Source organism: Streptomyces sp. NPDC126503 (assembly GCF_040302405.1).
Classification (GTDB): Bacteria; Actinomycetota; Actinomycetes; order Streptomycetales; family Streptomycetaceae; genus Streptomyces; species Streptomyces gulbargensis.
The window spans coordinates 1-41,668 of record NZ_JBEORS010000035.1 but is presented as its reverse complement, the minus strand read 5'-3'; the positions used below and the strand labels follow the sequence as shown (position 1 = coordinate 41,668).

Annotated in this window: 40 protein-coding genes; 12 read left to right on the top strand and 28 right to left on the bottom strand. The window is 71.8% G+C overall.

What is annotated here, in order from left to right:
• Window positions 1-148, top strand: a 148-nt coding sequence (locus ABTY40_RS29150) for a proprotein convertase P-domain-containing protein (RefSeq protein WP_352062253.1), incomplete at its 5' end; no start/stop codon positions are given.
• A gap of 107 nt (window positions 149-255) precedes the next feature.
• Here ABTY40_RS29150 and ABTY40_RS29145 read toward each other — a convergent pair.
• Window positions 256-1,428, bottom strand: coding sequence for a LolA family protein (locus ABTY40_RS29145; protein WP_352062252.1), 1,173 nt, complete (start codon window positions 1,426-1,428; stop codon window positions 256-258).
• A 288-nt stretch (window positions 1,429-1,716) separates the two neighbouring features.
• Window positions 1,717-2,727 carry a polyprenyl synthetase family protein gene (locus ABTY40_RS29140; protein WP_345278614.1) on the bottom strand — a complete coding sequence of 337 codons (1,011 nt, stop codon included), beginning with the start codon at window positions 2,725-2,727 and terminating at the stop codon, window positions 1,717-1,719.
• Between the two features lie 246 nt (window positions 2,728-2,973).
• Here ABTY40_RS29140 and ABTY40_RS29135 point away from each other — a divergent pair, with 246 nt between their 5' ends.
• A complete protein-coding gene (locus tag ABTY40_RS29135; RefSeq protein WP_352062251.1) occupies window positions 2,974-4,971 on the top strand; it encodes a CocE/NonD family hydrolase in 1,998 nt (665 codons plus the stop codon).
• Window positions 4,972-5,000: 29 nt separating this feature from the next.
• Here the strand turns inward: ABTY40_RS29135 and ABTY40_RS29130 are convergent, their stop codons facing one another.
• Window positions 5,001-6,356: a COG1361 family protein gene (locus ABTY40_RS29130; protein WP_352062250.1), complete on the bottom strand. Its 1,356-nt coding sequence runs from the start codon at window positions 6,354-6,356 to the stop codon at window positions 5,001-5,003.
• Between the two features lie 291 nt (window positions 6,357-6,647).
• On the opposite strand from ABTY40_RS29130, the gene fahA reads away from it, so the two are divergent.
• Complete coding sequence (gene fahA, locus ABTY40_RS29125; protein WP_352062249.1) at window positions 6,648-7,874, top strand: fumarylacetoacetase; 1,227 nt, start codon at window positions 6,648-6,650, stop codon at window positions 7,872-7,874.
• A gap of 66 nt (window positions 7,875-7,940) precedes the next feature.
• On the opposite strand, the gene ABTY40_RS29120 is transcribed toward fahA, so the two are convergent.
• Window positions 7,941-8,777 (bottom strand): dioxygenase family protein, encoded by an 837-nt coding sequence (locus ABTY40_RS29120; RefSeq protein WP_352062248.1) that lies wholly within the window; start codon window positions 8,775-8,777, stop codon window positions 7,941-7,943.
• 47 nt (window positions 8,778-8,824) lie between these two features.
• A complete protein-coding gene (locus ABTY40_RS29115) occupies window positions 8,825-9,745 on the bottom strand; it encodes a helix-turn-helix domain-containing protein (RefSeq protein WP_502990700.1) in 921 nt (306 codons plus the stop codon).
• Between the two features lie 215 nt (window positions 9,746-9,960).
• On the opposite strand from ABTY40_RS29115, the gene ABTY40_RS29110 reads away from it, so the two are divergent.
• Window positions 9,961-10,554, top strand: coding sequence for a hypothetical protein (locus ABTY40_RS29110; RefSeq protein ID WP_352062246.1), 594 nt, complete (start codon window positions 9,961-9,963; stop codon window positions 10,552-10,554).
• A gap of 63 nt (window positions 10,555-10,617) precedes the next feature.
• Here the strand turns inward: ABTY40_RS29110 and nuoN are convergent, their stop codons facing one another.
• From nuoN to ABTY40_RS29040, 14 genes are read right to left on the bottom strand one after another with little or no spacing between them, the layout of a single operon-like run.
• Window positions 10,618-12,267 carry an NADH-quinone oxidoreductase subunit NuoN gene (gene nuoN, locus ABTY40_RS29105; RefSeq protein WP_352062245.1) on the bottom strand — a complete coding sequence of 550 codons (1,650 nt, stop codon included), beginning with the start codon at window positions 12,265-12,267 and terminating at the stop codon, window positions 10,618-10,620.
• Window positions 12,264-13,850 carry an NADH-quinone oxidoreductase subunit M gene (locus tag ABTY40_RS29100; RefSeq protein WP_352062244.1) on the bottom strand — a complete coding sequence of 529 codons (1,587 nt, stop codon included), beginning with the start codon at window positions 13,848-13,850 and terminating at the stop codon, window positions 12,264-12,266. Before ABTY40_RS29100 ends, nuoN begins: the two co-directional genes overlap by 4 nt.
• Window positions 13,851-13,854: 4 nt before the next feature.
• A complete protein-coding gene (gene nuoL / locus ABTY40_RS29095) occupies window positions 13,855-15,795 on the bottom strand; it encodes an NADH-quinone oxidoreductase subunit L (RefSeq protein ID WP_352062243.1) in 1,941 nt (646 codons plus the stop codon).
• 10 nt (window positions 15,796-15,805) lie between these two features.
• Window positions 15,806-16,105 carry an NADH-quinone oxidoreductase subunit NuoK gene (gene nuoK / locus ABTY40_RS29090; protein WP_030214504.1) on the bottom strand — a complete coding sequence of 100 codons (300 nt, stop codon included), beginning with the start codon at window positions 16,103-16,105 and terminating at the stop codon, window positions 15,806-15,808.
• Entirely contained in the window at window positions 16,102-16,929 is an 828-nt protein-coding gene (locus tag ABTY40_RS29085) for an NADH-quinone oxidoreductase subunit J (protein ID WP_352062242.1), read from the bottom strand. Before ABTY40_RS29085 ends, nuoK begins: the two co-directional genes overlap by 4 nt.
• On the bottom strand, window positions 16,926-17,453 hold the full coding sequence (nuoI, locus tag ABTY40_RS29080) for an NADH-quinone oxidoreductase subunit NuoI (RefSeq protein ID WP_502990702.1): 528 nt from the start codon (window positions 17,451-17,453) through the stop codon (window positions 16,926-16,928). The genes ABTY40_RS29085 and nuoI overlap by 4 nt, the downstream gene beginning before the upstream one ends.
• A gap of 43 nt (window positions 17,454-17,496) precedes the next feature.
• Window positions 17,497-18,858, bottom strand: coding sequence for an NADH-quinone oxidoreductase subunit NuoH (nuoH, locus tag ABTY40_RS29075; protein WP_352062240.1), 1,362 nt, complete (start codon window positions 18,856-18,858; stop codon window positions 17,497-17,499).
• Window positions 18,855-21,338, bottom strand: coding sequence for an NADH-quinone oxidoreductase subunit G (locus tag ABTY40_RS29070; RefSeq protein WP_352062239.1), 2,484 nt, complete (start codon window positions 21,336-21,338; stop codon window positions 18,855-18,857). Before ABTY40_RS29070 ends, nuoH begins: the two co-directional genes overlap by 4 nt.
• Window positions 21,335-22,684, bottom strand: a complete 1,350-nt coding sequence (gene nuoF / locus ABTY40_RS29065; protein ID WP_352062238.1) for an NADH-quinone oxidoreductase subunit NuoF — start codon at window positions 22,682-22,684, stop codon at window positions 21,335-21,337. Before nuoF ends, ABTY40_RS29070 begins: the two co-directional genes overlap by 4 nt.
• On the bottom strand, window positions 22,684-23,424 hold the full coding sequence (gene nuoE, locus ABTY40_RS29060; protein ID WP_352062237.1) for an NADH-quinone oxidoreductase subunit NuoE: 741 nt from the start codon (window positions 23,422-23,424) through the stop codon (window positions 22,684-22,686). The genes nuoF and nuoE overlap by 1 nt, the downstream gene beginning before the upstream one ends.
• Window positions 23,421-24,743, bottom strand: coding sequence for an NADH-quinone oxidoreductase subunit D (locus ABTY40_RS29055; RefSeq protein ID WP_352062236.1), 1,323 nt, complete (start codon window positions 24,741-24,743; stop codon window positions 23,421-23,423). Before ABTY40_RS29055 ends, nuoE begins: the two co-directional genes overlap by 4 nt.
• Window positions 24,740-25,471: an NADH-quinone oxidoreductase subunit C gene (locus tag ABTY40_RS29050; RefSeq protein WP_352062235.1), complete on the bottom strand. Its 732-nt coding sequence runs from the start codon at window positions 25,469-25,471 to the stop codon at window positions 24,740-24,742. The genes ABTY40_RS29055 and ABTY40_RS29050 overlap by 4 nt, the downstream gene beginning before the upstream one ends.
• Window positions 25,468-26,022, bottom strand: a complete 555-nt coding sequence (locus tag ABTY40_RS29045) for a NuoB/complex I 20 kDa subunit family protein (protein ID WP_309051207.1) — start codon at window positions 26,020-26,022, stop codon at window positions 25,468-25,470. The genes ABTY40_RS29050 and ABTY40_RS29045 overlap by 4 nt, the downstream gene beginning before the upstream one ends.
• A 19-nt stretch (window positions 26,023-26,041) precedes the next feature.
• Window positions 26,042-26,401, bottom strand: coding sequence for an NADH-quinone oxidoreductase subunit A (locus tag ABTY40_RS29040; protein WP_345278632.1), 360 nt, complete (start codon window positions 26,399-26,401; stop codon window positions 26,042-26,044).
• A 659-nt stretch (window positions 26,402-27,060) separates the two neighbouring features.
• On the opposite strand from ABTY40_RS29040, the gene ABTY40_RS29035 reads away from it, so the two are divergent.
• Complete coding sequence (locus ABTY40_RS29035) at window positions 27,061-27,984, top strand: C40 family peptidase (protein WP_352062234.1); 924 nt, start codon at window positions 27,061-27,063, stop codon at window positions 27,982-27,984.
• Between the two features lie 70 nt (window positions 27,985-28,054).
• Here the strand turns inward: ABTY40_RS29035 and ABTY40_RS29030 are convergent, their stop codons facing one another.
• Window positions 28,055-28,207, bottom strand: a complete 153-nt coding sequence (locus tag ABTY40_RS29030) for a hypothetical protein (protein WP_352062233.1) — start codon at window positions 28,205-28,207, stop codon at window positions 28,055-28,057.
• Window positions 28,208-28,299: 92 nt separating this feature from the next.
• Here ABTY40_RS29030 and ABTY40_RS29025 point away from each other — a divergent pair, with 92 nt between their 5' ends.
• Window positions 28,300-28,671: a helix-turn-helix domain-containing protein gene (locus ABTY40_RS29025; protein ID WP_352062232.1), complete on the top strand. Its 372-nt coding sequence runs from the start codon at window positions 28,300-28,302 to the stop codon at window positions 28,669-28,671.
• Here ABTY40_RS29025 and ABTY40_RS29020 read toward each other — a convergent pair.
• From ABTY40_RS29020 to ABTY40_RS28995, 6 genes are all read right to left on the bottom strand, one after another.
• A complete protein-coding gene (locus tag ABTY40_RS29020; RefSeq protein ID WP_352062231.1) occupies window positions 28,637-29,923 on the bottom strand; it encodes a geranylgeranyl reductase family protein in 1,287 nt (428 codons plus the stop codon). The two genes, ABTY40_RS29025 and ABTY40_RS29020, sit on opposite strands and share 35 nt — an antisense overlap.
• A gap of 80 nt (window positions 29,924-30,003) precedes the next feature.
• Complete coding sequence (locus ABTY40_RS29015; protein WP_352062230.1) at window positions 30,004-30,627, bottom strand: hypothetical protein; 624 nt, start codon at window positions 30,625-30,627, stop codon at window positions 30,004-30,006.
• 94 nt (window positions 30,628-30,721) lie between these two features.
• Window positions 30,722-31,423 (bottom strand): demethylmenaquinone methyltransferase, encoded by a 702-nt coding sequence (locus ABTY40_RS29010; RefSeq protein WP_352062229.1) that lies wholly within the window; start codon window positions 31,421-31,423, stop codon window positions 30,722-30,724.
• A gap of 56 nt (window positions 31,424-31,479) precedes the next feature.
• Entirely contained in the window at window positions 31,480-32,079 is a 600-nt protein-coding gene (locus tag ABTY40_RS29005) for an imidazolonepropionase-like domain-containing protein (RefSeq protein WP_352062228.1), read from the bottom strand.
• 6 nt (window positions 32,080-32,085) lie between these two features.
• Window positions 32,086-33,285 (bottom strand): cyclic dehypoxanthinyl futalosine synthase, encoded by a 1,200-nt coding sequence (mqnC, locus tag ABTY40_RS29000; protein ID WP_352062227.1) that lies wholly within the window; start codon window positions 33,283-33,285, stop codon window positions 32,086-32,088.
• Window positions 33,286-33,721: 436 nt separating this feature from the next.
• Complete coding sequence (locus ABTY40_RS28995) at window positions 33,722-34,603, bottom strand: menaquinone biosynthetic enzyme MqnA/MqnD family protein (RefSeq protein ID WP_345278641.1); 882 nt, start codon at window positions 34,601-34,603, stop codon at window positions 33,722-33,724.
• A 283-nt stretch (window positions 34,604-34,886) separates the two neighbouring features.
• On the opposite strand from ABTY40_RS28995, the gene ABTY40_RS28990 reads away from it, so the two are divergent.
• A complete protein-coding gene (locus ABTY40_RS28990) occupies window positions 34,887-35,090 on the top strand; it encodes a cold-shock protein (RefSeq protein WP_030208785.1) in 204 nt (67 codons plus the stop codon).
• Between the two features lie 129 nt (window positions 35,091-35,219).
• On the opposite strand, the gene ABTY40_RS28985 is transcribed toward ABTY40_RS28990, so the two are convergent.
• Entirely contained in the window at window positions 35,220-36,065 is an 846-nt protein-coding gene (locus tag ABTY40_RS28985; RefSeq protein WP_352062226.1) for a M23 family metallopeptidase, read from the bottom strand.
• Between the two features lie 255 nt (window positions 36,066-36,320).
• Between ABTY40_RS28985 and ABTY40_RS28980 the strand changes: the two genes are divergently transcribed.
• Complete coding sequence (locus tag ABTY40_RS28980; RefSeq protein WP_352062225.1) at window positions 36,321-36,836, top strand: mycothiol transferase; 516 nt, start codon at window positions 36,321-36,323, stop codon at window positions 36,834-36,836.
• A 146-nt stretch (window positions 36,837-36,982) separates the two neighbouring features.
• Window positions 36,983-39,205, top strand: coding sequence for an FG-GAP repeat domain-containing protein (locus ABTY40_RS28975; protein WP_352062224.1), 2,223 nt, complete (start codon window positions 36,983-36,985; stop codon window positions 39,203-39,205).
• A 17-nt stretch (window positions 39,206-39,222) separates the two neighbouring features.
• Here ABTY40_RS28975 and ABTY40_RS28970 read toward each other — a convergent pair whose 3' ends face one another.
• Entirely contained in the window at window positions 39,223-39,681 is a 459-nt protein-coding gene (locus tag ABTY40_RS28970; protein WP_352062223.1) for an ATP-binding protein, read from the bottom strand.
• 91 nt (window positions 39,682-39,772) lie between these two features.
• Between ABTY40_RS28970 and ABTY40_RS28965 the strand changes: the two genes are divergently transcribed.
• The 3 genes from ABTY40_RS28965 to ABTY40_RS28955 are packed head-to-tail and all read left to right on the top strand — an operon-like array spanning window position 39,773 to window position 41,504.
• Window positions 39,773-40,636 (top strand): helix-turn-helix domain-containing protein, encoded by an 864-nt coding sequence (locus tag ABTY40_RS28965; protein ID WP_352062222.1) that lies wholly within the window; start codon window positions 39,773-39,775, stop codon window positions 40,634-40,636.
• Window positions 40,633-40,878 (top strand): DUF397 domain-containing protein, encoded by a 246-nt coding sequence (locus tag ABTY40_RS28960; RefSeq protein ID WP_352062221.1) that lies wholly within the window; start codon window positions 40,633-40,635, stop codon window positions 40,876-40,878. The genes ABTY40_RS28965 and ABTY40_RS28960 overlap by 4 nt, the downstream gene beginning before the upstream one ends.
• Window positions 40,879-40,919: 41 nt before the next feature.
• Window positions 40,920-41,504, top strand: a complete 585-nt coding sequence (locus tag ABTY40_RS28955) for an HAD family hydrolase (RefSeq protein ID WP_502990701.1) — start codon at window positions 40,920-40,922, stop codon at window positions 41,502-41,504.
• The last annotated feature ends 164 nt before the right edge of the window (window positions 41,505-41,668 follow it).

Genomic DNA, 41,668 nt, shown 5'->3' with positions numbered 1-41,668 from the left:
CACCGGCGGCAGCGCCGACAACATCGTCCAGACCTACACCGTGAACGCCTCCTCCGAGGTCGCCAACGGCGCCTGGAAGCTCCGCGCCCAGGACAGGGCCTCCGCCGACACCGGCTACATCAGCGGCGTCAAGCTGACCTTCCCGTAGGGGGACGGCCGGGAAGCCTCCCCGGAGGCTTCCCGCACACGCTCCCGGGCGGGCCGGTGACCATCGCCCCCGCCCCGCCCGGGTCCCCAACGGAACGCCGACAGCCGCTACTTGTCGGCGTTCGCCGCATTCACCAGCGCGTCCTTCGTCACCGCGCCGACGTACACCGTGCCGTCGTCCGTCATCAGCGCGTTCACCAGCTTCGTGGAGAAGACGGTGCCCGAGCCGAAGGAGCCGGTGACCTTCTCGCCGAAGGAGTCCAGGAAGCCCTGGACCTCCTTCGGCGCCTCGCCCTTCCCGGGCGCCGCAGCGCCGGTGCCGAGCTTGGCGATGGTCGTCCAGCCCTCCCCGATCACGTTCGGTCCGCCGTCGGGACCGCCGAACCCGGGGCCGCCGAGGCCCGGGGCACCGAGGGCGGGGCCGAAGCCCTTCTCCAGTTCCTTCTCCGCGTCCTTGCCCGCGGCCTGGGCGCCACCCTCCGTCACCTTGGCGCCCTTGGGCACCTGGAAGGTGAACTCCGAGGCGGCCGGCCGGCCGAAGTCGACCTTGGTGAAGCCCGCGTCGAGGACCGGCTTGCCGCCCTGGACCGAGGCCAGGGTGAACTTGAGCGGGGTGCCCGTCGCCGCGTCCACCGCGATCTTCACGGACTCCACGGTCGAACCGCTCTGCTTCGGCGCGATCACCAGCTGGTACGCGTCCCGGCCGGCCACCTTCGCCGTGCCGCCGACGGTGATCGAGGTCGTGTCACCGGCCGCCTTCAGGACCTCGTCGGCCAGCTGCTTCGGCGTGCCCGGCAGTTCCTCGCCGCGCTGCTCCCCGGCCTCCGCCGGCGTCTTCTCGTGGAAGACCTCGTTGCTCGCGCTGTCGTACGCCCACACGTCGGTGCCGTTGTGGACGAGGCTGTACTCGTTCTTGCCGTCGAGCAGGGTGAGCCTCTGGCGCTCGGGTCCGTCGGCCGCCACCCGCAGGGTGTGGGTGCCGGAGACGAGCCGGGTGAGCTGTTCCGAGGGGTCCGCCGAGCCGGAGCCGCCGCCTCCGGCGACGCCGGAGAGGAGGCCGTCGAGGGCGGGCAGGCCCAGGTCGGTGGAGATCTTGAACGTGCCGGACAGGGTCTGGGTGTCCGAGGCGGCGATCTTCTCGATGAGCTGCTGCGCGGTGATCTCCGGCAGGTCCGGGTCCCCGGACGCCGCCAGGGCCGGTACGAGGCCGATGGTGGCGGCGGCCGCTCCGGCCACCGCCACCGGAACGATGTAACGGCTCGCCTTACGGGTCTGTGCCATGGTCTGCGCTACCTCCGTGCCCTCCGTGGTCGATGTCTCCATCCCACCAGGGAAAGGGCCCCGGGGCGTCAGCCCCGGGGAGCAACCCGGCGTACTGCTCCGGTATGACGCGACCCCGAGAAGCGTCTGGGGTCTTTCTTTCGGATCAGGCCGGATCAGGGAGCGGCGTCTGGTGCGTGCGATCGCAAGGCGGAGGAGGGAGTCCATGCGGAGCATCGGCGACCGACGACAACGCGGCGAGCGTGCGTGCCAGACGCCGCGAGCCCGGCAAGATCCGAAAGAAAGACCCTAGCCCGCGCGGTGGACGACCGCGTCGCAGAGCTCCGCGAGCGCGGCCTTCGCGTAGCCGTCGGGGAGCGGCGCCAGCATGGCCCTGGCCTCCTCCGCGTACCGCACGGTGTCCCGGCGGGCCTGCTCCAGGGCGGGGTGGACGCGGAGCCGGCGCAGGACCTCGGCGTGGCGCTCGTCGTCGGTGAGGTCGCCGTCGATGAGGGCGACCAGTTCCAGGTCCTCGGGGCGGCCGTGAGCCGCCGCGGCGGCGCGGAGCCGGAGGACGGGGAGGGTCGGGACGCCTTCGCGGAGGTCGGTGCCCGGGGTCTTGCCGGACTCGTGGGAGTCGGAGGCGATGTCGAGGACGTCGTCGGCGAGCTGGAAGGCGACGCCGAGCCGCTCACCGTACTGGGTGAGGGTGTCGACGACGGACCGGTCGGCGCCGGCCATCATGGCGCCGAAGCGGCAGGAGACGGCGACGAGCGAACCGGTCTTGCCGCCGAGGACGTCGAGGTAGTGGTCGACGGGGTCGCGGCCGTCGGTGGGGCCGGCGGTCTCCAGGATCTGGCCGGTGACGAGCCGCTCGAACGCCTCGGACTGGATGCGGACGGCCTCGGGTCCGAGATCCGCGAGCGTGTGCGACGCACGGGCGAAGAGGAAGTCACCCGTGAGGACGGCGATGGAGTTGCCCCAGCGGGCGTTGGCGCTGGGCACCCCGCGCCGCACGTCGGCCTCGTCCATGACGTCGTCGTGGTACAGCGTGGCGAGATGGGTCAGCTCGACGACCACGGCGGAGGGGACGACACCCGGGGCGTGCGGGTCGCCGAACTGGGCGGCGAGCATCACGAGCAGGGGGCGGAACCGCTTGCCCCCGGCCAGGACGAGATGCTGGGCGGCCTCCGTGATGAACGGGACATCGCTCTTGGTGGCGTCCAGGAGGCCCGCCTCCACGGCCGCCAACCCGCTCTGGACATCGGCCTCAAGAGCCTGGTCCCGCACGCTAAGACCGAACGGCCCGACGACGGTCACGAGGGGGTCTCCTGTCTGCTGACGCCTGCTGACGATCACACGGGTTGCTCACGATCACACGGATTGTCGATGTGTCGCTGGATTCGCTCAAGCCAGCGTATCCGGTCACGTTTCGATCACCGTGGGCGCCTTCCCGTCACCCCCGGTATGTTCGTGATCAGCTCATACGACCAGGAGTAGGCGTTTTGTCACGAACGGGGAGCGGCATGAAATCGAACCGCGTACGGCGGCCGTGGAGGTGACCCGATGACCAGGATCCGTACCGATTTCCCGTACGCGACCCGGCACGAGGACCTCCGCGTCGCGATGCCCGACGGCACCCCGCTGTACGCGCGCGTGTGGCGCCCGGTCACCGACCGGCCCGTCCCGGCCCTCCTGGAGTACGACCCGTGCCGGCTGACCGACGGGACGGTGGCCCGCGACGCGCAGCGCCACCCCTGGTACGCGGGCCACGGCTACGCCTCCGTCCGCGTCGACGCGCGCGGCCACGGCAACAGCGGGGGCCTGCCCGGTGACGTGCACGGCGCCACCGGGACGGACGACGGGGTCGCGCTCGTGCACTGGCTGGCCGAACAGCCCTGGTGCTCCGGCGAGGTCGGTGTCTTCGGCGTCTCCTGGGGCGGCACCGCCGCGCTGCGGATCGCCGCCCGCGCCCCCGGCCCGCTCAAGGCCGTCGTCGCCGTGAGCGCCACCGACGACCCCTACGGGACCGGCGCCCACCACCTGGGCGGCGCCGTCCTCGCCGGAGGGCTGCCCTGGGCCGCCGCCCTGCTCTCCTCGGCCTGCCGGCCGCCCGACCCCCGGTACGCGGGCGAGGAGTGGCGCGAGCGCTGGCTGGAACGGCTGGAGGCCGTGGAGCCGCTCCTCCCCCGGTGGCTCGCCCACCCGACCCGCGACGACCACTGGCGGTCCGGCGCCGTCCGTGAGGAGTACGGCGCGATCCGGGCCGCCGTCCTCGCCGTCGGCGGGCTCCACGACCCGTACCGCGACACCGTCCTGCGCCTCGCCGAACACCTCCCCCCGGACCGGGTGCGGGCCGTCCTCGGCCCCTGGTCCGTCCACTACCCCGACCGGGCGCTGCCGCCGGGCTCCGCCGTCGGCTTCCTCCAGGAGACCCTGCGCTGGTGGGACCACCACCTCAAGGGCGCCGGCAACGGCGTGCCGGACGATCCGCCGCTGCGCGCCTGGATCGGCGGCTCCCATCCCCCGGCCCCGGTGTACCGGGAGCTGCCGGGCCGCTGGGTCACCGAGCCCTCCTGGCCGTCCCCGCACGTCACGCCCGTCACGTACGGCTTCGGAGGCGGGCCGGTGGCCGTCGCCTCGCCCCCGTGGACCGGTGTGGACGCGGGCCGTCTCCTGCCGTCGGGGAACGACGGCGACCTGCCGCCGGACCAGCGCGGCGAGGACGCGCTCTCGGCCTGCTTCGACTTCACCGTCCCCGAGGACGGGGAACCGGTCGAGATCCTGGGCCGCCCGTCGGTGAGCCTCGCCCTGCGCGCGGACGCCCCCACCGGCCAGGCCGTCGCCCGGCTCTGCGACGTCGCCCCGGACGGCTCCTCCACCCTCGTGACCCGGGGCGCCCTGAACCTCGCCGCCCGCCTCGGCACGGACCGGGCGGTGCCGGCACGCACCGGCGCGTGGGAGAGCGTCCGCTTCGAGCTGGGCACCGCCGGGCACGCCTTCGCGCCCGGCCACCGGGTGCGGCTCGCGGTCTCCTCCGCGTACTGGCCGTGGCTCTGGCCGCAGCCGGACGGGGCGGGCTTCGCGCTGGACCCGGCGGGCTCCTCGCTCACGCTGCCGGTCCGGGCCCCGACCCGGGACACCGTCGTCTGGGAGGAGCCGGAGCAGGCCGGGCCGACGGGGGTCACCGTCCCGGGCACCCTGGAGGAGCCGCGGCCGGAGCGGACGGTGGTGCGGGACGTGGTGAAGGGCGAGTGGCGCCTGGAGGACGACCCCCGGGACGGCGGGACGCGGGTCCACCCGGACGGCCTGGAGGTCACGGAGGACGCCCTGGACACGTACACGATCGAGGAGAGCGGCCCGTTGTCGGCCCGGGCCCGCTCCGACCGGTCGGTCCGGCTGCACCGGCCCGACCTCGGCTGGGACGTCACGGTGGAGCTGCGCGCCGAGACCACCTGCGACGCGGACGCCTTCCACACCTCGCACGAGGTGGTGTGCGCGGAGGGCGGCGAGATCGTCTTCCACCGCACCTGGGAACGGCGGATCCCCCGTACGGCGGGCTGAGCCGCGGCCGTACGGGGGACCGGAAGGGGTTACGCGCGGGCGCCGGCCTTGCGGCGGCGGCGGGCGACGACCAGCGCTCCGGCGCCGAGGACGACGGCGGCACCGGCGGCCAGGCCGAGCTGCGGCAGGTGGTCACCGGAGCCGGTGGCGGCGAGGGTGCCGCGGTTCACCGGAGTGGTGGACGAGCCGCCGTACGGCGTGGTGTTCGCGTTGCCGGTGGTGACGGTGGGCACCGGGGTCGGGGTGGCGGTGGTGGTCGACGGGGACGGCGTCGGGGTCGGCGTCGGCGTCGGCTTGTCGTCCTTGCCGGCGGGAACGATGTCGAAGAAGGCCTCGGAGTTGTCGCCGTAGCCGCAGGACCCGTCCTCGTTCTCGTACGCGCCGGCGGCGAAGGCCACGCCCTGGGCGGTGGGCGCCTTCGCGTCGACGGTCAGGCGCAGCTTCACGTCGGCCTGGCCGCCCTTGGCGAGCGCGCCGAGCGCGATGCCGTCGAACTCCTCGGAGACCGGGGTCCACGCCGGGTTCTTGGCGGAGGACCACGCGACGGTGATGAACTTGTTCCAGCCGCTCGGCGGCTCCTCGCTCTCGTCGATCTCCTCCCAGTCGGTGGGGAGGGTCGCGGCGAAGGCGTAGGCCTCGACGGCGTCGAGGGTGCGCTCGGAGGTGTTGCGGACCTTCAGCGAGAACACCGCGCTGGTGCCGGCGGTCACGGTGGTGGGGCCGGTCACCTGGACGGCGAGGGCATCGCCCTCCTCGCACTCCTCGGGCAGCTCCTCGAAGCCTTCGAGGGCGTCCCGGGCGTCGGCGAGTTCCTGCTTGGCCAGCTTCAGCCTCTCGCCGAGGATGTGCGCCTTCTTCGCCAGGGCGACGACGGCGTCGTCGTACGCGGTGTCGGCCTTGTCGTGGCGGAGCTTGGCGGCGGCCAGGGCGGCGGTGGCGTCCTCGACGCCCTTCTTCGCGTCGGCGACGGCCTTCTCGGCGTCCGCCTTCTCCTGCTCGGTGGCCGTCCCGGGCAGCTTCTTCAGGGCCTCCTCGGCCGCGACGAGCACCGTGTCGGCGGCGGTCTTGGCGTCCTTGGCGGCCTTGAGGGCCTCCGTGGCGGCGGCGAGCTCGGTCTTGAGGTCCTCTTCGACGTTGTTGTCGTCGAGGTCCTTCAGGGCCGCCTTGTACGTCACCTCGAGCTCGGCGACCTTGGCCCGCGCCTTGTCGAGGGCCTCCTCCAGCTCCTCCAGGGACGGCTTCTCGTCGTCCTCGTGGGTCGCGGGGGCCTGGGTCTGCGCGGGCGTCGGGGTGGGCGTGGCGAAGGCGGGGCCGGCCGAGAGGAACACGACCGGCGTGGTGACGGCGGCGGCGACGGCGGTCGCCAGGATGCGGCGGATCTTCACAGGTGTGGGCCTTTTCCTGGTCAGAGGAACTGCGAGAAGAGTGTGGTGGGGCGCGCCTGCGGCTGCCTCACGCGGGCGCGGCGCCACGCTGATCGTAGGCGGCGGCACCGCCGCGCGGGGGCCGCTTTCCCGCAGCTCGGGCGGGGGTTCGGCGCCGGTCCGACCACAAAGCACCCGAAGCGGGACAGTTGCCCATGGAGGCCCCGGTTTCTCTGTGATCCATGTCATCAGCGCCCGGCGGCCCGCCCCGTAACGTGTCCCCCACACACGTGGAAAGCGAGGCACGCAGCCATGTCCGAGCACAGCCCGCTCGACCTGGCCGAGGGCGACCCCTTCGGCCCGCACAACCTCCCGTACGGCGTCTTCTCGACCGCCGACGAGCCCGGCCGGCGCAGGCTCGGCGTCCGCATCGGCGGGTACGTGCTGGACGCGGGGGCCGCGGCGCACGCGCTCGGCTCCCCGTACGCCGCGCTGCTCGCGCAGCCGAGCCTGAACCCGCTGCTCGCCGCCGGCCGGACGGCCTGGCGCGATGTGCGGCGGGCGCTGACGGCCTGGGTGACGGTGCCCGCGCACCGCCCCGACATCGAGCCGCTGCTGCACCCGCTGGACGCGGTGACGCTGCACCTGCCGTACGAGGTCGCGGACTACGTGGACTTCTACGCGAGCGAGCACCACGCGACGAACGTGGGCCGGATCTTCCGCCCGGACGGCGAGCCGCTCACCCCCAACTGGAAGCACCTGCCGATCGGTTACCACGGCCGGGCCGGCACGGTGGTGGTCTCCGGGACCGATGTCGTACGGCCGTCCGGGCAGCGCAAGGCGCCGTCCGACGCGGCCCCCGTCTTCGGCCCGTCGGTGAAGCTGGACATCGAGGCGGAGGTCGGCTTCCTCGTCGGCACCCCGTCGGAGCTGGGCCGGCCGGTCGCGCTGAGCGACTTCCGGGAGCACGTCTTCGGTCTGACGCTGCTGAACGACTGGTCGGCGCGGGACGTGCAGGCCTGGGAGTACGTGCCGCTGGGCCCGTTCCTCGGCAAGTCCTTCCAGACGTCGGTGTCGGCGTGGGTGACGCCTCTGGAGGCGCTGGACGCGGCCCGGACCGCCCCGCCCGCGCGGGACGTCCCGCCGCTGCCGTACCTGGACGACTCGGGCGAGGACGAGCCGGGCGGCTTCGATCTGCGGATCACGGTGGAGATCAACGGCGAGGTGGTCGCCGAGCCGCCGTTCTCCACCATGTACTGGACGGCGGCCCAGCAGCTCGCCCACATGACGGTGAACGGCGCCTCGCTGCGCACGGGTGACCTGTACGGCTCGGGGACGGTGTCCGGGCCCGAGGTGAACCAGCGCGGTTCGCTCCTGGAGCTGACGTGGAACGGTCGGGACGCGCTCGACCTGGCCGGTGGCAAGCGGACGTTCCTGGAGGACGGCGACGAGGTCGTGCTCACCGCGTGGGCGCCGGGCCCGGACGGCACGCGCGTGGCGCTGGGCGAGGTCCGGGGCCGGATCGTTCCTTCCGCCTGACCTGGGGCCGCCCGGCGGTCGTACCGCACCCCCGCGGGGGCCGGACGACCGCCGTGCGGCCGTCCGTCAGAGGAGCCGCCAGAGGGCGGGCGCGTTCGGCGGCTCCCAGCCGGCCTGGGCGGTGTGCGCCTGGAGGCAGGCGTAGCCCCGGCCGCCGTACGTCACGGAGTCGCCGGGCCGGTACGTGGTCCCGGCGGCCCAGGTGCCGCCGGGGGTCCCGGTGGGGGTCGGGGTGGGGCTCGGGCCCGGGTCCTGCGGCACGTTCAGGACGAAGTCGAAGGCGGCCTCCTTGGCACCGCCCGCGTCCCGCACGGTCATGAGCAGGCGCGGGTCGAAGAGCGAGTCGGTGTTGTTGCGGGGTTCACCCGGGAAGTACAGCTGCGTGGTGAGCACCGGGCGGCCGGGGGCCTGGACCTTGACGTGGATGTGGCGGGTGCGGCCCGGGTAGAGGCCGGGGACGATCGTGCTGAGCCGGAAGGCGCCGCTCGCGTCGGTGAACTGGTGGCCCCGGAAGCGGAACCCGGTGTTGTCGTAGGCGCCGTTGACGTCGGCCTGCCAGAAGTCGAGCAGGGCGCCCGCGACCGGCCGGCAGGCGAGGCCGAAGACGTAGCCGCTGACGGTGAGCCGGGTGCCGGGCGTGCTCGCGTCCACCAGGCTGGTGCGGCGGGGGGAGTTGGGCTTGAAGTAGGGGCCTTCCATCTGCGGGGGCGTGGGGTCGTCGCCGTCGTCGCAGGTGGGGGTGAGGGCGGGCGGCACCTCGCTCCCGGTGAGGGTGCGGGCGAGGGCGGGGACGCCCATGAGCACGGCGGGCGCGGTGAGTCCTGCGGCGAGCGCGGCGCGCAGAACGGCCTTGCGGGTGACGTGTCCGGCGCCGCCGGTCTCGCTCTCGATGTTCCTGTCCATACCGGTGCCTGCTCCTCTGGTGGGGGGCTGCGGGATCGGCATCGAACCTAGGCGCGGGGGTCGGCGGGGACGAGGGACGGAGTGCGGTGGTCGTGGTGTTTTCGGAAGTCACCGGGGCTGAGGCCGGTCTCGCGCCGGAAGAAGCGGCAGAAGTAGGCGGGATCGGCGAACCCGACCCGGGCCGCCACCTGGCGTACCGTCAGTTCCGTTGCGGTGAGGAGTCGTTGCGCCTCGCGCGTCCTGGCTTCGCGGAGCAGCGCGGCGGGGGTACGTCCGGTGGCGGCGCGTACGGTCTCCGCGAGGTAGCCGGGGGTCACCCCGAGCCGCTCGGCGCACTCCCGCACCGACAGCCCCTCCGTCGCCGCCCGCCCGGCGAGCCGTACGAACTCCTCCGCGAGCCCCCGCGCGGGGGCGGGCCCGGTGCTGCCGCCCGGCAGCCGCGCGGCCCGGACCAGCAGCACGTGCAGCAGCGACCGCAGCACCCCGGCGAACCCGTCGTCGCCGTGCCGGTACTCCTCGGCCAGCTCCTCCATGAGAAACGCCGTGCGCCGGTGCGTCGCCTCGTCCAGGTCCACCCAGGGCCGCTCCCCCAGCCTTCGCAGCAGCGCCTCGTCCCGGCCCCCGCCGCCCAGGAACTCGGGGGTGAACAGCACGAGCGACCCCTCAAGGCCGCGCACGCCCTCCCAGTGGTGCACCTGTCCGGGCAGGATCACGCCCAACTGCGGTGGCCGTACCGCGTACCGTTCCACGTCGAGCACGTGCACCCCGCTCCCGGCGACGACGTGCACGATCTCGTAGAACGTGTGCCGATGGGGGAACGCGGCCCGCGACATGGGCCCCATGGCGTCGAACCCCCCGGCGGCGAACGGCACTTGTCCCGGAAGGCGCACCTCGAGGCGGTGCAACGGCGGCTCCCCGCTCCGGGGTGCGACACAGGGGCTGCCGGGTAACGCGGTGGTACCGCGCATGGTGCGGTTCTCCTCTCCTCGGCTGGTACAGACCAATGGGCGCCTTCCACGATGGCACGCCCGTGCCCGCAGGTCACCCCCCTCCAATGGGCCACCCGGCATGCGGCGGCCCCGGTGCGCGGCCGATGCTGCTGGGGTGGCGGGAGCGGGGGAGAGCCCGCCCGTGCCGGGCGCCGCCGCTGGGGCCGCGCCCCCTCCCCGAGGAGCAGACCCACATGTCCGCACGACCCCGGCCTCTTCTGGCCGTACTCGCCCTGGCCGCCGCCGGTTCGCTGGCCCTGGGGGCCGCGCCGGCCGTCGCGGCCGCGCCCGCCGCCCTCCCCGCCGCGACGCCGGCCACGGAGCTCCCGCACCCGGACCTGGCGGAGACGTACGAGGCCACGAAGAAGTACAGGTCCGAGCAGAAGGCCATCGCCGACGGTTTCCTCCGCACCGACATGTGCGTGGAGGACGAGAGCCCGCAGCGGCTCGGCGGGATGGGCTACCACTACGTGAAACCGGCGAACGTCGGCTCGACCGACCCGGCGCGGCCCGCTGCCGTGCTGTACGAGGACAACCACGAGACCGGGAAGCGGGAACTGGTCGCGGTCGAGTGGGTCGTCCCCAACAAGGGCCAGCCGACGCCCCGGATCTTCGACCGTCCGATGGACGGGCCGGCCGTGATCCCCGGCGTCGGTGACGTGTTCACGCTGCACGCGTGGATCTACAAGAAGAACCCGCGGGGCGTCTTCGCCCCGTACAACCCGCGCGTGCGCTGCGACTGCCCCGAGGGTGTCTCCCCTGCCCCCGGGGGCGCGCCGCAGCGGTAGGCACGCGGGAGGGGCCCGGCTCGCGGTGAGCCGGGCCCCTCTCGTACGGGCGCGTGCGCCCCGTCACCGCACGAAGACGCTCGCCTGGTTCGCGAGGTCGAGGAAGTACTGCGGCGCGAGGCCCAGCACCAGGGTGACGGCCACACCGGCGGTGATGGTGGCCGTGGTGAGCGCCGAGGGCACGGCGACGGTGGGACCGTCGGCCTTGGGCTCGCTGAAGAACATCAGCACGATCACCCGGATGTAGAAGAACGCGGCGATCGCCGAGGAGATCACACCGACCACGACGAGCGCCCCGGCGCCGCCCTCCGCCGCCGCCTTGAAGACCGCGAACTTTCCGGAGAAGCCGGAGGTGAGCGGAATGCCGGCGAAAGCGAGCAGGAACACCGCGAAGACCGCGGCGACGAGCGGCGAACGGCGGCCGAGTCCGGCCCACTTGGAGAGGTGGGTGGCCTCACCGCCCGCGTCCCGCACGAGCGTGACGACGGCGAAGGCGCCGATCGTCACGAAGGAGTACGCGCCGAGGTAGAACAGCACGGACGAGACGCCGCTCGGGGTGGCCGCGATGACACCGGCGAGCAGGAACCCGGCGTGCGCGATCGACGAGTAGGCGAGGAGCCGCTTGATGTCGGTCTGGGTGATGGCGATGATCGCGCCGCCCAGCATGGTGACGATGGCGACGCCCCACATGACCGGCCGCCAGTCCCAGGTGAGCCCCGGGAGCACCACGTACAGCAGGCGGAGCAGCGCGCCGAAGGCGGCGACCTTGGTGGCGGCGGCCATGAAGCCGGTGACCGGGGTCGGGGCGCCCTGGTAGACGTCGGGGGTCCACATGTGGAACGGCACCGCGCCGACCTTGAACAGGAGCCCCATGAGCACCATGGCGAAGCCGATGAGCAGCAGCACGTCGTTGCCCATGGTGGCGGCGAGCGCCGGGTCGACGGAGGCCAGGCGGCCGTCGACGACATCGGCGATGGCGGCGTACGAGACGGAGCCCGCGTAGCCGTAGAGCAGGGCGATCCCGAAGAGGAGGAACGCGGAGGAGAAGGCGCCGAGCAGGAAGTACTTGACGGCGGCCTCCTGCGACATCAGCCGCTTGCGGCGGGCGACGGCGCAGAGCAGGTACAGCGGGAGGGAGAAGACCTCCAGGGCGACGAACAGCGTCAGGAGGTCGTTGGCCGCCGGGAAGACGAGCATGCCGGCGACGGCGAACAGGGCGAGCGGGAACACCTCGGTGGTGGTGAAGCCGGCCCTGACCGCCGCCTTCTCCTGGTCGCTGCCGGGGACGGCGGCGGCTTCGGCGGCGAAGGAGTCGACCTTGTGGCCGTGATCGGCCGGGTCGAGCCGCCGCTCGGCGAAGGTGAGGACGGCGACGATCGAGGCGAGCAGGATCGTGCCCTGGAGGAAGAGGGCGGGACCGTCGACGGCGATCGCGCCCATGGCCGCGATGCCGGCCTTCGTGGTGGCGTGCCCGCCGGCCGCGAGGGCGACGACGGCGGCGAAGGCCCCCGCGAGGGCGAGGACGCTCAGGACGACCTGGCTGTGGTAGCGGCCCCGGCGGGGCACGAAGGCCTCGGCCAGGACGCTGAGGATCGCGGCACCGACGACGATGAGGACGGGCGCGAGCTGCGCGTACTCGATGTGCGGCGCCGGGATCTTGCCGATCGGCTCGGCGGCCGTCGTCCACAGGTCGTGGACAGCCGTTGTACTCACTTGGCCGCCTCCGCGTTCTGGATGGGCACAGCGGGCTGGGGGTCCTTCTGCTGCACGTCGGACATGGTGTGCCGGACCGCCGGGTTGACGACGTCCGTCAGGGGCTTGGGGAAGACGCCGAGGAAGATCAGGACGGCGATCAGCGGGACGGCCACCGCCAGCTCCCGCGCCCGCAGGTCGGGCAGGGTCTTCACCTCTTCCCTCACCGGCCCGGTCATCGTCCGCTGGTAGAGGACGAGGGTGTAGAGCGCGGCGAGGACGATGCCGGTGGTGGCGATGACACCGGCCACCGGGTAGCGGGCGTAGGTGCCCACGAGGACCAGGAACTCGCTGACGAAGGGGGCGAGTCCGGGCAGGGACAGCGTCGCGAGGCCGCCGATGAGGAAGGTGCCGGCGAGGACCGGGGCGACCTTCTGCACGCCGCCGTAGTCGGCGATGAGCCGGGAGCCGCGCCGGGAGATGAGGAAGCCGGCGACCAGCATGAGGGCGGCGGTGGAGATGCCGTGGTTGACCATGTAGAGCGTGGCGCCGGACTGGCCCTGGCTCGTCATCGCGAAGATGCCGAGGACGATGAAGCCGAAGTGGGAGATCGACGCGTAGGCGATCAGCCGCTTGATGTCCCGCTGGCCGACTGCGAGCAGCGCGCCGTACACGATGCTGATCAGGGCGAGGACGACGATCGCGGGGGTGGCCCACGTCGAGGCCTCGGGGAAGAGGCCGAGGCAGAAGCGGAGCATCGCGAAGGTGCCCACCTTGTCGACCACGGCGGTGATGAGGACGGCCACCGGGGCGGTCGCCTCCCCCATCGCGTTGGGCAGCCAGGTGTGCAGCGGCCACAGCGGCGCCTTCACGGCGAAGGCGAAGAAGAAGCCGAGGAACAGCCACCGCTCGGTGCTGGTGGCCATCTCCAGCGAGCCGTTGGCCCGGGCCTCGGCGATCTCGGTGAGGGAGAAGTTCCCCGCGACCACGTAGAGCCCGATGACGGCGGCCAGCATGATCAGGCCGCCGACCAGGTTGTAGAGCAGGAACTTGACGGCCGCGTACGAGCGCTGGGCCGCCGCGTTCTCGTCGGAGCCCGCGTGGGCCCGGTCGCCGAAGCCGCCGATGAGGAAGTACATCGGGATCAGCATGGCTTCGAACAGGATGTAGAAGAGGAAGACGTCGGTGGCCTCGAAGGAGAGGATCACCATCGCCTCGACCATGAGGATGAGGGCGAAGAAGCCCTGCGTCGGACGCCAGCGCTTCGAGGACGTCTCCGCGGGGTCGGCGTCGTGCCAGCCGGCCAGCACGATGAAGGGGATCAGCAGGGCGGTGAGGCCGATGAGCGCGACCCCGATGCCGTCGACGCCCAGTTCGTAACGGACCCCGAAGTCCTTGATCCAGGCGTGCGATTCGGTCAGCTGGTACCGCTCGCCGCCGGGCTCGAACCGTACGAAGATCACGGCGGCGAGCGCGAGCGTGGCGAGCGAGACGAGCAGCGCCAGCCATTTGGCGGCGGTACGGCGGGCGGCGGGCACGGCGGCGGTGAGGATCGCACCGACCGCCGGTACCGCTGCCGTGACCGTCAGGAGCGGGAAGGACATGGGATTACACCGCCCTCATCAGCAGGGTCGCGGCGATCAGCACCGCCGTACCTCCGAACATGGAGACCGCGTACGAGCGGGCGTAGCCGTTCTGGAGCTTGCGCAGCCGGCCGGAGAGTCCGCCGACGGAGGCCGCGGTGCCGTTGACCACGCCGTCGACCAGGGTGTGGTCGAGGTAGACCAGCGAGCGGGTGAGGTGCTCGCCGCCCCGGACCAGGACGACGTGGTTGAAGTCGTCCTGGAGGAGGTCGCGGCGGGCGGCCCGGGTGAGCAGCGAGCCGCGCGGGGCGACCACCGGGACGGGCCGGCGGCCGTACTGGAGGTAGGCGATCGTGACGCCGACGACCATCACGGCGACGGTGGCGGCGGTGATGACTCCGGCGCTGACCGGCGGGTGTCCGTGCTCGAACCGGGTCACGGGGGCGAGCCAGTTCACGAACCGGTCGCCGATGCCGAAGAAGGCGCCCGCGCCGACCGAGCCGACGGCCAGGAGGATCATGGGGACGGTCATGGACTTCGGCGACTCGTGCGGGTGCGGCATCCGTCCCGCCGCGTGCTCGGCGGCCGGTTCGGCGCCGGGCACGGTGTCGGCGTCGGGCGCCGGCTGCCAGCGCTTCTCCCCGAAGAAGGTCATGATCATCACGCGGGTCATGTAGTACGCGGTGATGGCCGCGCCCAGCAGGGCGACGGAGCCGAGGATCCAGCCCTCGGTGCCGCCCTTGGCGAAGGCCGCCTCGATGATCTTGTCCTTGGAGAAGAAGCCGGACAGGCCGGGGAAGCCGATGATGGCGAGGTAGCCGAGGCCGAAGGTGACGAAGGTGACCGGCATGTACCTGCGCAGACCGCCGTACTTCCGCATGTCGACCTCGTCGTTCATGCCGTGCATGACGGAACCGGCGCCGAGGAAGAGGCCCGCCTTGAAGAAGCCGTGCGTCACCAGGTGCATGATCGCGAAGGCGTAGCCGATGGGCCCGAGGCCGGCCGCGAGGACCATGTAGCCGATCTGCGACATCGTCGAGCCGGCCAGCGCCTTCTTGATGTCGTCCTTGGCGCAACCGACGATCGCACCGAAGAGGAGCGTGACGGCGCCGACGATGGTGACGACGAGCTGCGCGTCGGGGGCGGCGTTGAAGATGTCGGCGGAGCGGACGATCAGGTAGACGCCGGCGGTGACCATGGTCGCGGCGTGGATGAGGGCCGAGACCGGGGTCGGGCCCTCCATCGCGTCCCCGAGCCAGGACTGCAGCGGCACCTGGGCCGACTTGCCGCAGGCCGCCAGGAGCAGCATCAGACCGATCGCGGTCAGCGTGCCCTGCGACGCCTGGCCCGTCGCCTCCAGGACCGGCCCGAAGGCGAAGGTTCCGAAGGTGGTGAACATGATCATGATGGCGATGGAGAGGCCGATGTCACCGACCCGGTTGACCAGGAAGGCCTTCTTCGCCGCGGTGGCCGCGCTGGGCTTGTGCTGCCAGAAGCCGATCAGGAGGTACGAGGCGAGGCCGACGCCCTCCCAGCCGAAGTACAGCAGCAGGTAGTTGTCGGCGAGGACGAGCAGCAGCATCGCCGCGACGAACAGGTTCAGATAGCCGAAGAACCGGCGGCGCCGCTCGTCGTGCGCCATGTACCCGATCGAGTACACGTGGATGAGCGTGCCCACCCCGGTGATCAGCAGCACGAACGTCATCGACAGCTGGTCGAGCTGGAAGGCGATGTCCGCCTGGAAGCCCTCGACGGGGACCCAGCTGAACAGCCGCTGGTGCAGCGCCCGGTCCTCGGCCCCCTTGCCGAGCATGTCGGCGAAGAGGACCAGGCCGAGCGCGAAGGAGGCCGCCGCGAACAGCGTGCCGAGCCAGTGCCCGGCCTTGTCGAGCCGCCGTCCGCCGCACAGCAGGACGGCCGCGCCGAGCAGGGGTGCCCCGACGAGCGGAGCGATGAGATTTTCCACGGTCAGCCCCTCACAGCTTCATCAGGCTGGCGTCGTCGACCGAGGCCGAGTGGCGGGCACGGAAGACGGACACGATGATCGCGAGCCCGACGACGACCTCCGCGGCGGCCACGACCATCGTGAAGAAGGCGATGATCTGGCCGTCGAGGTTGCCGTGCATACGGGAGAAGGCGACGAACGCGAGGTTGCAGGCGTTGAGCATCAGCTCGACGCACATGAAGACCACGATCGCGTTCCGCCGGATCAGCACCCCGGCCGCGCCGATGGTGAACAGCAGGGCGGCGAGGTACAGGTAGTTGACGGGATTCACCGGGTGGCCTCCTCTTCGTCCCGGTCACGGCCCAGGCGCTCCGCCGCGCGCTGCTCCAGGGCCTTGAGGTCGGCCAGCGCCTCCTTCGACACGTCCCGGACCTGGCCCCGCTTGCGCAGGGTCGAGATGACGGTGAGCTCGGACGGGGTGCCGTCGGGCAGCAGGCCCGGGATGTCCACGGCGTTGTGCCGGGCGTAGACGCCGGGCGCCGGGAGCGGCGGCAGGTGCTTGCCTTCCCGTACGCGCTGCTCGGCCAGCTCGCGCTGGGTGCGGGCCCGTTCGGTGCGCTCGCGGTGGGTGAGCACCATCGCGCCGACGGCGGCGGTGATGAGGAGCGCGCCGGTGATCTCGAAGGCGAAGACGTACTTGGTGAAGATGAGGGCGGCGAGGCCCTCCACGTTCCCGCCGTGGGCCGTGTTGGCCGCGCCCAGACCGTTGAACTCGGTCAGGGCGGCCTGGCCGATGCCGGCGACGAGCAGCACGCCGAAGCCGAGGCCGCAGGCCGCGGCCCACCAGCGCTGCCCCTTGAGGGTCTCCTTCAGCGAGTCGGCGGCGGTGACGCCGACCAGCATGACGACGAAGAGGAACAGCATCATGATCGCGCCGGTGTAGACGACGATCTGGACGACACCGAGGAAGTACGCCCCGTTGGCCAGGTAGAAGACCGCGAGGACGATCATCGTGCCGGCGAGGCAGAGGGCCGAGTGCACGGCCTTCCGCATGAGGATGGTGCACAGGGCGCCGACGACGGCGACGGTGCCGAGGATCCAGAACTGGACGGCCTCGCCCGTGGACGTCGTGTACGCCGCGAGGGTCGCGCTCATGCCTCCGCCCCCTCCTGCTCGCCCTTCTCGCCCTTGGAGACGGCGACCTGGCGGACCGTGCCGGGGGCCGCCTCGGTGACGAGGCCCCGGTAGTAGTCCTGCTCGGTCATGCCGGGGAAGATCGCGTGCGGGGTGTCGACCATGGTCTCCTCCAGGCCCGCGAGCAGCTGCTCCTTGGTGTAGATCAGGTTCTCGCGGGAGGAGTCGGCCAGTTCGAACTCGTTGGTCATCGTCAGCGCGCGCGTGGGGCAGGCCTCGATGCACAGCCCGCACAGGATGCAGCGGGCGTAGTTGATCTGGTAGACGCGGCCGTAGCGCTCGCCGGGCGAGTAGCGCTCCTCGTCGGTGTTGTCCGCGCCCTCCACGTAGATGGCGTCGGCGGGACAGGCCCAGGCGCACAGCTCGCAGCCGACGCACTTCTCCAGCCCGTCCGGGTGGCGGTTGAGCTGGTGCCGGCCGTGGAAGCGGGGCGCCGTCGTCTTGGGCTCCTCCGGGTACTGCTCGGTCAGCCGCTTCTTGAACATGGCCTTGAAGGTCACGCCGAACCCGGCCACCGGATTCTGGAAATCAGACACCGTCCGTCTCCTTTCCCTCACTCGCAGTAGCAGTATCGGGGCCGCCACTGACAACGAGGTCGCGGTCGTGCCGGGGCCTGCGCCGCGGTACGGGCGGCAGGGACTGTCCGGGCTTGGGCGGTACGGGGAAGCCGCCGGCCATGGGGTCGAAGGGGCGCTCCCCCTCCGGTTCGGGGGCGGCGGCCTTCGCCTTGCGGTCGCGGAGCACGTCCACCACGAAGGAGAGCAGCAGCACCGCGAGGACGGCCCCCGCCACGTACATGACGATGTTGGTGAGGGCGATGTTCTCGTTGCGCAGGGCCCGGACGGTGGCGACGAGCATCAGCCACACCACGGAGACCGGGATGAGGACCTTCCAGCCGAGCTTCATGAGCTGGTCGTAGCGGACGCGCGGCAGGGTGCCGCGGAGCCAGATGAAGAAGAACAGCAGCAGCTGCACCTTCAGGACGAACCACAGCATCGGCCACCAGCCGTGGTTGGCGCCCTCCCAGAAGGTGGAGACGGGGTACGGGGCCCGCCAGCCGCCCAGGAAGAGGGTCACCGACACGGCGGAGACCGTCACCATGTTCACGTACTCGGCGAGCATGAACATCGCGAACTTGATGGACGAGTACTCGGTGTTGAAGCCGCCGACGAGGTCGCCCTCGGACTCCGGCATGTCGAAGGGCGCGCGGTTGGTCTCGCCGACCATCGTGACGATGTAGATGATGAACGACACCGGCAGCAGCAGCACGAACCAGCGGTCCGCCTGCGCCTCCACGATCGCCGAGGTCGACATCGACCCGGAGTAGAGGAAGACGGAGGCGAAGGCGGCACCCATGGCGATCTCGTAGGAGATCATCTGCGCGCAGGAGCGCAGGCCGCCGAGGAGCGGGTACGTGGAACCGGAGGACCAGCCCGCGAGGACGATGCCGTAGATGCCGACGGAGGCGACCGCGAGGACGTACAGCATCGCGATCGGCAGGTCGGTCAGCTGCATCGCCGTGCGGTGGCCGAAGATCGACACCTCGTTGCCGGCCGGGCCGAAGGGGATCACGGCGATCGCCATGAAGGCCGGGATGGCGGCGACGATCGGCGCGAGGACGTAGACGACCTTGTCGGCGCGCCGGACGATCACGTCCTCCTTGAGCATCAGCTTGACGCCGTCCGCGAGGGACTGGAGGAGGCCCCAGGGGCCGTGCCGGTTGGGGCCGATGCGCAGCTGCATCCAGGCGACCACCTTGCGCTCCCACACGATGGAGAACAGCACGGTGATCATCAGGAAGGCGAAGCAGAAGACGGCCTTGATCAGGACGAGCCACCAGGGGTCCGTGCCGAACATGGACAGGTCTTCGGCGGCGAGCGGCATGCTCATGCCTGCACCTCCGTCGGGGTGGCCGGGCCGATGCGGACCGGGTCGCCGGGGCGGGCGCCGGTGTCCGCGAGGACGCCGTGGCCGGCCGAGTTCAGCGGGAGCCAGACCACGCGGTCGGGCATCTCGGTGACCTGGAGCGGGAAGGTGACCGATCCGGCGGGGCCGGTGACCTCCAGGAGGTCGCCGTCCTTCACGCCGGTGTCGGCGGCGGTGGCGGCGGACAGCCGGGCGACCGCCGCGTGGCGGGTTCCGGCCAGGGCCGCGTCGCCTTCCTGGAGCCGGCCGAGGTCGAGCAGGAGCCGGTGGCCGGCGAGGACGGCCTCGCCCTCGCCCGCCCGGGGGACGGGCAGCGCGTGGCCGGCCGGCTCGGTGGCCCGCTCTCCGGTCCAGCGGGCCAGCCGGTCCATCTCGCGCCGGATCGACTTCAGGTCGGGCAGGGCGAGGTGGGCGTCGAGTGTGTCGGCGAGCATGTGGAGCACGCGGGAGTCGGCCGGGGCGAGCGGCCGGGTCAGGTGCTCCGGCTTGAGCGCGGCCTCGAACATCCGCACCCGGCCCTCCCAGTTGAGGAAGGTGCCCGGCTTCTCGGCGACGGCGGCGACCGGCAGGACGACGTCGGCGCGCTCGGTGACCTCGCTCGGCCGCAGCTCCAGGGAGACGACGAAGGCCGCGTCGAGGGCCTCGCGGGCACGGGCCGGGTCGGGCAGGTCGGTGACCTCGACGCCGCCGACGAGCAGCGCGGCCAGTTCGCCGGTGGCGGCGGCCTCCAGGATCTGGCCGGTGTCGCGGCCGTAGCGGTGCGGGAGTTCGCGTACGGACCAGGCCGCGGCGACCTCCTCGCGGGCGCGCGGGTCGGTGGCGGGCCGGCCGCCGGGGAGCAGCGACGGGAGGGCGCCCGCCTCGACGGCGCCGCGTTCACCGGCCCTGCGCGGGATCCAGACGAGCCGGGCGCCGGTGGCGACCGAGGCGCGCAGGGCGGCGGTCAGCGCGCCGGGTACCCCGGCGAGCCGCTCGCCGACGGCGATGACGGCGCCTTCCTGGCGGAGCGCCTCGGCGGCGGCCAGGCCGTCCCCGGAGAGCCCGGCGCGGGAAGTGAGGGCGTCGAGCCACTCGGTCTCGGTGCCGGGGGCGGCCGGCAGCAGGGTGCCGCCGGCCTTCTCCAGGCCGCGGGTCGCGTGGGAGGCGAGGGCGTAGGTCCGCTGGCCGCGCTTGCGCCAGGCCTTGCGGAGCCGCAGGAAGACGCCGGGGGCCTCCTCCTCGGACTCCAGGCCGGCCAGGAGGACGGCCGGGGCGGCCTCCAGGGAGGTGTACGTGACTCCCCTGCCGTCCAGGTCGTGGCCGCGGCCGGCGACGGCGGCGGCCAGGAAGTCGGCCTCCTCGCCGGAGTGGACGCGGGCCCGGAAGTCGATGTCGTTGGTGTCGAGGGCGACGCGGGCGAACTTGGCGTAGGCGTAGGCGTCCTCGACGGTGAGCCGGCCGCCGGTGAGGACACCGGTCCGGCCGCGGACGAGGCCGCGGGCGGCGGCCTCCAGGGCCTCCGGCCAGGAGGCCGGTTCCAGGGCGCCGGTCTCCGGGTTGCGCACCAGCGGGCCGGTGAGCCGGTCGCGCATCTGCGCGTACCGGAAGGCGAAGCGGCCCTTGTCGCAGACCCACTCCTCGTTGACCTCGGGGTCCTCGGCGGCGAGCCGCCGCATGACCTTGCCGCGCCGGTGGTCGGTGCGGGTGGCGCAGCCGCCGGCGCAGTGCTCGCAGACGCTCGGCGAGGAGACGAGGTCGAAGGGGCGGGAGCGGAAGCGGTAGGCGGCGGAGGTGAGGGCGCCGACCGGGCAGATCTGGATGGTGTTGCCGGAGAAGTACGACTCGAAGGGGTCGCCCTCGCCGGTGCCGACCTGCTGGAGGGCGCCGCGCTCGATGAGTTCGATCATCGGGTCGCCTGCGACCTGGTTGGAGAAGCGGGTGCAGCGGGCGCAGAGCACGCAGCGCTCGCGGTCGAGGAGGACCTGGGTGGAGATGTTGACGGGCTTCTCGTAGGTGCGCTTCACCCCCTCGAAGCGGGAGTCGGCCTGCCCGTGGGACATGGCCTGGTTCTGCAGGGGGCATTCGCCGCCCTTGTCGCAGACGGGGCAGTCCAGCGGGTGGTTGATGAGCAGCAGCTCCATCACGCCGTGCTGGGCCTTCTCGGCGACGGGCGAGGTGAGCTGCGACTTCACCACCATGCCGTCGGTGCAGGTGATGGTGCAGGAGGCCATCGGCTTGCGCTGGCCCTCGACCTCGACGATGCACTGGCGGCAGGCGCCCGCGGGGTCGAGGAGGGGGTGGTCGCAGAAGCGGGGGATCTCGATGCCGAGCTGTTCGGCGGCACGGATGACGAGGGTCCCCTTGGGGACGGAGACCTCGATGCCGTCGATGGTCAGCGTGACGAGGTCCTCCGGGGGTACGGCCGGGGAACCGCCGCCGGCCGGACCGGCCGTGGTGACCGTCATGCCGTCACCTCCTTGTGGTTGTCCGCCCAGGCGGTGGACTTGGCGGGGTCGAAGGGGCAGCCCTTGCCCGTGATGTGCTGCTCGTACTCGTCGCGGAAGTACTTCAGCGAGGAGAAGATCGGCGAGGCGGCGCCGTCGCCGAGGGCGCAGAACGACTTGCCGTTGATGTTGTCGGCGATGTCGTTCAGCTTGTCGAGGTCGGCGAGGGTGCCGGTCCCGTTCTCGATGCCACGCAGGAGCTGGACGAGCCAGTAGGTGCCCTCGCGGCAGGGGGTGCACTTGCCGCAGGACTCGTGGGCGTAGAACTCGGTCCAGCGGGTGACGGCCCGGACGACGCACGTGGTCTCGTCGAAGCACTGCAGGGCCTTGGTGCCGAGCATGGAGCCGGCGGCGCCGACGCCCTCGTAGTCGAGGGGCACGTCGAGGTGCTCGTCGGTGAACATGGGGGTGGAGGAGCCGCCGGGGGTCCAGAACTTCAGGCGGTGCCCGGGGCGCATGCCGCCGCTCATGTCGAGGAGCTGGCGCAGGGTGATGCCGAGGGGGGCTTCGTACTGGCCGGGCGAGGCGACGTGCCCGCTGAGCGAGTACAGCGTGAAGCCCGGGGACTTCTCGGTCCCCATGGAGGTGAACCACTCCTTGCCGCGCTGCAGGATCGCGGGAACGGACGCGATGGACTCGACGTTGTTCACCACGGTGGGGCAGGCGTAGAGGCCGGCGACCGCGGGGAAGGGGGGCCGCAGCCGGGGCTGGCCGCGCCGTCCTTCGAGCGAGTCGAGCAGGGCGGTCTCCTCGCCGCAGATGTACGCGCCGGCGCCGGCGTGCACGGTGAGCTCGACGTCGAGGCCGCTGCCGAGGACGTTCCTGCCGAGGTATCCGGCGGCGTACGCCTCCCGGACGGCCTCGTGGAGGCGGCGCAGGACGGGGACGACCTCGCCGCGCAGGTAGATGAAGGCGTGCTGGGAGCGGATCGCGTAGCAGGCGATCACGATGCCCTCGATGAGGGAGTGGGGGTTGGCGAAGAGGAGCGGGATGTCCTTGCAGGTGCCCGGTTCGGACTCGTCGGCGTTGACGACGAGGTAGTGCGGCTTGCCGTCGCCCTGCGGGATGAACTGCCACTTCATGCCGGTGGGGAAGCCTGCGCCGCCGCGTCCGCGGAGGCCGGATTCCTTGACGTACGCGATGAGGTCGTCGGGGCTCATCGCGAGGGCCTTCTTGAGGCCCTGGTAGCCCTCGTGGCGCTCGTAGGTCTCCAGGGTCCAGGAGTCGGGCTGGTCCCAGAAGGCCGAGAGGACCGGGGCCAGGAGCTTCTCGGGGCGGGCGTTGTCGACTTCGGCTGCCAAGGTCATCACTCTCCCTCCTGACCGGCCACTTCGCCGCGCGGATGGACGATTCGGTGGTGCGGGGCCTCGCCCTTGGCGAGGCGGAGCCCGACGAGGGAGGCCGGGCCGGCTCCGCCGGTGGCCTCGACGGCGCCGGGGCGCTCGTCGGGGAAGCCGGCGAGGATGCGGGCGGTCTCCTTGAAGGTGCACAGGGGCGCGCCGCGGGTGGGTTCGACGGTGCGGCCGGCCCGCAGGTCGTCGACCATCTTCTTGGCGGACTCGGGCGTCTGGTTGTCGAAGAACTCCCAGTTGACCATCACGACCGGGGCGAAGTCGCAGGCCGCGTTGCACTCGATGTGCTCCAGGGTGACCTTGCCGTCCGGGGTGGTCTCGTTGTTGCCGACGCCGAGGTGCTCCTTGAGCTCCTCGAAGATGGCGTCGCCGCCCATGACCGCGCAGAGCGTGTTGGTGCAGACCCCGACCTGGTAGTCGCCGGAGGGCCTGCGGCGGTACATGGTGTAGAAGGTGGCGACGGCGGTGACCTCGGCGGTGGTCAGGCCGAGCATGTCGGCGCAGAACTGCATGCCGGTGCGGGTCACGTAGCCCTCCTCCGACTGCACGAGGTGCAGCATCGGCAGGAGCGCGGAGCGGGAGCCGGGGTAGCGGGCGATGATCGCCCTGGCGTCCTCCTCCAGGCGGGCCCGGACCTCCGGCGGGTACGGGGGCGCGGGGAGCTGGGGCATGCCGAGGCTGACGTTCTCGGTCATCGGTCGACGCCTCCCATCACGGGGTCGATGGAGGCGACGGCGACGATGACGTCGGCGACCTGGCCGCCCTCGCACATCGCCGCCATGGCCTGGAGGTTGGTGAACGACGGGTCGCGGTAGTGGACCCGGAAGGGGCGGGTGCCGCCGTCGGAGACGACGTGCACGCCGAGCTCGCCCTTGGGGGACTCGACGGCCACGTAGGCCTGGCCCGGGGGGACCCGGAAGCCCTCGGTGACGAGCTTGAAGTGGTGGATCAGGGCCTCCATGGAGGTGCCCATGATCTTCTTGATGTGGTCGAGGGAGTTGCCGAGGCCGTCGGGGCCGAGCGCGAGCTGCGCGGGCCAGGCGATCTTCTTGTCGCCGACCATGACGGGCCCGGGCTCCAGGCGGTCCAGGCACTGCTCGACGATCCGCAGCGACTGGTGCATCTCCTCCAGGCGGATGAGGAAGCGGCCGTAGGCGTCGCAGCTGTCGGCGGTGGGGACCTCGAAGTCGTAGGTCTCGTAGCCGCAGTACGGGTCGGTCTTGCGCAGGTCGTGCGGGAGGCCCGCGGAGCGCAGGATGGGTCCGGTGGCGCCGAGGGCCATGCAGCCGGTGAGGTCCAGGTGGCCGACGTCCTGCATGCGGGCCTTGAAGATGGGGTTGCCGGTGGCGAGCTTGTCGTACTCCGGCAGGTTCTTCTTCATGGTGCGCACGAACTCGCGGACGGCGTCGACGGCGCCGGGCGGGAGGTCCTGGGCGAGGCCGCCGGGGCGGATGAAGGCGTGGTTCATGCGCAGGCCGGTGATCAGCTCGTACAGGTCCAGGATCATCTCGCGGTCCCGGAAGCCGTAGATCATGATCGTGGTGGCGCCGAGCTCCATGCCGCCGGTGGCGATGCAGACCAGGTGCGAGGAGAGCCGGTTGAGCTCCATGAGGAGGACCCGGATGACGCTCGCCCGGTCGGGGACCTGGTCGGTGATGCCGAGCAGTTTCTCCACGCCCAGGCAGTACGCCGCCTCGTTGTAGAACGGGGTGAGGTAGTCCATGCGCGTGACGAAGGTGGTGCCCTGCGTCCAGGTCCGGTACTCGAGGTTCTTCTCGATGCCGGTGTGGAGGTAGCCGATGCCGCAGCGGGCCTCGGTGACGGTCTCGCCGTCGATCTCCAGGATGAGCCGGAGCACGCCGTGGGTGGACGGGTGCTGCGGCCCCATGTTCACGACGATGCGCTCGTCGTCGGCCTTGGCGGCGGACCGGACGACCTCGTCCCAGTCGCCGCCGGTGACCGTGTAGACGGTGCCTTCGGTCGTCTCGCGGGGAGACGCGTTGGGGGTGGTCACGAGTACGACCTCCGCTGGTCCGGAGCCGGGATCTGGGCGCCCTTGTACTCGACGGCGATGCCGCCGAGGGGATAGTCCTTGCGCTGCGGGTGGCCCTGCCAGTCGTCCGGCATCATGATCCGGGTGAGGGCGGGGTGGCCGTCGAAGACGATGCCGAAGAAGTCGTACGCCTCGCGCTCGTGCCAGTCGTTCGTCGGGTAGACGGCGACGAGCGAGGGAATGTGCGGGTCGGCGTCCGGGGCGGACACCTCCAGGCGGATCAGCCGGCCGTGGGTGAGCGAGCGCAGGTGGTAGACGGCGTGCAGCTCGCGGCCCTTGTCACCCGGGTAGTGGACGCCGGAGACGCCCGTGCACAGCTCGAAGCGGAGAGCGGGGTCGTCGCGCAGGGTGCGGGCCACGCGGACGAGGTGCTCGCGCTCGATGTGGAAGGTGAGCTCGCCGCGGTCGACGACGGTCTTCTCGATGGCGTTCCCGGGGAGGAGCCCCTGCTCCTCCAGGGCGCCTTCGAGCTCGTCGGCGACCTCGTCGAACCAGCCCCCGTACGGCCGGGACGCGGGCCCGGGGAGCCGGACGGAGCGGACGAGGCCGCCGTAGCCGGAGGTGTCCGCGCCGCTCTGGGCGCCGAACATGCCCCGCTGGACGCGCACCTCCTCACCGTGATCGCCGCGCTGGCCGGGCAGGTTCTGCGCGCTGAGGTCCTTGTCGGGGTTGGGTGTCTCGTCGCTCAACGGAGCAGACCCTTCATCTCAATCGTCGGCAGCGCCTTGAGCGCCGCCTCCTCCGCCTCGCGGGCGGCCTCCGCCGCGTTCACGCCGAGCTTGGAGGTCTGGATCTTCTGGTGGAGCTTGAGGATCGCGTCCATCAGCATCTCCGGGCGGGGCGGACAGCCCGGCAGGTAGATGTCGACCGGCACGATGTGGTCGACGCCCTGCACGATGGCGTAGTTGTTGAACATGCCGCCCGAGGAGGCGCAGACGCCCATGGAGATGACCCACTTCGGGTTCGGCATCTGGTCGTAGACCTGCCGCAGGACGGGCGCCATCTTCTGGCTGACCCGGCCGGCGACGATCATCAGGTCGGCCTGGCGCGGGGAGCCGCGGAAGACCTCCATGCCGAAGCGGGCCAGGTCGTAGCGGCCGGCGCCGGTGGTCATCATCTCGATGGCGCAGCAGGCGAGGCCGAAGGTGGCGGGGAAGACGGACGACTTCCGCACCCAGCCCGCGGCCTGTTCGACCGTCGTCAGCAGAAAACCGCTCGGGAGTTTCTCTTCGAGTCCCATGAGTGTGCCTCTCAGCCCCTCAGTCCCATTCCAGGCCGCCGCGCCGCCACACGTAGGCGTAGGCGACGAAGACGGTGAGCACGAAGAGCAGCATCTCCACGAGCCCGAAAAGCCCCAGGGCGTCGAAGCTGACGGCCCAGGGGTAGAGGAAGACGATCTCGATGTCGAAGACGATGAAGAGCATCGCCGTCAGGTAGTACTTGATCGGGAAGCGACCGCCGCCGGCGGGAGTGGGCGTCGGTTCGATGCCGCACTCGTATGCCTCAAGTTTTGCCCTGTTGTACCGCTTTGGCCCGATCAGCGTGGCCATGACCACGGAGAAGATCGCAAACCCCGCACCCAGGGCACCGAGCACGAGGACGGGCGCGTACGCATTCACGCTCCTCGCTCCTTCCAGTCGTCCTTGACCGTTGGACCGCACCGTCGGCTCTTGAAAGATCGCCCCCATGTGAGGCAGTTCACAAGCCCGACGCCCGCATCTTATGCCTGCGCTTCTGTGATCTGCGACACGGGGTGCAGCAACGGTTTTGTGATCTCCACCACCGGTCGAACGATCATGAAGTCGGATCAGCGGTGATCTTGTCACGCGAAGCGCCCAAGTGACTACCACTCGTGACATCCGGACCGGAAAGAGCAGCTCAGGAGGGGTCTGCCTCTATCAAGAGTTGGGACGTACAAGCAAATTGGTCATGGACACCCGTGGGTGATATGTGAGCCGTCGGTCGCCCGGTCGGGGGGCTGCGCGTACGGAGGTGGACGTGTGCGCGCATTCACGAGACCGCGTGTGACCTGTGTCACGGTGGAGGGTGGCTGGAAACAGAAGGGCTTGGCCATCGGTGTGAAGAGGTGGTAAGCGAGGGGCAATTCGGGCGTTTCATTGAAAACCCGTGATCAACGGCAGTGAGCACCCCTGTCCGGTTTGCCCGTTACGGCGTCAATAAGGGCGCAAGCCAAGCGGATTCGCCCCTTCCGAGCACAACTGTGGCGCAACCCACGTTTCTTGAAGGGAACCGTGAAGCCCTGATAGCGGTTGTACCCATGTCCCACACCGCTCACATACCCAGCCACCGGAAGCCCCGCCGCAGCGCCTCCAAGCTGGCGCTCCGCGCCGGAGTTGCCGGTGGCGTCCTCAGCACCATCGCGGTGGCCGGTGCTGCCGGACCGGCGCATGCCGAGCCGGTGACCGAGACCATCGAGATGCCCACGCTGGGCTCGCTCGGCACCGACCTGGCGAGCGCCGTCTCCGCCTCGGCCGAGGCGTCCCAGCAGGAGGCCCTCGACCAGAGCCTCATGGCCCAGGAGAACGCGGCCCTGCAGAAGGCCGCCCAGGAGGCCAAGAAGGCCAAGGCGGAGGCCGACCGCAAGGCCGCCGCCGAGCGCGCCGAGAAGGCCCGCGCCGAGGCCGAGGCGAAGGCCGAACGCGAGCGCGCCGAGGCCGCCGAGCGTGCCGCCCGCGCCGAGGCCCGCGCCCAGCTCGCCACCACCTCCGCGAGCACCTCGGACGACGACGGTTCCTCGGAGTCGTCCCGGTCCACGACCTCCCGGTCCGACGGCTCCGACAGCGGAACCTCCGCCTCGGAGGAGGAGACCACGCAGGCCCCCGCCTCCGGCTCCGCCGCCGCGATCGTCTCCTTCGCGCGCGCCCAGGTCGGAGACGCCTACGTCTCCGGCGGCACCGGCCCCAACTCCTGGGACTGCTCCGGCCTCGTCCAGGCCGCCTACCGCGCCGCCGGCATCGACCTGCCGCGCATCTCGTACCAGCAGTCGAGCATGGGCACCTCGGTGTCCCTGAGCGACCTGCAGCCGGGCGACATCCTCTACTGGGGCAGCCGCAGCGGCTCGTACCACGTGGCCGTCTACGTCGGCGGCGGCATGTACGTCGGCGCGCAGAACTCCTCCACCGGCGTGGTCGAGCGCTCGCTCGACTGGGACCCGCCGTCGGGCGCCGTGCGGATCCTCTGATCCCACGCCCGTGCCGAAGGGCCGTCACTCCTCGGGGGAGCGACGGCCCTTCGCCGTGTCCGGGGCGGCCCTACGCGGCGCGGAACGCCTCGACGATCCGCGCGTAACTGTCACCGCCGTGCCCGGCCGCCACCGCCTCCCGCATCAGCTCCAGGTGCAGGCCGACGAGGACACCGTGCTCACCAGCGCGGGAGCCGCCGCCGGCCTCGACCTGTGCCTGCATCTCGTGCGCAAGGACCTCGGCGCCACGGTCGCGGGCGCCCTCGCCCAGCGCCTGGTGGTCCCCGCCCCCGGCCGGGCGCCGGGCCCCAGTTCGTGGAGGCCCCGCTGCCCCCGGGCGGGCGGGACCTCCTCGGCCCCGCGCTCCAGTGGGCCCAGGAGCACCTGCGCGAGCCGCTGACCGTCGACGACCTGGCCCGCCGGGCCCACATGAGCCCCCGCACCTTCCACCGCCGCGTCCGCGAGACCCATGGCACCACGCCGCTGCAGTGGCTGCTGCAGCAGCGGGGCGCCCGGGCCCAGATGCTCCTGGAGTCGACCGGCCTGCCGGTGGAACGGGTCGGCGGGCACAGCGGACTGGGCACGGCGGCGAACCTGCGCCGCCACTTCACCCGCGCCCTGGGCCTCTCCCCGACCGCCTACCGGCGTGCGGTCACGCCTTCGGCGCCACCTTCGACAGGCCGTTGATGATCCGGTCCATGGCGTCGCCGCCCGTCGGGTCGGTGAGGTTCGCCAGCATCTTCAGGGTGAACTTCATCAGGACCGGGTGGGTCAGACCGCGCTGCGCCGCGATCTTCATGACCTTCGGGTTGCCGATGAGCTTCACGAACGCGCGGCCCAGCGTGTAGTAGCCGCCGTAGGTGTCCTTCAGGATGCGCGGGTAGTTCCGCAGCGCCAGCTCGCGCTGCTCCGGGGTGGCGCGGGCGTGCGCCTGGACGATGACGTCGGCGGCGATCTGCCCGGACTCCATCGCGTAGGCGATGCCCTCGCCGTTGAACGGGTTGACCAGGCCGCCCGCGTCACCCACCAGCAGCAGACCCTTGGTGTAGTGCGGCTGCCGGTTGAAGGCCATCGGCAGGGCCGCGCCGCGGATCGGCGTCGTCATGTTCTCCGGGGTGAAGCCCCAGTCCTCCGGCATCGAGGCGCACCAGGCCTTCAGCACCTCGCGCCAGTCCAGCTCGCGGAACGCGGAGGAGGAGTCCAGGATGCCGAGGCCCACGTTGGAGGTGCCGTCGCCCATGCCGAAGATCCAGCCGTAGCCGGGCAGCAGCCGGTCCTGCGGGCCGCGCCGGTCCCACAGCTCCAGCCAGGACTCCAGGTAGTCGTCCTGGTGGCGGGGGGTCGTGAAGTACGTCCGCACGGCCACGCCCATCGGCCGGTCCTCGCGCCGGTGCAGCCCCATCGCCAGGGAGAGCCGGGTGGAGTTGCCGTCGGCGGCGACGACCAGCGGGGCGTGGAAGGTGACCTCGCGCTTCTCCTCGCCGAGCTTGGCCCGGACCCCGGTGATCCGGCCCGTACGGTCGTCGGTCACGGGCCCCTGCACGTTGCAGCGCTCGTACAGCCGGGCCCCGGCCTTCTGCGCCTGACGGGCCAGCATCTCGTCGAAGTCGTCCCGCTTGCGGACCAGTCCGTAGTCCGGGTACGAGGCGAGGTCCGGCCAGTCCAGCTGGAGCCGTACGCCTCCGCCGATGATCCGCAGGCCCTTGTTCCGCAGCCAGCCGGCCTCTTCGGAGATGTCGATGCCCATGGCGACGAGCTGCTTGGTGGCACGCGGGGTGAGGCCGTCGCCGCACACCTTCTCGCGGGGGAAGGCCGTCTTCTCCAGGAGCAGGACGTCGAGCCCGGCCTTCGCGAGGTAGTACGCGGTGGTGGAGCCGGCCGGGCCCGCCCCGACGACGATGACGTCTGCGCTGTGCTCGGAGAGGGGCTTCTCGGTCACGGCGGAGTCTCCCAGGGTTCGGCGATGAGGATGTGTCGCAGTCTATGGGGACCCGTCCCGGCGGCACCGGAGGGTTCCGGTCAGTGCCGGTCCGCCGCCCCGGGGAACCACTCCGCCGACGTCCAGTGGTACGGGTCGAAGCCCTCGGGGAGCCGGCCGCACGGCGCGTACACGCTCACGGCGTACGTCCCCGTCGGCTCCCACCAGCCGACGTCCACCTTCTCGCCCGAGTCCGGGTGCTCGAAGCGGAACCCCCGGTCGTCGCCGCTCTCCGAGACCCGCGTCCAGCCGGCCGCCGTGAGCCGCCGGCGGGTGCGTTCCTGGGCATCGGCGGCCGTTTTCTCCGGGACGCCCGTCACCCGCCAGGACAGTTCGAAGCTCCGGACGTCGGGGCGGCCCTGGTCGATGTGGGCGAGGGAACGCAGGCCACGGTAGTAACACGTGCCGGTCTCCACCCCGTTGTGCACGGGCCCTGTGCCGGGCGGCAGCCGCGCCTCCTCCAGGACGCGCCCGGCCTCGGCCTTGAGCCGGGCCGCGGAGGCCTCCGGGTCGGCGGCGGGGTAGGGCGCCCCGAACCACACGGCGAGCCCGCCCACGGCGAGGCCCGCGGCGACGAGGCCGGTGAGAGCGCGCCGGAGGCCGCGGGGCAGCCGGGGCAGAGCGGGCCGGCGGGGGAAGGGACGGGACGGGAGCAGCGGTCTCATGGGCCGATCCTCGGCCGCCGGAGCCCCGCGCCGCATGGGCGCGGGTACTCAGGCCCGTACGCGGCGCGGGGGTCGCACCGTGCCCGCGGCGGTGCTACGCCGCGGCGGGCTTGAAGCCCCGGTGCAGGGCGACGATGCCGCCCGTGAGGTTCCGCCAGGCCACCTTCGACCAGCCGGCCTTCTGCAGGAGGGAGGCGAGGGCCGGCTGGTCCGGCCAGGACTGGATGGACTCGGCGAGGTACACGTAGGCGTCGGGGTTGGAGGAGACCGCGCGGGCCACCGGCGGCAGGGCGCGCATCAGGTACTCCTCGTACACCGTGCGGAAGGGCGCCCAGGTGGGGTGGGAGAACTCGCAGATGACGACCCGGCCGCCGGGCTTCGTCACCCGGTACAGCTCACTCAGCGCCCGCTCGGTGTCCTGGATGTTGCGCAGGCCGAAGGAGATGGTGACCGCGTCGAAGACGTCGTCGCGGAACGGCAGCTTCATGCCGTCGCCCGCCGTGAAGGGCATCCAGGGGTGGCGCTCCTTGCCGACCCGGAGCATTCCGAGGGAGAAGTCGCAGGGCACGACGTACGCCCCCGCCTGCACGAAGGGCTGGGAGGAGGTGGCCGTGCCGGCGGCCAGGTCGAGGACCTTCTGCGCCGGGCGGGCGTCGACCGCCTTCGCGACCTCCTTGCGCCAGCGGCGGTCCTGGCCGAGCGAGAGGACGTCGTTGGTCAGGTCGTAGTTCGCCGCCACGTCGTCGAACATCGAGGCGACTTCGTGCGGCTGCTTGTCCAGGGATGCGCGGGTCACGCCTCCCATTGTGGCAGCCGCCCTCCCCCGTGCCCGGGACCGCCCCCGCCGCGTCCCTACCGGCGGCGGAAGACCAGGCGGCCGTCGATGACCGTGGCCACGCAGGTGCCGGCACCCCGGCGTACGAGGGCCGCCGTGTCAGGGACGTCGAAGACGGCGAACCGCGCGACGCCACCGGCCACGAGCCGGGGCAGCAGGACGAGCGGCACCGGGGAGAGCGACGGAGGGCCCGGCAGGGCCTGGGGGCGGTGGCCGGCGGCGAGCCCCGCCCGGCGCACCGCGTCGAGCACGGCCCGGTCGCGCAGCTCGCCGGCCACGGCCACCGTCCCGTGCGCGAGGAGCCGCTGCACCCCGCGCCGCGCCGAGGCGCCCCGCCGTGCGGGGTCGGCGCGGAAGACGGCCCGCGCCCGCTCTCCGGTGAGCGGTTCGGTGCCGAGGGTCGCGGCCTCCCGGGGATCCGGGTGGTAGGTCTGCTCCAGCAGTTCGGGCCCGTACGGGTTGAGCAGGCCGGGTGTGAGGATGCCCGGCCACCGGCGCGTGCGCGCCCGGGGGTGGGCGGCGGCCAGCTCCTCGTACGGGCCGACGGCGGCGACGCGCGCGCCGTCGACCAGGACGGCGGCCCCGGGCGTCGCCTCGGCGACGTGGATCGTCAGCACCGGCGTTCAGCGGGCGTCGAGCAGCTTCAGCTCGGGGTGTGCCGTGCCGCCCTCGATCGCGGTGGAGGAGATGTGGGAGACGACGCGGTCGTCGACCGGGTCGTTCGCCGGGTCGTCGTGGACGACGAGGTGCTCGTACGTGGTGGCGCGCTGCGCCGGGACGCGGCCGGCCTTGCGGATGAGGTCGATGATCTCCAGGCGGTTGGAGCGGTGCTTGGCACCGGCGGAGGAGACCACGTTCTCCTCCAGCATGATCGAGCCGAGGTCGTCGGCGCCGTAGTGCAGGGAGAGCTGGCCGACCTCCTTGCCGGTGGTCAGCCACGAGCCCTGGATGTGGGCCACGTTGTCGAGGAAGAGGCGGGCGATCGCGATCATCCGCAGGTACTCGAAGAGGGTGGCCTGGGTGCGGCCCTTCAGGTGGTTGTTCTCGGGCTGGTACGTGTAGGGGATGAAGGCGCGGAAGCCGCCCGTCCGGTCCTGCACGTCGCGGATCATCCGCAGGTGCTCGATCCGCTCGGCGTTGGTCTCGCCGGTGCCCATGAGCATGGTGGAGGTGGACTCGACGCCCAGCTTGTGGGCGATCTCCATGATCTCCAGCCAGCGCTCGCCGCTCTCCTTGAGGGGGGCGATGGCCTTGCGCGGGCGCTCGGGCAGCAGCTCGGCGCCGGCACCGGCGAAGGAGTCCAGGCCGGCGGCGTGGATGCGGGTGATGGCCTCCTCGACGGAGACACCGGAGATGCGGGCCATGTGCTCGACCTCGGAGGCGCCGAGGGAGTGGATGACCAGCTGCGGGAAGTCCTTCTTGATGGCGGCGAAGTGCTTCTCGTAGTACTCGACGCCGTAGTCCGGGTGGTGGCCGCCCTGGAACATGATCTGCGTGCCGCCGAGCTCGACGGTCTCCGCGCAGCGGCGCAGGATGTCGTCGAGGTCGCGGGTCCAGCCCTTGGCCGTGTCCTTCGGCGGGGCGTAGAAGGCGCAGAACTTGCAGGCCGTCACACAGACGTTGGTGTAGTTGATGTTCCGCTCGATGATGTACGTCGCGATGTGCTCGGTCCCGGCGTAGCGGCGGCGGCGCGCGGCGTCGGCGGCGGCGCCGAGGGCGTGCAGGGGCGCCGAGCGGTACAGGTCGAGCGCCTCCTCGGGGGTGATCCGGCCACCCGCGGCGGCGCGGTCGAGAACAGACTGGAGTTCGGCCTTCTCGGTCACCGGGCGTGTCCCTTTCGGAGGCGTATCGACGGACCAAGCCAGCCTACGCCAGCGGTCCGCACGCCCTCGGGCGGGTGGCGCGGCGGGCCGGGGCGCGGGGGGCGCGGTGCGGTCCGGCGGCCGGGAGAGAAAACGAATTGCCGGTGAACGGACAATTGACGGGGCGGGGCGGCGGGGCCGCCGGCCCGATGATTCCCCGACCCGTTCCCGGACCGTTCCCGGATCTCTCCGGGCCGGCCCGGAGGGACATCCCGGAGGGCGTCCGGCGACATCGGGGGAACATCCGGACAGACCCTTCGGGGCCGCCCCGGGGATTCTCCCGACCCGCCCCGGGAATCGAGCGGAAGAATCGATTCCTCTTCCCCTCCGGCGGAGCCGATTCTCCGCGCGCCGGGGAAATGCGCCGCATTCCGTCCCGGCGCATTTCCGGACGCGTTCAGACCGCCCGGCGGCCCGCCGGTGCCAGCAGGTCGATCGGCACGTCGGCCGGGAACCCGGTCGTGGGACCCGTCCGGCGGGCGAACTCCCGCACCCCCGCGAGCTGCTCGGCGCCGAAACGGAAGTCGAGCGTCCGGAAGTAGCGCTCCAGCAGGCCCGCGTCGAACGCCTCCCAGCGCGCGGCCTGCTCGGCCACCTTGGTGACCTCTTCGAGGGAGAGGTCACGGGAGGCCAGGAAGGCCTGGTGCACCTCGTGGACGGTCTCCGGCTCGCGCGCCAGGTAGTCCTTGCGCGCCGCCCAGACGGCGAAGACGAAGGGCAGCCCCGTCCACTCCTTCCACATCAGCCCCAGGTCGTGCACCTGGAGCCCGAGCCGGGGCGCCTCGTGGAGGGAGGCCCGCAGGGCCGCGTCACCGATGAGGACGGCGGCCTCGGCCTCCTGCATCATCAGGCCGAGGTCCGGCGGGCAGGTGTAGTAGTCGGGCCGGACCCCGTACCGCTCGGCGAGCAGCAGTTGCGCCAGGCGCACGGAGGTGCGGGAGGTGGAACCGAGGGCCACACGCGCGCCGTCCAGCTCCGCCAGGGGGCGCTGGGAGACGATCACGCAGGACATGACGGGCCCGTCGCAGCCGACGGCGATGTCCGGCAGGGCGACCAGGTCGCCGGCGTTGCGGAGGTATTCGACGAGGGTGATCGGGCCGATGTCGAGGTCGCCCGCGACGAGCCGCTCGCTGAGCTTCTCCGGGGTGTCCTTGGTGAGCTCGAGGTCGAGGAGCGTTCCGGTTCTGGCGAGCCCCCAGTAGAGGGGAAGGCAGTTCAGGAACTGGATGTGTCCGACGCGGGGCCGGCTGCGCTGGTGGTCGTCGGTTGCATTGTCCACATCGCGAGGCTAGACCCGTCTCGCACGGTGGACACCTTCGGGGGGCGGCGCCTGCCGGCGGGGCGGCACGCGCGTCAGCGCCGGAGAGCGGTTCAAACATGCGAGTGACGTGATCTTTCCCTCTACCGCGACAAGCGCCCTGCGTGCTAGGCTCGACGCAAGTTGCAGTTTGGTTTCCCTTGCAGTACAAAGCCTGCGGAGCATGTAACCCGCAGGCTTTTGTAGTTTTCAGACTTGTTTGCAGGTTCTGGAGCAGGGCAACCCTTTGGCCCAAGGAGGGCTTATGGCTACCGGAACCGTCAAGTGGTTCAACGCTGAAAAGGGCTTCGGCTTCATCGCCCAGGACGGCGGCGGCCCGGATGTCTTCGTCCACTACTCCGCGATCAACGCGAACGGCTTCCGTTCGCTCGAGGAGAACCAGCTCGTGACCTTCGACGTCACGCAGGGCCCGAAGGGCCCGCAGGCGGAGAACGTCACCCCGGCCTAAGGTGCCCGGGTCGGCGACAGCGCACGACTAGAGCAGTACCCAAGGAGCCCCGCTCCGTGTCTCGCGGCACGAGCGGGGCTCCTGCCCTTTTCCGGGCCGGGCCGTGCGCCGGGGCACGCCCGCCGGCGGTCAGCAGTTCGGGATCACGGCCCCGTTGTTGTCGCGGGCCTCGTCGTTGCCCCAGCGGGACAGGTAGTACGCCGAGACGTACGCCCCGTAGCCGTTCTTCCCCGCGTACACGGTGTCCAGGTCGGTCCTGAGCCACCAGTGGTTGTAGTTGCCGGACGCGTCCCGGATCTCCTGGCCCCACACCTTGCAGTAGACGTAGTTCGTGCCCGCGTACAGCAGGCCCTGCGCGTCGTTCGTGTTCGCCTGCGCGTAGCCCGTGGCGTTGGCGAAGGTGTCCACCCAGAACTTGCCGCCCCCGCCGGAGCAGCCGTTGTCGCTGGTCAGGTGCTTGGAGCCGTACGAGCCGGGGTACGGCGCGAGGGAGGCGCCGTTGATCACGATGGTCTGGCCGACCCCGTTGTAGAGCTGCTCGTAGTGGATGTGGGCGCCGGAGCTGTTGCCCGTGGAGCCCGTGGTGCCGATCTGCTGGCCCTGGGAGACGGCGGCGCCGTGGGCGACCGAGTAGGCGTTGAGGTGGAAGTAGTACGTCTTCCAGCCACCGCCGTGGTCGACCACGATGTAGTTCCCGGCGCCGGACGGCTGCGAGTACCGGTAGGCGGTGCCGGAGGCCGAGGCGAGGACCGGCGTGCCGGCCGTCGTACCGCCGTCGGAGCGGACGAAGTCGAGGGCCTGGCGGACCTCGGCCGAGTGATGGCTGTACGTCCATTTCTGGCCGCAGGGGAACGGGGCCTTGAAGAGGGGCGCCGCGTGCGCGGGACTGCTGAGGGTGAGGGCGGTGAGGAGGCCCGCGACCAGCGCGAGCAGACTGCCGAAGAGGGAGATCCGTACCGTACGCAGGGAACGCATGCGTCCTCCGGGGGAGACGGTGCAGGGGTGTCGACGCGCGTGGGACGAGAACGAACGACCACAGGGTGCCGGAAGACCGCGACGCGCAGTAGACCGCGTGCGGCACATACGGGACGGCCGGATGACGTACGCCGGACACATGGTCCGGGCACCGGTTCGGGCGAGAGGTCCGCGGGTCCGACCTGCCGCCGCCCGCCTCGGGTGCGACGGTGGAACCCCCCGGGCCGCCCGGGCGGGTCGCCGAGAGGAGCTCCCATGAACACCGCCGGTCTGCTGCTGGACTCGTTCGGACGGGTCAGGGAGGCCGTCCACGAGGCCGTGGAGGGCCTCACGGACGAGGAGCTCGCCGTACGGATCGACCCCCGGGCGAACTCGATCGCCTGGCTCGTCTGGCACCTCACCCGCATCCAGGACGACCACCTCGCGGGGGCCTTCGGCACCGGGCAGCTGTGGGACACGGACGGCTGGCGCGACCGGTTCGGCCTGCCCTTCCCGAAGGGGGAGACCGGATACGGCCACACCAGCGCCCAGGTCGCGAAGGTGCGCGCCCCCGCCGAGCTGCTGCTCGGCTACCACGACGCCGTGCACGCCCGTACGGAGGAACTGCTGCGCCCGGTGAAGAACACCGACCTGGACCGCGTCGTCGACACCGCCTGGGACCCGCCGGTGACCCTCGGCGTGCGCCTGGTCTCGGTGCTCGCCGAGGACCTTCAGCACGCGGGGCAGGCGGGGTACGTGCGGGGCGTGGTGGAGCGGGGCGGCATGGCCTGAACCGACCGCGTGGTCCGGCCCGAACTGAGCGGCCCGCCACGGCCGTTCCTCCTCCGGAACCGGTTCCGGTACAACCCCCCGCCCCCGCCAGGAGTCGAACAGGTGTGGCCACAGCCACGCCTGATTCCTTTGGGGGGATTCACACCGTGCAGCACCTTTCTTCCGCCCGTCGGCTCACCGCCGCCGTCACCGCCGTCCTGGCCGTCACGACGGGCGCCCTGGTCGGGAGCCCCGGCGCGATGGCCGCCCCGCAGGCCCCGGCCTCCCTCTCCGCCGCACCCACCGCCACGGCCGACGCGCCGCTCGCCGCCGTCCCGGCCGCCGCGTACCTCATCAGCGCGGGCCCCAGCGGCTTCCTGACCCGCACCCCCACCGTCAACGGCACCGAGCACCGCTGGACCTCGTACGCCGACGGCGCGACGCAGCTCCTGCCGGCACGCGGCGTCGAGTACTTCGGCAGCGAGATGGCCGATCTCGTCGTCCGCCGCAACGAGACCCAGTCCACCTACTGGTTCCAGAACATGGCCGGGGACTCCGGCGGCATCTCGACGGGCCTCTCCTACGGCGACCCGCGCCACCGCCCCTACGGCATCGTCGGCCGCAAGCTCGTCATGGGCTACATCAACGACCAGGACGTCCTGGACGTGGTCGTGCTCATGCAGCACCCGAACGCCTCGTCCTCCACCTCCGTGCGGGTGACCGAGATCCCCGGCAACGCGCGCGTGACCCGGGTGACCGGCACCTCCGTCCCGGACCTGGCGCTCGTCACGTACCGGATCGACTCCCAGTACCACCTGGCCGCCCTGAACCTCACCACCGGCAAGTTCGTCGAGCGGCGCACGGCGACGCCCGGACAGACCGTCCCGTCCGCCTCCCTCACCGCCGGCCACTGGGCGTGGACCGAGCGGTCCACCGACGGCACCCTCCAGCTCGCCACCTCCCCGCGCGGGCCGGAGCAGCCCGCCGTCACCACCCCGCTGGGCCAGGGCACCGACGCCCAGAGCACCCACCTCACCGGCGACTGGACCCTCACCTCCCAGACCGGCGGCGGCACCGCTCTCACCCCCTCGCCGCTCCACGCGCTCACCGCCCGCCACGTCACGTCCGGCGAGACGGTCAGGCTCCTGGACCACGTCCGCAGCACCGCCCTCCACCCCGACGGCTCCCTCCTCGTCCGGGGCGGCACCACCGACCGGGGCGAGGGCTTCTACCGGATCGCCACCGGTGAGGACGGCAGGCCCACCGCCACCCTGATCGTCGGCATCGGCGTGCCGACCGCCGTCGGGCTCGCCGCCCACACCGTCCCGCCCGTCGTCGACCTCGACCAGAACGGCCCCGTCCCGCTGAGCTGGACCCTCACCCGGTCCAACGCGGCCACGACCATCACCCTGCGCCACGTCCGCACCGGCAAGACCACGCAGACGTCCGGCGAGCGCATGGACCACTTCCGGCTGGACTGGCCGGGCACCCTCGGCATCGACATCGCCCCCAACGGCGACTACGTCTGGGAGGTCGTCGCCAAGCCCCTCAACGGCATCGGACCGGACCTGCGGAAGACCGGCACCTTCAAGGTCGTCCGCAAGGCCGCCCTCCACGACTACGACGACAACGGCACCCCCGACCTGCTGGCCCTCGACGCCTCCGGCCGCCTGTGGAAGGACGAGGTCCGCACCGACTGGAGCAACACCTACTGGTCGACCGGCCGCAAGCTCGCCGGCACCGGCTGGGGCATCTACAACCGGATCGAGAACGTCGGCAACATCGGCGGCGCCTCCGCCGCCGACCTCGTCGCCCGTGACGCCTCCGGCGTCCTCTGGCTCTACCTGGGCAAGGGCGACGGCACCTTCGCCTCCCGCGTACGGCTCGGCGCCGGCTGGAACGCGTACGACAAGCTCACCGGCGGCAGCGACCTGAACTCCGACGGCAAGGCCGACATGCTCGCCACCGACACCACCGGCGGCCTGTGGCTCTACAAGGGCACCGGGAGCTGGTCCGCGCCCTTCGCCCCGCGCGTCCGCATCGGCACCGGCTTCGGCATCTACAACCAGCTCACCGCCACCGGCGACCTCGGCGGCACCGTCTCCGGCGACCTCCTCGCCCGCGACACCTCCGGCGTCCTCTGGTTCTACCCGGGCAACGGCAACGGCGGTTTCGCGCCCCGCGTCCGCCTGGGCGCCGGCTGGGGCGCGTTCACCCACCTCGTCGGCCTGGGCGACGCCAACCGCGACGGCCGCAATGACCTCTACGCGTACGGCCCCGGCGGCTCCTACGTCTACCCCGGCACCGGCAACGCCACGGCCCCCTTCGGCCCGCGCGTGACCAGCACCATCCACCCGGCGACGACGACCCCGTTCAACCCGGTCGTCTGACCCCCCTCCCGGGAGCCTCAGGCACCCGGCGAAGGAGGCACGGCCAAGTTCCGACCGGTGAGCGGCACGGTCGCCCAGACCGTCTTGCCGACACACCGGTCCTTCATGCCCCACGCGCTCGCGAGGGCGGCCACGAGCAGCAGCCCGTAGCCGCCCTCGCCGGGCTCCGGGTCCGTACGCGGTAAGGGCAGGCGCTCGCCCCGGGCATCCGACAGCTCCACCCGGACCTGGTGCTCCTCCCGCTCCATCCGCACCTCGAAATCCCGGCCGCGCACCCGCCCGTGAAGGGCGGCGTTGGCGGCCAGCTCGGCGACGACCAGCTCGACCGCCTCGGCGGCCGGGCCGGTCACGCCCCAGTCGTGGAGCTGCTGCACGGCGAGCAGACGGGCCAGCCGCGCACCCCGGCGCGTGGCCGACAGACGGAGCGCGAACACGGGCGTGAACTCACTGGTTGGAGTGGTGGTTTCCGACTTCATGCCCCCGAGCCTGCTGGCCCGGCCGTACGCTGACCAGCAGCGACGCGACGACGCTGGGTAACTGTACGGGTACGCCAAGAAGGCGGTACGGATGTCGGGCAACGAGGAGGAGCGGCCGGAACGGCCCTCCGAAGTGGACGGTACGGCGCACCTGTTCAGTGCGCTCGGGAAAATCATCAAGGTGCTCCGCAAGAACGCGGGCATGAGCCAGGCGGAACTGGCGGACGCCACGCACTGCAGTGAGGACCTGGTCTCCGCGATCGAACGGGGCGTACGGACCCCGCAACCGGACTTCCTGATCCGCGCGGATCCCGCGCTGGACGCGGACGGGGTGCTGGTGGCGGCGGTGACGGACGTGCGGGCGGCGCTGGCGCGGGCGAGGGTGCGGCATCCGGGTTGGTTCCGGGACTTCGCCGATGCGGAGTCCAAGGCCGTGGCGAGTCACTATTACGAGGTGCAGGCTGTGCCGGGCGTCTTGCAGACGCCTGCCTATGCCCGTTCCCTCTTCGAGCATCGCCGCCCCATGCTGGACGAGGCCACTGTGGACCAGCGTGTGGCCGACCGGATGTCGCGTCAACTGATCTTCGACCGGTGGCCGGTCCCGACCATCAGCTTCGTACTCGAAGCGGCCGTCCTGCTGCGGCCCTTCGGCGGCAGGGAAGTCCACCGGGAACAGCTTCGACGCATCCTGGATGTGGCCCAAAGACGCACCGTGGAGCTGCAGATTCTCCCTCAGGACCGCGAGGAACATCCTTACCTCGACGGCGCTTTCACTCTCCTCACTCCCAAGGGAGGTCGCGAAGTCGCTTACACAGAGATCTACGGGCACGCGCGACTGATCACCGACCCGGACGAGGTCCGCATGTTCTCCGAGCGATATGGGATCCTGCGGTCGCAGGCACTCACCAAGCGGGAGTCCCTGGTATGGATCGAGAAACTGCTGGGAGAACGATGATCACCGCGGATCTGGCTTGGTTCAAGAGCAGCTACAGCAGCAGCGAAGGCGGCAACTGCATCGAGGTCGCCTACGACTGGCGCAAGTCCAGCTACAGCGGCGGTGAAGGTGGCGAGTGCGTCGAGGTCGCCGCTCACCCCTCCCTCGTGCACGTGCGGGACTCGAAGAACCCCGAGGGGCCCCAGCTCGCCGTCTCGCCCGCCTCCTGGTCCGCGTTCCTGGCCGTAGCATCCGGGGTGTGACCTCCAAGAACTTCGTTCTCTTCGATGTCGACGGCACGCTGATGGACGCCGTCGAGAACCAGCGGCGCGTCTGGCACGCCTGGGCCGCGCGTCATGGGCTGGAGGGGGACGAGGTGTACGCGGTGGCGCTGCGGACGCGGCCGGTGGAGACGTTCGCCGCCGTGGCACCGGGGGCGGACCCGGAGGAGTGTCTCGCTCTGTTGCACGCGCTGGAGGACGAGGACGTACGGACGGGTTCGTACGGGGCTTTCGACGGGGCCGCCGCGTTGCTGCGGGCGCTGCCGGCGGACCGGTGGGCGCTGGTGACGTCGAATTACGAGCACCGGGTACGGGGCCGGTTCGAGCGGACGGGGCTGCCGCTGCCGGGGCTGATCATCGACGCGGCCTCGGTGGCGGAGGGAAAGCCGTCGCCGGTTCCGTACCTGACCGCCGCCGAGAAGCTGGGCGCGGATCCGGCGGACTGTCTGGTGATCGAGGACGCTCCGTCGGGGGTGCGCTCGGGGCTCGACGCGGGGATGACGGTGTGGACGGTCAACACCCCGGTCCCGCACCCGGACGCCCATCGCCACTTCCCGTCCCTGGCGGAGGCGGCCCCGCACATCCTGGCGCTGGTCGGGCAACCGTAGGCCCCGGGGCGGAACGGCTTCGCGGGCTTCTGGCGCGGCCGCCCTCTCTCCGAGAGTCGCGCCTTCCACCGCCGCGTCAAGGGCGCCTTCGGCGTCGCTGCGCGATGGGCTGCGCCCACCCTTGACCCGTCGGCTCCAGGCGCGTGAACACTCTCGGAGGGCGG

Excerpts from the sequence above, each read along its gene's own strand:
- ABTY40_RS29135 (WP_352062251.1), top strand. The coding sequence starts at position 2,974 with ATGACCAGGATCCGTACCGATTTCCCGTACGCGACCCGGCACGAGGAC.
- ABTY40_RS28970 (WP_352062223.1), bottom strand. The coding sequence starts at position 39,681 with ATGAAGTCGGAAACCACCACTCCAACCAGTGAGTTCACGCCCGTGTTC.
- ABTY40_RS28980 (WP_352062225.1), top strand. The coding sequence starts at position 36,321 with ATGAACACCGCCGGTCTGCTGCTGGACTCGTTCGGACGGGTCAGGGAG.
- ABTY40_RS29030 (WP_352062233.1), bottom strand. The coding sequence starts at position 28,207 with ATGCAGGCACAGGTCGAGGCCGGCGGCGGCTCCCGCGCTGGTGAGCAC.
- ABTY40_RS29110 (WP_352062246.1), top strand. The coding sequence starts at position 9,961 with ATGTCCGCACGACCCCGGCCTCTTCTGGCCGTACTCGCCCTGGCCGCC.
- ABTY40_RS28955 (WP_502990701.1), top strand. The coding sequence starts at position 40,920 with ATGGACGCCGTCGAGAACCAGCGGCGCGTCTGGCACGCCTGGGCCGCG.
- ABTY40_RS29015 (WP_352062230.1), bottom strand. The coding sequence starts at position 30,627 with ATGAGACCGCTGCTCCCGTCCCGTCCCTTCCCCCGCCGGCCCGCTCTG.
- ABTY40_RS29120 (WP_352062248.1), bottom strand. The coding sequence starts at position 8,777 with ATGGACAGGAACATCGAGAGCGAGACCGGCGGCGCCGGACACGTCACC.
- nuoI (WP_502990702.1), bottom strand. The coding sequence starts at position 17,453 with ATGTTCAAGAAGCGGCTGACCGAGCAGTACCCGGAGGAGCCCAAGACG.
- ABTY40_RS28990 (WP_030208785.1), top strand. The coding sequence starts at position 34,887 with ATGGCTACCGGAACCGTCAAGTGGTTCAACGCTGAAAAGGGCTTCGGC.
- ABTY40_RS29085 (WP_352062242.1), bottom strand. The coding sequence starts at position 16,929 with ATGAGCGCGACCCTCGCGGCGTACACGACGTCCACGGGCGAGGCCGTC.
- ABTY40_RS29145 (WP_352062252.1), bottom strand. The coding sequence starts at position 1,428 with ATGGCACAGACCCGTAAGGCGAGCCGTTACATCGTTCCGGTGGCGGTG.
- ABTY40_RS29070 (WP_352062239.1), bottom strand. The coding sequence starts at position 21,338 with ATGACGGTCACCACGGCCGGTCCGGCCGGCGGCGGTTCCCCGGCCGTA.
- fahA (WP_352062249.1), top strand. The coding sequence starts at position 6,648 with ATGTCCGAGCACAGCCCGCTCGACCTGGCCGAGGGCGACCCCTTCGGC.
- ABTY40_RS29100 (WP_352062244.1), bottom strand. The coding sequence starts at position 13,850 with ATGTCCTTCCCGCTCCTGACGGTCACGGCAGCGGTACCGGCGGTCGGT.
- ABTY40_RS29045 (WP_309051207.1), bottom strand. The coding sequence starts at position 26,022 with ATGGGACTCGAAGAGAAACTCCCGAGCGGTTTTCTGCTGACGACGGTC.
- nuoF (WP_352062238.1), bottom strand. The coding sequence starts at position 22,684 with ATGACCTTGGCAGCCGAAGTCGACAACGCCCGCCCCGAGAAGCTCCTG.
- ABTY40_RS28965 (WP_352062222.1), top strand. The coding sequence starts at position 39,773 with ATGTCGGGCAACGAGGAGGAGCGGCCGGAACGGCCCTCCGAAGTGGAC.
- ABTY40_RS29115 (WP_502990700.1), bottom strand. The coding sequence starts at position 9,745 with ATGCGCGGTACCACCGCGTTACCCGGCAGCCCCTGTGTCGCACCCCGG.
- nuoE (WP_352062237.1), bottom strand. The coding sequence starts at position 23,424 with ATGACCGAGAACGTCAGCCTCGGCATGCCCCAGCTCCCCGCGCCCCCG.
- ABTY40_RS28985 (WP_352062226.1), bottom strand. The coding sequence starts at position 36,065 with ATGCGTTCCCTGCGTACGGTACGGATCTCCCTCTTCGGCAGTCTGCTC.
- nuoH (WP_352062240.1), bottom strand. The coding sequence starts at position 18,858 with ATGAGCATGCCGCTCGCCGCCGAAGACCTGTCCATGTTCGGCACGGAC.
- ABTY40_RS29035 (WP_352062234.1), top strand. The coding sequence starts at position 27,061 with ATGTCCCACACCGCTCACATACCCAGCCACCGGAAGCCCCGCCGCAGC.
- ABTY40_RS28960 (WP_352062221.1), top strand. The coding sequence starts at position 40,633 with ATGATCACCGCGGATCTGGCTTGGTTCAAGAGCAGCTACAGCAGCAGC.